58 protein-coding genes and 3 pseudogenes (2 of these 61 only partly in view) are annotated in these 55304 nt (G+C 56.9%); 32 read left to right on the plus strand and 29 right to left on the minus strand.

Annotation, left to right across the window (positions count from 1 at the left end; genetic code table 11):
• The 11 genes and pseudogenes from AC07XZ_RS22980 to AC07XZ_RS23030 form a co-directional block, all read right to left on the minus strand.
• Positions 1–44: the 5' end (the start) of a hypothetical protein gene (locus AC07XZ_RS22980; RefSeq protein ID WP_146024025.1), read on the minus strand. Its footprint begins 229 nt before the window's first position; the window shows 44 of its 273 coding nt (coding positions 1–44); the start codon lies at positions 42–44; its stop codon lies beyond the left edge, outside the window.
• A 173-nt stretch (positions 45–217) separates the two neighbouring features.
• A complete protein-coding gene (locus tag AC07XZ_RS22985; RefSeq protein WP_102687692.1) occupies positions 218–895 on the minus strand; it encodes a bacteriophage antitermination protein Q in 678 nt (225 codons plus the stop codon).
• On the minus strand, positions 892–1494 hold the full coding sequence (locus AC07XZ_RS22990; protein WP_102687693.1) for a recombination protein NinG: 603 nt from the start codon (positions 1492–1494) through the stop codon (positions 892–894). The genes AC07XZ_RS22985 and AC07XZ_RS22990 overlap by 4 nt, the downstream gene beginning before the upstream one ends.
• A complete protein-coding gene (locus AC07XZ_RS22995) occupies positions 1494–1895 on the minus strand; it encodes a recombination protein NinB (protein ID WP_039772263.1) in 402 nt (133 codons plus the stop codon). Before AC07XZ_RS22995 ends, AC07XZ_RS22990 begins: the two co-directional genes overlap by 1 nt.
• Positions 1892–2155: a hypothetical protein gene (locus tag AC07XZ_RS23000; protein WP_102687694.1), complete on the minus strand. Its 264-nt coding sequence runs from the start codon at positions 2153–2155 to the stop codon at positions 1892–1894. The genes AC07XZ_RS22995 and AC07XZ_RS23000 overlap by 4 nt, the downstream gene beginning before the upstream one ends.
• Positions 2152–2949 (minus strand): hypothetical protein, encoded by a 798-nt coding sequence (locus tag AC07XZ_RS23005; RefSeq protein ID WP_102687695.1) that lies wholly within the window; start codon positions 2947–2949, stop codon positions 2152–2154. Before AC07XZ_RS23005 ends, AC07XZ_RS23000 begins: the two co-directional genes overlap by 4 nt.
• On the minus strand, positions 2936–3862 hold the full coding sequence (locus AC07XZ_RS23010; RefSeq protein WP_102687696.1) for a helix-turn-helix domain-containing protein: 927 nt from the start codon (positions 3860–3862) through the stop codon (positions 2936–2938). Before AC07XZ_RS23010 ends, AC07XZ_RS23005 begins: the two co-directional genes overlap by 14 nt.
• On the minus strand, positions 3859–4146 hold the full coding sequence (locus tag AC07XZ_RS23015) for an HNH endonuclease (protein WP_102687754.1): 288 nt from the start codon (positions 4144–4146) through the stop codon (positions 3859–3861). The genes AC07XZ_RS23010 and AC07XZ_RS23015 overlap by 4 nt, the downstream gene beginning before the upstream one ends.
• An 8-nt stretch (positions 4147–4154) precedes the next feature.
• Positions 4155–4458 (minus strand): annotated as a pseudogene (locus tag AC07XZ_RS23020) (phage replication protein); the annotation flags it as partial.
• A gap of 179 nt (positions 4459–4637) precedes the next feature.
• A complete protein-coding gene (locus AC07XZ_RS23025) occupies positions 4638–5252 on the minus strand; it encodes a DUF8585 domain-containing protein (protein ID WP_102687697.1) in 615 nt (204 codons plus the stop codon).
• Positions 5253–5305: 53 nt separating this feature from the next.
• Positions 5306–5518, minus strand: coding sequence for a transcriptional regulator (locus tag AC07XZ_RS23030; protein WP_102687698.1), 213 nt, complete (start codon positions 5516–5518; stop codon positions 5306–5308).
• A 99-nt stretch (positions 5519–5617) separates the two neighbouring features.
• Here AC07XZ_RS23030 and AC07XZ_RS23035 point away from each other — a divergent pair, with 99 nt between their 5' ends.
• From AC07XZ_RS23035 to AC07XZ_RS23045, 3 genes are all read left to right on the plus strand, one after another.
• Positions 5618–6388 carry a S24 family peptidase gene (locus AC07XZ_RS23035; protein WP_102687699.1) on the plus strand — a complete coding sequence of 257 codons (771 nt, stop codon included), beginning with the start codon at positions 5618–5620 and terminating at the stop codon, positions 6386–6388.
• A 188-nt stretch (positions 6389–6576) separates the two neighbouring features.
• Positions 6577–7200 (plus strand): hypothetical protein, encoded by a 624-nt coding sequence (locus AC07XZ_RS23040; RefSeq protein WP_146024026.1) that lies wholly within the window; start codon positions 6577–6579, stop codon positions 7198–7200.
• A 2-nt stretch (positions 7201–7202) separates the two neighbouring features.
• Entirely contained in the window at positions 7203–8333 is a 1131-nt protein-coding gene (locus AC07XZ_RS23045; RefSeq protein WP_102687701.1) for an XRE family transcriptional regulator, read from the plus strand.
• A gap of 1169 nt (positions 8334–9502) precedes the next feature.
• Here AC07XZ_RS23045 and AC07XZ_RS23050 read toward each other — a convergent pair.
• A complete protein-coding gene (locus AC07XZ_RS23050; RefSeq protein ID WP_102687702.1) occupies positions 9503–9742 on the minus strand; it encodes a YceK/YidQ family lipoprotein in 240 nt (79 codons plus the stop codon).
• Positions 9743–9916: 174 nt separating this feature from the next.
• On the opposite strand from AC07XZ_RS23050, the gene AC07XZ_RS23055 reads away from it, so the two are divergent.
• The 6 genes and pseudogenes from AC07XZ_RS23055 (at position 9917) to AC07XZ_RS23080 (ending at position 12384) form a co-directional block, all read left to right on the plus strand.
• Complete coding sequence (locus tag AC07XZ_RS23055) at positions 9917–10321, plus strand: hypothetical protein (protein WP_102687703.1); 405 nt, start codon at positions 9917–9919, stop codon at positions 10319–10321.
• Positions 10318–10509 (plus strand): hypothetical protein, encoded by a 192-nt coding sequence (locus tag AC07XZ_RS23060; RefSeq protein ID WP_102687704.1) that lies wholly within the window; start codon positions 10318–10320, stop codon positions 10507–10509. The genes AC07XZ_RS23055 and AC07XZ_RS23060 overlap by 4 nt, the downstream gene beginning before the upstream one ends.
• Entirely contained in the window at positions 10506–10700 is a 195-nt protein-coding gene (locus tag AC07XZ_RS23065) for a hypothetical protein (protein WP_102687705.1), read from the plus strand. The genes AC07XZ_RS23060 and AC07XZ_RS23065 overlap by 4 nt, the downstream gene beginning before the upstream one ends.
• A gap of 157 nt (positions 10701–10857) precedes the next feature.
• Positions 10858–11604 (plus strand): hypothetical protein, encoded by a 747-nt coding sequence (locus AC07XZ_RS23070; protein WP_102687706.1) that lies wholly within the window; start codon positions 10858–10860, stop codon positions 11602–11604.
• Positions 11601–12164 (plus strand): siphovirus Gp157 family protein, encoded by a 564-nt coding sequence (locus AC07XZ_RS23075; protein WP_102687707.1) that lies wholly within the window; start codon positions 11601–11603, stop codon positions 12162–12164. Before AC07XZ_RS23070 ends, AC07XZ_RS23075 begins: the two co-directional genes overlap by 4 nt.
• A gap of 7 nt (positions 12165–12171) precedes the next feature.
• Positions 12172–12384 (plus strand): annotated as a pseudogene (locus AC07XZ_RS23080) (hypothetical protein).
• 109 nt (positions 12385–12493) lie between these two features.
• Here AC07XZ_RS23080 and AC07XZ_RS23085 read toward each other — a convergent pair.
• On the minus strand, positions 12494–14068 hold the full coding sequence (locus tag AC07XZ_RS23085; RefSeq protein ID WP_146024027.1) for a P-loop ATPase, Sll1717 family: 1575 nt from the start codon (positions 14066–14068) through the stop codon (positions 12494–12496).
• A gap of 161 nt (positions 14069–14229) precedes the next feature.
• Between AC07XZ_RS23085 and AC07XZ_RS23090 the strand changes: the two genes are divergently transcribed.
• The 3 genes from AC07XZ_RS23090 (at position 14230) to AC07XZ_RS23100 (ending at position 16771) form a co-directional block, all read left to right on the plus strand.
• A complete protein-coding gene (locus AC07XZ_RS23090; protein WP_102687708.1) occupies positions 14230–14613 on the plus strand; it encodes a hypothetical protein in 384 nt (127 codons plus the stop codon).
• 409 nt (positions 14614–15022) lie between these two features.
• Positions 15023–15802, plus strand: coding sequence for a DUF2786 domain-containing protein (locus AC07XZ_RS23095; RefSeq protein WP_102687710.1), 780 nt, complete (start codon positions 15023–15025; stop codon positions 15800–15802).
• Between the two features lie 45 nt (positions 15803–15847).
• Positions 15848–16771 (plus strand): DNA cytosine methyltransferase, encoded by a 924-nt coding sequence (locus tag AC07XZ_RS23100; RefSeq protein WP_102687711.1) that lies wholly within the window; start codon positions 15848–15850, stop codon positions 16769–16771.
• A 14-nt stretch (positions 16772–16785) separates the two neighbouring features.
• Here the strand turns inward: AC07XZ_RS23100 and AC07XZ_RS23105 are convergent, their stop codons facing one another.
• The 3 genes from AC07XZ_RS23105 to AC07XZ_RS23115 form a co-directional block, all read right to left on the minus strand.
• A complete protein-coding gene (locus AC07XZ_RS23105) occupies positions 16786–17448 on the minus strand; it encodes a DUF2971 domain-containing protein (RefSeq protein WP_102687712.1) in 663 nt (220 codons plus the stop codon).
• 376 nt (positions 17449–17824) lie between these two features.
• Positions 17825–18319, minus strand: a complete 495-nt coding sequence (locus tag AC07XZ_RS23110) for a hypothetical protein (RefSeq protein ID WP_102687714.1) — start codon at positions 18317–18319, stop codon at positions 17825–17827.
• 103 nt (positions 18320–18422) lie between these two features.
• Positions 18423–19013: a DUF6680 family protein gene (locus AC07XZ_RS23115; protein ID WP_146024028.1), complete on the minus strand. Its 591-nt coding sequence runs from the start codon at positions 19011–19013 to the stop codon at positions 18423–18425.
• Between the two features lie 36 nt (positions 19014–19049).
• On the opposite strand from AC07XZ_RS23115, the gene AC07XZ_RS23120 reads away from it, so the two are divergent.
• Genes AC07XZ_RS23120 through AC07XZ_RS23145 form a run of 6 tightly spaced genes read left to right on the plus strand, consistent with a single transcriptional unit; the run spans position 19050 to position 22720 of the window.
• Positions 19050–19817 carry a hypothetical protein gene (locus AC07XZ_RS23120; protein ID WP_102687715.1) on the plus strand — a complete coding sequence of 256 codons (768 nt, stop codon included), beginning with the start codon at positions 19050–19052 and terminating at the stop codon, positions 19815–19817.
• 49 nt (positions 19818–19866) lie between these two features.
• Positions 19867–20877: a DNA-methyltransferase gene (locus AC07XZ_RS23125; protein ID WP_102687716.1), complete on the plus strand. Its 1011-nt coding sequence runs from the start codon at positions 19867–19869 to the stop codon at positions 20875–20877.
• 53 nt (positions 20878–20930) lie between these two features.
• Entirely contained in the window at positions 20931–21179 is a 249-nt protein-coding gene (locus AC07XZ_RS23130; RefSeq protein ID WP_102687717.1) for a hypothetical protein, read from the plus strand.
• Between the two features lie 56 nt (positions 21180–21235).
• On the plus strand, positions 21236–21391 hold the full coding sequence (locus AC07XZ_RS23135) for a hypothetical protein (RefSeq protein WP_158247731.1): 156 nt from the start codon (positions 21236–21238) through the stop codon (positions 21389–21391).
• Positions 21392–21426: 35 nt separating this feature from the next.
• Positions 21427–21669: a DUF4224 domain-containing protein gene (locus AC07XZ_RS23140; protein ID WP_039772214.1), complete on the plus strand. Its 243-nt coding sequence runs from the start codon at positions 21427–21429 to the stop codon at positions 21667–21669.
• Position 21670: 1 nt separating this feature from the next.
• Positions 21671–22720, plus strand: a complete 1050-nt coding sequence (locus tag AC07XZ_RS23145; protein WP_102687718.1) for a tyrosine-type recombinase/integrase — start codon at positions 21671–21673, stop codon at positions 22718–22720.
• Positions 22721–23169: 449 nt separating this feature from the next.
• Here AC07XZ_RS23145 and AC07XZ_RS23150 read toward each other — a convergent pair whose 3' ends face one another.
• Entirely contained in the window at positions 23170–24600 is a 1431-nt protein-coding gene (locus AC07XZ_RS23150; RefSeq protein ID WP_102687719.1) for an aldehyde dehydrogenase family protein, read from the minus strand.
• 123 nt (positions 24601–24723) lie between these two features.
• Here AC07XZ_RS23150 and AC07XZ_RS23155 point away from each other — a divergent pair, with 123 nt between their 5' ends.
• Positions 24724–25626 (plus strand): LysR family transcriptional regulator, encoded by a 903-nt coding sequence (locus AC07XZ_RS23155; protein WP_256590574.1) that lies wholly within the window; start codon positions 24724–24726, stop codon positions 25624–25626.
• 402 nt (positions 25627–26028) lie between these two features.
• Positions 26029–26688, plus strand: coding sequence for a hypothetical protein (locus tag AC07XZ_RS23160; RefSeq protein ID WP_256584385.1), 660 nt, complete (start codon positions 26029–26031; stop codon positions 26686–26688).
• 349 nt (positions 26689–27037) lie between these two features.
• On the opposite strand, the gene AC07XZ_RS23165 is transcribed toward AC07XZ_RS23160, so the two are convergent.
• Positions 27038–28024, minus strand: a complete 987-nt coding sequence (locus AC07XZ_RS23165) for a GAF domain-containing sensor histidine kinase (RefSeq protein WP_305887954.1) — start codon at positions 28022–28024, stop codon at positions 27038–27040.
• Positions 28025–28030: 6 nt separating this feature from the next.
• Complete coding sequence (locus AC07XZ_RS23170) at positions 28031–28231, minus strand: hypothetical protein (protein ID WP_256590575.1); 201 nt, start codon at positions 28229–28231, stop codon at positions 28031–28033.
• Between the two features lie 639 nt (positions 28232–28870).
• Between AC07XZ_RS23170 and AC07XZ_RS23175 the strand changes: the two genes are divergently transcribed.
• Positions 28871–29854, plus strand: a complete 984-nt coding sequence (locus tag AC07XZ_RS23175; RefSeq protein WP_102687722.1) for an LLM class oxidoreductase — start codon at positions 28871–28873, stop codon at positions 29852–29854.
• A gap of 228 nt (positions 29855–30082) precedes the next feature.
• On the opposite strand, the gene AC07XZ_RS23180 is transcribed toward AC07XZ_RS23175, so the two are convergent.
• The 4 genes from AC07XZ_RS23180 to AC07XZ_RS23195 all read right to left on the minus strand — a co-directional run bounded on the left by AC07XZ_RS23180 (position 30083) and on the right by AC07XZ_RS23195 (position 32905).
• Positions 30083–30382 carry a putative quinol monooxygenase gene (locus AC07XZ_RS23180; RefSeq protein ID WP_102687723.1) on the minus strand — a complete coding sequence of 100 codons (300 nt, stop codon included), beginning with the start codon at positions 30380–30382 and terminating at the stop codon, positions 30083–30085.
• 230 nt (positions 30383–30612) lie between these two features.
• Positions 30613–31713 carry a low temperature requirement protein A gene (locus AC07XZ_RS23185; RefSeq protein WP_102687724.1) on the minus strand — a complete coding sequence of 367 codons (1101 nt, stop codon included), beginning with the start codon at positions 31711–31713 and terminating at the stop codon, positions 30613–30615.
• Positions 31714–31811: 98 nt separating this feature from the next.
• On the minus strand, positions 31812–32351 hold the full coding sequence (locus tag AC07XZ_RS23190) for a DsbA family protein (protein WP_078047886.1): 540 nt from the start codon (positions 32349–32351) through the stop codon (positions 31812–31814).
• 11 nt (positions 32352–32362) lie between these two features.
• A complete protein-coding gene (locus AC07XZ_RS23195) occupies positions 32363–32905 on the minus strand; it encodes a redoxin domain-containing protein (protein ID WP_102687725.1) in 543 nt (180 codons plus the stop codon).
• Between the two features lie 798 nt (positions 32906–33703).
• Here AC07XZ_RS23195 and AC07XZ_RS23200 point away from each other — a divergent pair.
• Positions 33704–35461, plus strand: coding sequence for a sensor domain-containing diguanylate cyclase (locus AC07XZ_RS23200; RefSeq protein ID WP_173892779.1), 1758 nt, complete (start codon positions 33704–33706; stop codon positions 35459–35461).
• A gap of 620 nt (positions 35462–36081) precedes the next feature.
• Positions 36082–36771: a lipopolysaccharide kinase InaA family protein gene (locus AC07XZ_RS23205; RefSeq protein WP_102687726.1), complete on the plus strand. Its 690-nt coding sequence runs from the start codon at positions 36082–36084 to the stop codon at positions 36769–36771.
• Between the two features lie 91 nt (positions 36772–36862).
• Here the strand turns inward: AC07XZ_RS23205 and AC07XZ_RS23210 are convergent, their stop codons facing one another.
• The gene (locus AC07XZ_RS23210) at positions 36863–39952 is read right to left on the minus strand and encodes an efflux RND transporter permease subunit (RefSeq protein ID WP_102687727.1); all 3090 of its coding nucleotides are present in this window, start codon (positions 39950–39952) and stop codon (positions 36863–36865) included.
• The gene (locus AC07XZ_RS23215) at positions 39949–41058 is read right to left on the minus strand and encodes an efflux RND transporter periplasmic adaptor subunit (protein ID WP_102687728.1); all 1110 of its coding nucleotides are present in this window, start codon (positions 41056–41058) and stop codon (positions 39949–39951) included. Before AC07XZ_RS23215 ends, AC07XZ_RS23210 begins: the two co-directional genes overlap by 4 nt.
• 190 nt (positions 41059–41248) lie before the next feature.
• Here AC07XZ_RS23215 and AC07XZ_RS23220 point away from each other — a divergent pair.
• Positions 41249–42699: pseudogene (locus AC07XZ_RS23220) on the plus strand (efflux transporter outer membrane subunit).
• 25 nt (positions 42700–42724) lie between these two features.
• On the opposite strand, the gene AC07XZ_RS23225 reads toward AC07XZ_RS23220, so the two are convergent.
• On the minus strand, positions 42725–43345 hold the full coding sequence (locus AC07XZ_RS23225; RefSeq protein ID WP_102687729.1) for a TetR/AcrR family transcriptional regulator: 621 nt from the start codon (positions 43343–43345) through the stop codon (positions 42725–42727).
• 123 nt (positions 43346–43468) lie between these two features.
• Positions 43469–44065 carry a TetR/AcrR family transcriptional regulator gene (locus AC07XZ_RS23230; protein ID WP_173892787.1) on the minus strand — a complete coding sequence of 199 codons (597 nt, stop codon included), beginning with the start codon at positions 44063–44065 and terminating at the stop codon, positions 43469–43471.
• Between the two features lie 149 nt (positions 44066–44214).
• On the opposite strand from AC07XZ_RS23230, the gene AC07XZ_RS23235 reads away from it, so the two are divergent.
• From AC07XZ_RS23235 to AC07XZ_RS23250, 4 genes are all read left to right on the plus strand, one after another.
• On the plus strand, positions 44215–45315 hold the full coding sequence (locus AC07XZ_RS23235; RefSeq protein WP_085747366.1) for an alkene reductase: 1101 nt from the start codon (positions 44215–44217) through the stop codon (positions 45313–45315).
• 39 nt (positions 45316–45354) lie between these two features.
• A complete protein-coding gene (locus AC07XZ_RS23240; RefSeq protein WP_085747367.1) occupies positions 45355–46143 on the plus strand; it encodes an SDR family NAD(P)-dependent oxidoreductase in 789 nt (262 codons plus the stop codon).
• 82 nt (positions 46144–46225) lie between these two features.
• On the plus strand, positions 46226–47095 hold the full coding sequence (locus AC07XZ_RS23245) for an alpha/beta fold hydrolase (RefSeq protein WP_085747368.1): 870 nt from the start codon (positions 46226–46228) through the stop codon (positions 47093–47095).
• A 67-nt stretch (positions 47096–47162) separates the two neighbouring features.
• A complete protein-coding gene (locus AC07XZ_RS23250) occupies positions 47163–48161 on the plus strand; it encodes an NADP-dependent oxidoreductase (RefSeq protein WP_085747369.1) in 999 nt (332 codons plus the stop codon).
• 188 nt (positions 48162–48349) lie between these two features.
• Here AC07XZ_RS23250 and AC07XZ_RS23255 read toward each other — a convergent pair whose 3' ends face one another.
• Complete coding sequence (locus AC07XZ_RS23255) at positions 48350–49558, minus strand: MFS transporter (protein ID WP_102687731.1); 1209 nt, start codon at positions 49556–49558, stop codon at positions 48350–48352.
• Between the two features lie 229 nt (positions 49559–49787).
• On the opposite strand from AC07XZ_RS23255, the gene AC07XZ_RS23260 reads away from it, so the two are divergent.
• The 4 genes from AC07XZ_RS23260 to AC07XZ_RS23275 all read left to right on the plus strand — a co-directional run bounded on the left by AC07XZ_RS23260 (position 49788) and on the right by AC07XZ_RS23275 (position 54873).
• On the plus strand, positions 49788–50720 hold the full coding sequence (locus tag AC07XZ_RS23260) for an AraC family transcriptional regulator (protein WP_102687732.1): 933 nt from the start codon (positions 49788–49790) through the stop codon (positions 50718–50720).
• A gap of 78 nt (positions 50721–50798) precedes the next feature.
• Positions 50799–51254 (plus strand): (2Fe-2S)-binding protein, encoded by a 456-nt coding sequence (locus AC07XZ_RS23265; protein WP_085611777.1) that lies wholly within the window; start codon positions 50799–50801, stop codon positions 51252–51254.
• A complete protein-coding gene (locus AC07XZ_RS23270) occupies positions 51254–53503 on the plus strand; it encodes a xanthine dehydrogenase family protein molybdopterin-binding subunit (protein ID WP_102687733.1) in 2250 nt (749 codons plus the stop codon). The genes AC07XZ_RS23265 and AC07XZ_RS23270 overlap by 1 nt, the downstream gene beginning before the upstream one ends.
• Before the next feature lie 17 nt (positions 53504–53520).
• Entirely contained in the window at positions 53521–54873 is a 1353-nt protein-coding gene (locus tag AC07XZ_RS23275) for a c-type cytochrome (RefSeq protein WP_102687734.1), read from the plus strand.
• Between the two features lie 70 nt (positions 54874–54943).
• On the opposite strand, the gene AC07XZ_RS23280 is transcribed toward AC07XZ_RS23275, so the two are convergent.
• Positions 54944–55304: the 3' end of a thiamine pyrophosphate-requiring protein gene (locus AC07XZ_RS23280; protein WP_085747374.1), read on the minus strand. It continues 1430 nt past the right edge of the window; the window shows 361 of its 1791 coding nt (coding positions 1431–1791); its start codon lies off the right edge, out of view; its stop codon occupies positions 54944–54946.

Below are 55304 nucleotides of genomic sequence, written 5' to 3' on the forward strand. Positions count from 1 at the left end.
ACCGCAGCACCAGCAGATGCTCTTTTGACCAGCCAACAACTCAAGCTAGTACGTGAGCAAATAGTGCCAAAATAATGGCAAAAAGTCAATTCATCAAAAATACCATGCGTGAAGAAGCAAAAACCCGGCTCTTGGCCGGGTCAGGTATTCGTGTGCGTTTCGCGTTACTTGTGCACTATGGGAAAAGTACGCTCGAAACGCCGTCATGTCAACATCTTTATGCCGCCTCATGATCTTTTTCCGAGTGGATCACCTGCCATAGTGGTTGCTGGGCCTGAATATCCACTTCTTTTATGACGTTCTTCAGGGATTCCCACAAGCCAAGCCAGTCGCGCGTCCAGTTCTTCGGGTCAATGGTAACGCCGAAGAAGGCTTCCATCTCCGCAGCCACCCGCGCGGGGCCCCACTCCGCCCCGCCCTGAACCTCCCCCTTGTACGATTGCAGGGCCAGAGTGACCAAGTACTGCGCCTTGATTCGCTTGGCCGAAGTCAGGTCGGGCAATGCCGCCTTGGCGGTGATCAACAGCACCGCATTCAGCAAATGCCGCATGTTCATCGCCGGGTGATACAGGTAGTGCCCAAATTGCTGAACCTGGAACGGCAGTGTGTCGATTGCGCGCAGTACTTTGCCAATCATCGCCAGGTGTGCGGCGCGGGCGGTGGATCGGCCGACCGGCGTTCGCCGTGTTTCGCTGATGCTGATCCTCTCGCGCACGACCTGGATACGCTCCTCCTTGTCATCGCCCAACGCAGCGAACACGGCTTCATGCCGGCGCATGCGAGTGCCCTTCTTCACCGGTGCCGACTCCGCCCGCTCAATGGCTGCAGCGCTGATCGACGCGTTCGATTCGTGCTGAGCCTCAGTCCATACCTGCCTTGCGTTGATCAGTTTCATGCTGCTTCCTTTTTCAGTTCTCTGGTCTTTGCCCGATATTCGGCCTTGATGGTTTTGATTTCTTCCACGGTGTATTTGCGGGCCGGATGAGGCCCCTCAAGCCAGGCCACCTTGTCGGCGCCGAGACGCTGCACCAACCGGATCCGGTACTCGACTGCGTTGCCGGATAGGTTACGGTTGCACTTCACGCACTGGCGGTGGATGTTCAGCGGCTCGAAACGCAGCTCCGGGCAGGCGCCCACGGATCGGTAATGACCAGCGTCCCAGCGGCTGCCCGTCATGAGGTCGCTGTCGTTCGGCATCGAGTCGCAGCTGATGCACGGCAGATGCGCGTCACGCAGGCGGACGTACTCGTTCACGGCGGCCTGAGCCTCGCGTAGGTGATCAGCCCTGCTCTTCAGCTTCTCCTTGCGGACCTTGATCTCGCGGCGGTCACGCTGATCGATCGCCTTTCGTGCCACCTGCTGGTTCGCCGGCTGTTTGGCCAGGTCCAACGCACACTTCACGCTGCAAGCCTTCTGTGTCGAGAGTGACGGCCGGAACTTGTCGCCGCAGGACTTGCAGCTCTTCTGCTTCACTTCCTTGATGGCAGTACGCATCAGTACCGCCCTCCCCACTTGTCCTGTTCAGTCCAGCGCACGTCATGCTCGGCGCCGAAGGCATGCATCAGCTCGAACAGATCGCTGAACCACTTCTGCGACTGCTTGCGGGTGGATACGGCCATCACGACGAAGCCACCGTCGAGGCCAGGCTCCGCGCGTTGTTTCTCCAGCGAGGCACTGAAAAGGCACTTCCAGTCCTCGCTGGTCAGCTTCTTGCCGTGCCAGATGACCTGGTCGGAAACGTCCTTGAGCATTGCCCACATCTTCCGATTGCAGACGTCCGGGCGTTTTTCATCGCGGATCACCACAATCTTCGGCTTGCTGAGGTCGATGGCGTGCAGGACGCCGGCGAGGCGGTTGATATCGCGTTGGTCACGGATCGTGTATTCGGGATTCATCGCATCACCTTCACGCCCAGAGCCTCGACCTGCTCCTGGAGCTGGCCGGCAGCGCGCTGCAAGGACTCAACCTGCCCACGCAGCGCAGCGTTCTCCGCATTGACGTGGTTGAACTGCGTGGCGATGTGTTCCTCCAGCGAAACCTGGTCACGCTGCCAGTCGATCTCGTCGTGGTAGTAACCGAAGCGTTCGCAAAGGCTGCGGTGGAAGTTTTTGAAGCCAGCCTCAGCCTGCTTTTTCTGGTCATTGATATCGGTCATTGAGCCGCACTCCTTGCTTTCAATTGTTCAGCCTGCTGAATGAGCAGCGCCCGGCGATCGGCCAGCTCGTAGGCTGCCAGAATTCGCAGTTCTGTTTGTTCCTCTGCTGATGCCTTGCGCATGGCGAGCATCGAGTCCTTCACCGCTGCGAGTTTTTCCCGAAGGTTCGAAGATGGACGCGCGACTTCGCCGGTCAGCAGAGCCGCAACCGCCCGCCCGTCTTCAGTGACCGGCACGACACTCAAGTCGGCCAGGTACTGCTGGGCGCGCTCCTGTGGGATCCGCTGCATCTGCACAGCCTTGGTTATCGCCTGCGTGCGGCGGTTGGCGTCGAAACCGACAGAGACATGCCAGTTCACCTGTTTGTTGTCCTCCCTGGCCTGCCCCACCAACCGCTCATAGGCGCTGTTGAACGCCATGCGCGCACCGACCTTATCGCCGGCGTCGAGGACAGGTTTTGCAGCGACCAGAGCAAGTTGGATTTCGTCGGTCAGCACCACGGTTTCGAACTCGTCGTTCGTGGTCATTGCGATCGCCCAAGCTTCGTCCTTGCCCGGACGCCCGTCGGCGGCCTGCACACGCTGGAGAATGTCGGCCATCGCCAGCTTGCCCTTCACCTCGAAGCGGCAGGCTTTCAGCGCTGCCTTCACGGTGGGCACCGAGTAGGCGCAGAGGTCTTCGGCCATCATCGCCGCAGTGCCTGGGTTCATTTCCTGCCCCATGGCCTCGGCGGTAGCGCAGATTGCAGCTGCCAGTCCGGCAACCTGCTGATCGTTCATTTCAAAGGTACTCATTGCGCTCCCCCCCTTGGCGCTTGGCCAAGACCATTTGCGCGGCTTGCTCGGCAGCGGAGATGTTTGCCTCGGTGCGCTCCATCTGGCGGGCGGTAGTCCCGTTGATGCGCTGACCAGTAACCCACTGGGTGTGGTAGCTCTCGGCATTGGCCAGCAGCTCGTTGAGGCTGTGGCACTTGCGCAGGACGCCGGCATCGCTGGTTTTCAAGTAGTGCGCGGCGACGTGATGCGCGACATCGGCGCCGAGTCGGTCGACCAGTTGGCCGAGCTGACCACCGACCTTGGCGTTCCACACCGGCCAGGTGCTGTAGCGCTTGCGGTAGGCCATGGCGTAGTTCGCCCAGACCTTGAAGGTTTTGCAGGACTGGTCTTTGGGACCGGGCATGTCAGCGGGAATCTCAACCCGTGGCGCGTCGGTGCGATCAACCACCAGTACCAGGTTGCGTGACTGAGCCGGCACAACCTCGGCGGAAGCCGGGGGTGCAATTGGTTCAATGACCGGTTCATTGACTGGTTCAGAAGAGTGACTGGTTCTGGGTGCAGCTCCTGCACTACCCCCTAGTGCAGGAGATTCACTAGGGGGTGAACCAGCTGCACTACCCTGGTGAATCTGTTGCACTACCCCTGGTGCAGGAGGTGCACCACCATCGAGAGTCAGGAAGTAAACATTCGACGAATTGCCCTTCGGCCCACCCTTCCTGATTTCCTTGCGCAGCAGCCCTGACTCGCACAACGCGGTGATGTGATTCATAACGGAACGCTTGCTGATCTCGCACTGATCGGCGATATGTTGGTAGGACGGCCAGCACTCCCCCATATCACTGGCATTGTCTGCCAGCTTGATGAGGACCAGCTTACGCAGCGGATTACCGACGCGGAGTTTCATGGCGGCGACCATAAGGCCCATGCTCATGCGGCACCTCCGGTGATACCGCGAAAATCGATGGTCTGAACACCCTTCCAGCTATTGCAGGACATGCACAGTGTTTGAAGATTTTCCATCGATGCTTCGCCACCCAGGCTCTCTGGAATGACATGGTCAGCTCTCAAGCGGAGTCGCACCGAACAGCCACAACGCAGGCAGACATGCCCATCTCGAGCAAAAACGAGAGTTCGCGATTCTGAAGGGATGGGCTTTTTTTTCGTTCGACGGCGAGGTGGCTGCACCGGCGGCTGGTATGCACTGAAGTGCCCCATGCGATCGGGATTCCACCCGATCGCCTTCTCGGTCAGTCGGAACAGCGTGATGTTCGAAGTGCTGGAAAGCTCAATCAGACCGGCCTCTTCCAAGGCCTTCAGCATGCGGTAAGCGGTGTCTGGCTTATCGGTGAGCAACGGCAGCTCCTCGATGATCTTGGCTTTGCTCAACGCGAAGAAGATCCCGTCGTCAGTCTTGACTGGCTTGCTCCAGCTCGGGCAGCCGTAGACGAAGGCGAACAGCAGGGCCTGCTGAGAGTTCAACCCCCACTCCAGCGCCTTCACCTGATTGATAGTGACGGTGAACTGCATGTCAGGTATTCCTGACGTGAACGGAAAATATAAAAGCTCGCGACACGTTTTGAGAGTTCTGAAAACGTGTCACGACATTGTTCGGGGTATTGCTCGAATTGGGTTGGCTCTGCATAATCGGGTCTCTCTAGTTTTGCGAATAAGCCGACCTTCTCCGTCGGCTTTTTTGTGCCCGATGTTCAGGCGATCTTCAAATTCAGCCGGTGTTTCGCGATCAGGGCTTCTGCCTTCCGGCCCAGCTCCCCTGCTCTCGCTTCTACCTGGCGGCACTGCTCGGCGAACGCTGGTAAATGCGGCAAGTCCGCTTCGCACATCACCTGGTCGTCAAAAACTTCACTGCCCGTATCGATTACGTCGCCGAGTGCGCGGATCAGCGCACCGAAGCTTTTGTTGGCGCATTGGTCGCTCTGCATCTGGCGAGCCCCAGTCAAGCCATGGCGAGCGGCCAACTCGTTAATGCAGTTATCGCGGTACTCTGGTTCGAGAGCGTTTACCCAAGACTCCTCAAGCCAAGACGGCATCTCCTGATCCCCGGAGAGCCAGCGCTGTACACGCTTCAGCCAGCGACCGGTCGCCCTCACAAACTCGCTCACGTCACTGGTCAGTTCTGGCGAATTGAAGTCTGGAACTTCCTTCTTCTTGGCGCGCTCAGGAATCGACAGGTGCAGCTCACGGCTCAGCGATTGCGCGAAATCGTCCTGGCTCAAGCTGGTTCGGACGATCTGGTTTGCCGCATGCGCCACCAGCACTTGGTCACGGGTTTGGGCGCTATGTCTTGGACTGGACGTTTCCATGGGGACTGCTCTCTTCTAATCTGGCTTCAACGGATTGGCGTGGCGGGTCGAGCTTAAGAAGCGTTCTTCCACTGGATATCTGGAAGGCACTCTTGCCGAGTCACCTCTCCGCCTGTTGCGTGTTCAATTTCAATGGCGCGCTCCGCAGTGATGGAGCGGTCGCCAGAGATCAAACGAGAGAGGTAGCTCGCCGGAATGCCGAGGCTGAGGGCGAGGCGTTTTCTTCCGCCGCGCGGAAGCTGCTTTGCGTACGTGGGGAAGTCCATTCTGGTTTACCTTCTGGTTCATTTATGCACGAATTTACCATAAATGTTTACCAAGTAAAGGTAATTTCCCCAAAGGGAAATAAAGGTTCTAATGGGGAGATGGACATCAAAGACATACGCAGAGCCAGAGTTCGCCAGATCATTGATCGCGACTTCGGCGGAAAAGACGCTGACTTCGCCGCCCGCGTGGATAAGCAGCCGTCCTATATCTCCCGGCTTTTCACCGAAAAGGCCGAGCATCTCCGGAACATCGGGGAGAAAATGGCGCGCGACTTCGAAATGAAGTGCGGGCTTGCACCTGGCTCCCTTGACCGTCCATTGAGTGAGGGGGAGCTATCTGCAGCTTCGAAGTCTGGTGTTGTCAAGCCGAGGACTCAAGTCGAGATCCCGCTGTCCTCGATCGAGACCTGGGACGACGAGACCCCGCTCGATGATGATGAGGTCTACGTCCCCTTCCTTCATGAAGTCGAGCTGGCTGCCGGATCAGGCAGGTTCGCGATCGAAGAAAACGCCAACTCCCGTCTGCGCTTCAACAAAAAGGATTTGCGCCAAAATGGCGTTCAATTCAGCAACGCGAGGTGTGTGAAGGTCGGCGGAAACAGCATGATGCCGGTGCTGCGCGACGGCGCCACGGTCGGCGTGAACGTGGGGAAAAACTCACTGAGCGATATCGTCGACGGCGAGATGTACGCCATCAACCACAACGGTCAGCTTCGCGTGAAGCAGGTTTATCGGATCCCTACCGGGCTACGCTTGCGGAGTTTCAACCGTGATGAGCATCCGGACGAGGACTACACGTTCCAGCAGATCCAGGAACAACAGATCTCGATTTTGGGGCATGTTTTCTGGTGGGCGATGTACTCCAGGTAACCCGAATCCAGACTCGACTCAAAATTGACTGCGCGGTTTCAGAAGCCTTTGTCTGTCACGAGACGATTTGGCGGGTGATGGAATCTGGATCCTAACGGGCAAAAGACAAGTCACCAACAGTTCGGTTGACAATTTAGTGATTTTAGGCAAAATGGTTGACACGAACAATGTCAACCAGGTGCCTTGCGATGCCCAGTCTCCCCCAGCTCATTGATACCGATCTTTCCTTTGAAAAAATGGCGGTAATCTCCAAGGCAGTAGCTCTGGGATATAGGGCTTCGCTGGAGATCATTCGCGGTAACGCTGTTCTTGGGACGAATCTCATGGCTGCATCTGGCCACATCAAGCGTGCCTGCGTTGATCACTTTCTCGCAGCAGCACCTGGGTCAGCGCCAGATTCCGGAATCTCGGCGCGGATGGAAAGTAATAGAAACGGCTCTTCCAAACATATAGTTGTGCGTTCAGGTCGACTGGTATTGACGGCTCACAATGTAAATAGCCCTAGAACAAAGATGCTAAAAAACTCTTTGTATAATCGGGTCCTCTCAAGCCCGAATATGGATCTATTTTCCGAGTCATATGAAGATCATGAAAGTGAAATCGTTTGCGGCCAGTTGCTGCACGGCTCAAAAGCAACACTTGAATTCATGAGCCTTGTCATCCCTGACGCAAACTGCAGAAGATCTCTTTACACTCGCCAAATTCCTCTACCAACCTTTGAAGAGGTGCGAGAGGAAAAAATTGAAGACAACCTCGACAATCTCTTCGAAAAGATCACAAAAGAATTTGAACAAAGCAAGAAAGCTCGTTAATCATGAAATTCAACCCAGCACGACTAACTGAAGCCCGGCAGGCCGCTGGACTTACAATGGCAGCACTATCTGAGCGAATAGGTGTTACAAGGCAAGCTGTCTCTATCTTTGAGAAAGGTTCTAAGAGTCCAACCTACGAAAATGTCTCAAAAATTTCAAAAATCTTAGAGGTAGGCACAGACTTTTTTTATTCCGAATCCAAATCGATTCAAGAAATCACAACGCCCTCTCACTTTAGAAGTTTCAAAACGACGGCTAAAAAATCGCGAACGAAAGCACAAGTTCAAGAGTCGTGGTTCGCGGAGTTCTCTCAAGCGCTCCTAGCAGACATTAACTATCCGGGCGCCAATATCTACCGATCCCCGGTTGATGATTTTACTGAGCTCACACTGGAAGATATTGAGTCCATAGCACTCGAAGCTAGGAAATTCTGGAAGCTTGGGGCGGGCCCGATCAGCAACATGACTAGACTGCTAGAAAGCAACGGCGTCTTTGTTGCTCAGCTATCAATGGACCGTCAAACTCAGGCATTTTCAAATTGGCGCGGAAACCTCGCCTATATTATTACTGAAAGACAAAATAGCAACGCGCGACACAGGTTCAATCTGGCCCATGAATTAGGCCATCTTATTATGCACACCGCCGTATCTGACGAAGACCATGAAGACGACGAACTGGTACAAATGAAGGAAGATCAGGCGAATTTTTTTGCCGGCGCCTTTCTTTGCCCTCGCCAGTCAATATTACAAGAATTTACTTCGTGCTCTCTTGACGCGCTGATCCATCTAAAAAGACGTTGGGGTATTTCTATCGCGGCGCTGACGGTTAGAGCGAGATCTTTAGGACTAATTACAGAGAATCAAAGTATTTATGTATTTAAACAGTTAGCAACTCTTCCCGGAGGAAGGAAGAGCGAGCCGCTTGATAAAGAAACCCCTAAAGAATCAAGTAAATTGATTAGTGACATGATTGACTTTTTGGAGAGAAAAGGAAAATTCTCAAAAGACGACATAGCTAGGATCCTCCCCCTCCCCGCGAAGCGCCTTGCTGAAATGGCAGCAAAGCCAGAGGCGTATTTTTTACCCTCTGAGGAGCTTCCCAGCAATGTAATTTCATTCCAGCTACGCAAATAAGACAAGCCCGGCGTAGCGCCGGGCTTTTTAATGTCCGCCCTTCCCTCCTAAGTACCGCCTTCCAGACCTTCGACCGAGTGCGCGTAGAAGTCTGCCGCTTCCTCCGTCAATTCGCGCCCATCATCACCGTCAATGCCTGACTACTGGAGACGTAAGGATCGCTTGGCAGCCCATGAACGGCATGCAAAAAACTTCACATCGACTATGCTCTTAGCTCATCATGACTTAACAGCCCGCCTCCCCCTTGGCGGGCTTTTTTTGCTCGCGATAATTGTCTTGCAGCCCGCTCCCAGCGCGGGCTTTTTTTCGTCTGGAGAAAAATGAATAGCATCAGCCATTTACCAAAAACCGAAATTTGTTTACCAATTAATTTACCATTATGCATTGACAGGTAATTTCCAAATGGTAAATTTACCTCAGGCCAACGAGACACCGGCCCAGCAGCGAAAGCCGCGCCGCTCTTTAACAACCCGCGCCATAAACGATTACCCGGCTCACGCTGGGAGGTCAGCCCCGGCCACACCTGTGGGGCGAGATGAAGTCAGGTGAACAAAATCGCGCTGCCACTACTGGCGACCGGCGATCCGATAGCCCCGAAAGGCTACCAACGCGCAGAACTGCGACGGCGGACGAGGTATTGACCGAACTGGCGAATGACCCGGTAGGAGGCGCGAGCAATTCCCATAGATTTACTGATGCCGCTTTCTTTAAGCGGCATCAATCCATAGCGCAGAGCTCTCCTTGCCCTAAATCTCAGATGAAGGGGACAGTCAGGGAGCGCTCTGCGGTATGGATTGAACAATCGCCGAAGTAGAAAAAATGAATTAGCAACTTGCCCGCTCGGTCAAGAATTATGAACGTAGTAAATCTGACGAGGTGACAGCAATGACTATCCAAGCAGAGACACTCGTACAACTGACCGAGGCGCTCCAGCAGCGCGGAATGAATTTGGTCTCAGATGTCCACTTTACCCGCGCGCCATACCGGCATAACCACCGCTGGATTTGCACCGTAGAGTGACCATGCTCGTTGCCGGCGGCTCGGACTACGACTCCATCGCCGGCCCCACTGAAGCTTCCCTATGAGCCTACCGGTCGCCTGTAGCGCTATCCCTCCGCTGAATGGTGATTGCGCCCTGTGAGATCACATTAATGCAGACGCATGACAGCTCAAAGGTTGCAGCTGTATTGGTATTCGAAAGGAAAAAAGACGGTATCGACTACCAAAGAAAACGGCGCGTCGATCAGTAAAAAAGGAATCAGCTTTCCTTTGGACGTACCGACCAACCACCAGTCAAATCGCACACCGATATAGGGGCATCGGTGCTTGTCATAATCCATGCGCATGGCCGTTGCCATACACCCATTCAGACTGGCAATCAGCACCAGTAAAATTGCTCTTCGAACCACGTAACGTCCTTATTACTTCTTTGCGCAGAGCTGCATAGACGCTATCGCGTAAAGATAGTCACCCTTCGCAACACCACCCGAATGCACTCCCCTCCGCGCCCAACGGCAACCAGCGGAGCGGATGAGTGCATCCGAGTTTTGTTGGATCAACACCCCGCCCCCCTGGAGACGACCATGTCAGCTCTACGCAAGCTCATCCCGGAAGACGATTTTCTCGACACCGATGCAGGTCAGGAATGGCTGGCAGAGTCGGTCGACGATCTGCTGTGCCGGCGCCATATTGAAGCGCCGAATCCGGTGGGCCGAAGCAAGGTCCTGGTCAACGCTAATCACCTGCCGGAAGCGCTTGCGGATCACATGGCCGCGACCCCAGACCCAGACCGCTGCATCGAGAAAATCCTGATCGAGTTGGTCCGGCGCGGCGACGGCGGCATCTTGCACACCTGGGCCGTCGAAGCCGTCGGCGGTGATGCGCAGATCATTCGGTCGCTCGCTGGCGACTTGGTCGCGGTGCACGCCAACGAATACCGCGATGCAAAGCGCGAAAGCGATCGCGTCGAGCAGGAGTGTGGGTTTTGAGCCCTCACATACTGATCGACAAGGCACTTGATGGTGTGACCGCTCCCTTCGCCCATGAAGAGACAGGCTTGCTCGTACAGGAGCTGATCACCCGCCTCTTCACCGACGGCGCTATCACCATCGACGAGTTCAATCACTACTGCAAGCGGCTGCGCGACGTCTGTCAGCAACGCAAGGAGACGGCATGAGTACGGCACCGGTTAAATCGCTGATTGATGAGCAACTGGAGGACATCGAACACAAGATCGCCCTGCTCGGCTTCGGTCTTCCTTTCAATGAGGTGATTGGTCGCGAGCGCGAGGAGTTGGTTTCGAATCTCCCGCAACGCTTGGCGCCGTCCATGAAGGGCAAACGGATCGCTGTGAAGGTTCGGTCGTGACCGGTCGCCAGTTGGCCCGCCGCATTCTGATCCGGCGCGGATCGTTCTCCGCCATTGGCGTCTTCACCTTCCTGATGCTGCTCAGCGCCCTCGCCGATCGCATCACTCAATAAACCACATCTTTCAGAGCTGCGTACTTGCGCGGCGGGAGATAGTCATGTCCGTACCCAACCTCGCCCTTTGGGAAGAGGTCGAAAAAACCGACCCCAAGTTCACCAAGGAATACACCGGTTCCGGCGGTTTCACCGGTACCGCGGTAAATGCACAGTACTTGGCTAAACGTGCCACCGAGCAATTCGGCCCATGTGGTACCGGCTGGGGTTATGACGTGATCGAAGAGCGCTTCGATATTGGAGGCCCGCTGCTGAATAAAGAAGGAACGGTGCTGACCCACGCTCAGGTCCATACCCTCAAAGTCGCACTGTGGTACCTGGGCGGCGATGGTGAACGCAAGACGATCACGCACTACGGGCACACGCCCTTTATCACGCAAAACCGGTTTGGCATCAGCACTGATTTCGATGCCCCGAAAAAGTCCCTTACGGACGCGATAGGTAAGTGCCTGAGCCAACTCGGCTTCTCCGCCGACGTTCGTCTGGGGCTTTATGACGACATTCACTACGTCAACGAACGTCTGGGTGAAGCTGAAATCGAGCGCGCCGAGGACAAGATCGAAGCGAAGGAGCGTCTGGCAGCCGAGTACCGCGAATGGCTCTCGGAAACACTTCACCTGATTGGCACCGCGCAGTCGCTCAATGAGCTGGAACAGCTCTACAAGTCGGCGATGCGCAAGCTGGACTTGCGCAAAACCGATCCAGATTGCGCAGTCCACAAACTCAAATTCACCCGCGCCAAGGATGCCCGCAAAGCAGACCTTGAAGACGCTATGGAAGGTGCTGCATGACTGACCTCTACAAACTGAATCGGCAGATGGCCGAACTCGCTGCACTGGCCGACACCGACGACGAGGGGCTCCGCCAGGCTATCCAAGACACCATGGATGGCATCAAGGGTGAGTTCGAAGTTAAGGCCGACAACGTCGTCATGCTGCGCCGGAACATCGAAGGTGATATCGACGCCATCGATAAGGAGGTCGACCGTCTGAACGAGCTCAAGCGCATCAAGAAAAACACTGTGGGCCAGCTCAGCGATTACCTGCGCCGGAACATGGAGGCCGCAGACATCAAATCGATCAAGCGACCACTGTTCACCATCACTCTCGCGCTCTCGCCCGAGAAGGTCATTGTCGACAACGAACAAGCCGTGCCTGATGAGTTTGTCTCAGTGAAGAGCGTGATCACACCCGACAAGAAAATCATCGCCGTTCGGCTCAAGGAAATCCGCGAACACAACGATGCTGTGCGCAAGCGCATTGAATCCGGCGAAGACGCGGAGCATGAACTGCTGCTAGAACCGGTATGGGCTCACCTTGAGCGCGGCGAAAGTTCGATCCGGATCAAGTGAGGCCAGCATGATCAGCAACCACCTGAACCTAGTGGAGCAGCACCGGCCAGACGCTGAGTCGATCTCTGAAAGAGTCGCCCAGTACCTGGCCGCCGGTGGATAGATCGACCAGCTGAAAAGTCCGCCGCGCAATCCGCTGCCACCGCCCCGCTCGAAGAAAATAGACCCTGAAACGGTCCTCAAGCGGCGCTCGAAAAAACCTTTCAGCGTATCTGCATGATTGGAGGCTTTTGACCCACCAATACGCGCGCACGGAAAATATTGTTACGACATAAGTGTACGGGAGACAGCCAGCGACAACGGCCGGGGCGTCCCCCACAACAAGTGCATCACCTTTTGCTTTTAAAGCGAGTGGCTTTGGATGCTAAGCCAAAACGAGCACTTTGTTCCTTCTGTTCTGAAATAAGAAAATCTCGAAATACTGGATGTATTTCCCATAAGCTTTGCTGGAGGTCATTCCACCTTGCCTTCGTTACCAATCCAGGCTCTTCATGGGGAAATACAAATCGGTATCCCTCTTTTTGTCGTGAGTCAGATACGCGGGGATAGAAAACCCCTGCCTGAAACAACAGCGACCAAAGAGAAAGTATATCCTCTTCACGAGTAGGCTTGAGTGCAACTCCATTCATCGTAATAGTAAATGCACTCTGTATATGGATGAGATGCGCCCGCACTGTTTCAGTATCTGCTAAAAAAGAGCCATGCTTAAATTCCAACTTATGAAACGATCTAATAACATGGATCATCTGGGGGCATTCGGCTTCATACTCTCCAGCAACCAGCTCAGCGCGCTCTTTTGAATAGATAGGCATTACGGTAGAAAAAATGTCTTCATTAATTTTTTTTGCATCATTTCTAAGCGCAATTTGCACAAGCATGTTGACCAATTGAACGGCATCTCTTGGCCTTTCCCGAGAGCGATATTTAATCAGATCTGGCCAACTGCTTCGTTTTTCACTGAACGGCATCCTCGGCATATCTCCGTCAAAGAAAAGCGAATAATTTGCATCAACGGTTTCATAGCCTGCACGCTTTGCAGCCAATATCAGGCGTTTTTCGATAATACTTTGAACATGGTCTAAGGATGGATTGACTCGATAAACCAACGGTCGAAAATGGTCAATTTGATCTCGTTGTCCAGAACCCTCTTTCTCGAGGGCACGCCAAATCTCATCCCGCAGTGTAATGACACAGCGAATCTTATCGTTGTTTAATGACAACTCGCGCGCAGCAAGAATAAACGCCCATATGCGATTAAGGTGATTTCTTGTCCCAGGGTTAGCAACTTGATCTGTATCATCAATCAATATATAAAAAGCGGTTTTTGATGTTTCTATATTAGATTTTACCAGGCGCTCTAATCTTTTGCAGCTAACAGTGGTAGCTGAAGGAAGTAACGTTGAAAAATCATAACCTGTGAAAGGTTTAGAGAACCCATTCAATATGCGTGCAAATTTTGATACAAAATCTGCCCTTACTACACCTTCAGCAGTAGCCAAATGCAACAACTCAGCATTATCCCCTGTCACCATTGACGGCAACTGCTTCGCAATTTCATCGGAAACTGCTTTCATGATTGCATTATAAGCTATACGTGTGAGCTCTCCAGAGGGAGCATTCTCGCCCATAGCCGACAGTTCTAGATTCAGAGGTTTTATTAAAAGTCCTGGTAGCCCTGCATCCTTAAGGAATCGAAGTGTAAAATCCAAAATGGCACTTTTTCCGGAACCCTTTTTTCCAACTAAAAGACGAGGACTTCCTATAGGAGGAGCAATAATATCCGCGTATTCGTGCGTTTGGACGAAGGCTTCTTGCAAAATGTATTTTTCGCCTTCTGCTGTACCAGTTGGCACATAATATTGCAGCGACATCATCAGCTCTTCGATGGTAGGGATATCATCCATCACAATCTTGCTCCTTGATTTTTTTGTTTACGCGGATGACATAGATAACCCAACCACTACCAAATTGCCACCACCGGCCTCGGAGTTTTCCGGCTGGGAGCAAGAAAGCAAGCGACAGACCTGGCTGGACTTGCCGGCCAGCGGAATTGAAGAGGTAGGCCATGGCCGAAGAACAGGAACTGACGGTGGAAGAGCCGCAGCTGACAGCGGAAGCCATCAAGCAGCGCAAGAAGCGCGAGAAGGCAGCAGCCAAGGACGCTGCATTGGGCGTCGAGAAGTTTACGGTTGAGGTCGCCGGCGTATTCAAGCCAGACCTCAAACGAGTCATGGTCGCCCACGGCTTCAGTAACCAGCAGGAGGTTTACCAGCTGCTGCTGATGAACCTGATCGCCGCCGACTTTGATACCCAGGCCAAGATGCTGCACTGTGTCACGACACCTTTCGTTGTCACTGAAAAGGTGTCGCGCATTATTAAGGCGGCAGGAATGAAGTCGCTGACTGACGATCCGCCAGAGCCTGATGACGAAATCTTCACGCCGGCCTGACCATCTCACCAAAGCCACAGCTCCGGACCACAAAGGGCGCCAGCTCGATTTCGCCTCAGGCTTGAAGGATCATCGGCTCTTGGGTTCCCAAAAATGAGACTGGAGGACAACGTTGCATTTTTCCCAGTAGGCAATAAGTGCTGATTTAGCGTCGTCGACAGACTCGAACGCTCCATTCGGCTTAGTCGCACCCCTAACCCCGTCATCAACTTCACAGGAAAGTACACCGTCGGGGATCGATCTCAAGATGCGACCTCGCGTGACTTTGTCGCTGTTGATAAAACCAGAAGCTTCAAGCTCAAGCACAACTTCGACAACTTTAACCACAACCACTCTCCTTCCGGCTCCATGCCGGGCCGAACACAAATACCCCACTTCTACGAATCACGCCAGCCGGCGAGGATCCTCTATGTCCGCACAACAGATCGACGAAAAGAAACTCGAGCGAGCGATCCGCAAAATCAAGCACTGCCTGGCACTGGCCCAGAGCGCCAACGAGTACGAAGCCGCCACCGCGTTGCGCCAAGCCCAGGCGCTGATGCGCGAGTACCGGCTTACCGATATGGACGTGAAGTTGAGCGACGTAGGCGAGGTCGAGTCGGACTTGTACCGCGCCAAGCGGCGGCCAGCATGGGATCAGCAGCTGAGCATCGCCGTAGCGGATGCATTCAACTGCACGACCCTGCGCCGCAGGAAGTGGAGCCCTGCAAAGGGCCAAGTGATCGAGTGCGCGACATTTGTCGGCGTCTCTCCTGCTCAAAACATCGCCTTGTATGCGTATGAGTCACTGCACACCAAACTCACCCAGGCGCGCAAAGAATACTGCTCGGCAGTAAGGTCTGGAGTTCGCCGCAGTGACTACTCGCCCGAAACCGCCGGCGACCATTTCGCGCTGGCATGGGTATGGGAGGTTCAGTCGAAGCTGAAAGCGCTTGTGCCTCAGGCCGATGATGATCCGATCGGCCAGTCCGCCACCGACCAAGACCTCGTCGCGATTCAGGCGAAGGACAAGGCATTGATCAGCGAATACCTCGCCACTCAGGACATCAAAGAGTCACGCAAAAGCAAGGGCGTCGAGCTGGATATGAACGCCCAGATCGCAGGGATGCTTGCCGGCCAAAAGGTTGAACTGCACGCCGGCATCGCACGCGGTGGCGACGACATTCTGGCCCTATCCGCAACCGCTTGACCTCACTTCACTTCACTACCCGGCACTTGCCGGCAAGGGCTCAGCATGCTCACAGCAATTGACTTGTTCGCCGGATGCGGCGGATGGACAACTGGCGGAAAGGAGGCAGGCCTGAAAGTGCTTTGGGCTGCCAACCACTGGCCAGAAGCCGTTAAATGGCACAGCGCAAACCATCCGGAAACAATCCATGTCTGTCAGGATCTGCACCAGGCGAACTGGGGTGACGTGCCGAAGCACGATGTCATGCTCGCCTCTCCTTGCTGCCAAGGGCACACCAAGGCTCGCGGCAAGTCAGCCGGCAATACTCAGCACGACAACTCGCGATCGACAGCCTGGGCACCGGTACAGAACGCCGAGGTCAACCGACCGGACTTCGCGGTGATCGAGAACGTACCGGAGTTCATGGACTGGATCCTGTACCCGGCATGGGCTGATGCCATGCAGCGTCTGGGTTACTCACTGGCACCGCACATCGTGGACTGCGCCGACCTTGGCGTCCCACAGCACCGCGTGCGCCTGTTCATGGTCTGCTCGCGCAGCAAGGCGCCGCTGCACCTGCAACTGCCCCGCTATCAGCACGTACCCGCCCGCGAGATTATCGACTTCGACGCCGGCAAGTGGTCGCCGATCAACAAGCCAGGCCGCGCCGCGTCAACACTGACCCGCGTGAAGAATGGCCGCGAGCGCTTCGGCGACCGGTTCGTGATGCCCTACTACGGCTCAGGTTCTGGCCTCACCGGGCGCAGCCTTGACCGCCCGATCGGCACCATCACCACGCTGGACCGCTGGGCAGTCGTCGACGGCGACATGATGCGCATGATCACCGCCGACGAAGCGATGGCCGCTCAGTCCTTCCCGAAGGACACGCTGCGCCCGGACAACCACCGGCTGACCATGCACATGACCGGAAACGCGGTACCGCCACTCGCAGGTAAGCGAATCATCGAAGCACTGAAAGCTGCTGCATGATGCGCATACTTAAATCACTTCCACAAAGACTCATTCTCGTTTCGAACCATTTGGAAAGATCCAAATGCAGGCCGAACCTTGAAGCAGGAGACAGTGCCGGACAGTGCGCCTAGTTTCTCTGAAAGCTCCGCACGAGTTATTTCACTATGAAAACCCACTTGAACTTCTTTCAAAACAATATCGCTATCAAATTCTTTGAAGTAGTAGTCGCCAGTTTTAGTTTCAAGATTGAAGAAGCACCTCGACTCATCCTCATATGCCCATTGCGAGTATTTTGTAGAAAGAATTTGGCGCATCCACTCCTCGGCATGGTCTGGGTGCGTGGGAAAACTGGCCTCGTTAACTCTCTCATCGATGTACTTTATATCTATGAGCGAATCAGAACGCACATCGAAACCAAGGCATACACCTCTATTCCTATCAGCGTAGTGCGCCCACTGTACGGGGCTTTGACTCGAATTGCTGAAACAGATGATACCAAATCTTTTGTCAAAAATGCTTTTTGCGATATTGAATAGAGAGCGGACTTGCTTGTTTCGGATGTTGTTACTAAGAAGTTCAAAGGGGTCGTTAAGACCGAGAATAGTTGAAATTTTCAATCGCCGCATCTGTACATTCTGCAATCCGTATTCACTATTAACGAAGTGGTAGACGCGTCGCACTTTTGTTTCAGACATCTCAGCCTCCGAGCCAATTGAAGTTCAGCTTGGAAGATAGCATCCAAGCTGGCAATTGATCACCACCCACCACCGCCCGGGCATGCCCCGGCATACGACGCCCATGCTCACAGAAAAGTTGGACATCTCTCGATTTGGCTCGATGGAGCTTACAACTGCTCAAACCTCAGACCCGGATATCTATCATCTGGTAACACCGTGATGTTAAACATGCATACTCCAGGAGTAAAATCCGCATCAAGATACGTCACAGTAAGCTTATCCCCAACTCCGTCCCCGCGCCCTTCAACGTTCAACTTAAAGCGTGCAATATCTTTAGTTTCCATCAAATGCTTGGTCTGACCAATAAATACAAACTGATCAGAGAAATCGAAATTCACACTTGTAACTGGCGAACCCAAATTTTGAACAGAAAATTCCAACTCATGAGTAGACCCATGTGAGACCCTCCATTTCCAGAAATAACAAAAAGCGGCCGAATTGACTTTGCCCTTTGTTCGCGAGCACTTTGAATACTTTCAAGCTCGGTATTTACTTGCTCACGTGAGATAGCGACGAGTTCTTTCTGTTGTTCAACAGAATTTTTGAGCTCTTGAGCCTGTAACTGTAAAGCAGCTGAGCTTAGTTTTAATTCGCGCCCTTGCTGGATGTAGCCTAAGACTAACCACAAGAACGCTACCGGTCCAAACACGCCAGCAGCGAGATCTCCTATTTCATTCAGTTTCAACGCTATCAGCTCATCAAATTTTGCCCCCATAATGGTGATCGCTCCACCGATATACAACGCAGTCAGGTGCGCAGCCCACCACTCTAAGCTTCGGCTGCACCACCATTTCGCCTGTTCTATCCAATACTTTCGCAAACATCCCACGAATTCTTCCTTAAAATTTGGTAACGCCATTTTAGCAAGGAAAGGCCACGTAATGCCTAAACACGATAGCTCCCTCCCCCTTCAAAGTCAGCCGCTAAAGCGGTCAAAGAGGGGGTTCCGTATCGCTTTGCGCGGTGGGCCGCTCAAAAACTCCTGGAACAACTTGAATCGGACTTTTACCTTCGAGAACTCCAGTCGCAGCTGTAACCAGATTATCCATACGCGCTTCGTATTGAACATGCGCATTTGGTGAATACCAGCTTTTCTTCAGTTGAACCCGATCAAACTGATATCCCAGCGACCGTCCCATCGCAAAAAGCAGGTTTACGAATAATTCATCACGTTGAGCGAAGAGCGCTTCATTGCTCAGGGAGTTCATATTGGCCACGTCACTTAGATGGTCGTGATATTCCTTCCAGGCATCCAGAACATTTTGATCACGTTTTGATGTCCACTTTTTCCCAAAACCTACATACCCATAGAACGACAAATCAATCATGTTCAGTCCGCGAACATGATCAGCAGATAGACGTGCTCCGCGCGTTGCCATCAGCGTATGAAAAACCTGAAGTCTCCTTGCTCGGTTCTCCCTGGATCTTTCGATCCACTTCTGTGCCTGTACAGCAAGTATTGGACCCAGCAGCGTGGCGGTAACAATCATCCAATCCGAAACGGTCAGTTCCTGGCCTGCCATATCACACCCACTTGTTTGTATTTCATGGAGCGTAGCATGGTGAAAGAACGCCCAATATTGTTCTCGGCGCCGATGGTGCGCGCCATTCTGGATGGCCGGAAGACGGTTACGCGCCGGCCGGTGAGGGGATTTCAGATTCCCACCGAGGACACCTCAATTCCTGAGGGCGAACGTCATCGATGGAGTGCAACCGCCCAGCGCGACCCCCGTTACGGTTTCTGCGTGTTCGGAGCGACTGAAGCGGAATGCGCCAAGGAACTGGAAGAGTTTGCGCCGTCTCCGTACGGCCGGCGCGGCGAGCGCCTGTGGGTACGCGAGGCCTGGGCAGCTGAGGCTCAGGTCGATGCGGTCGCCCCGCGAGATCCAAGCCAAGGCGAACCGATCTTTTACCCAGCAGATGGCGCAGTTCGGCAAACCGGCTGTTCCATGATCGCCCAGGGTCGTGGCCGCCCTTCAATCCACATGCCTCGCTGGGCCTGCCGCATCCTGCTGGAGATCACCGACGTCCGCGTCGAGCGGCTACAGGACATCAGCGATGACCAGGCCAAGGCCGAAGGCTGCTTCTTCACCGACTACGGACAGCAGTGTTTCCACGGTGGCACCGGCTGGAAAGACGTCGGTGATTGTCCGGCGAAGGTCGGCCACCAGCAACGGAACGGCTGGGCATGGGACAAGACGACCAGTCATGACCAATGCCTTTTCACCCCGCGCTTTGCGTTCGCCAACCTGTGGAACGCCACCGGCGGCGACTGGGACGCCAACCCGTGGGTCTGGGTCGTCGAGTTCAAGAGGGTTCAGCCATGATCTTCGTCCCACTCTACATGGCCTACCTCATCTACAAGGGGCCGTGGCGATGACAGAACAACACCGCATTCTTGTCGGTGACTGCATCGACATGATGCGGATGCTGCCGGATAAGTCAGTTCACACCTGCGTTACCAGCCCGCCCTACTTCGGACTGCGCGATTACGGCGTAGACAGGCAGATCGGCTTAGAGGAAACCCCGGGCGAGTTCATTGCACGACTGGTCGAAGTATTCCGCGAAGTGCGTCGAGTACTTCGCGACGACGGCACGATCTGGGTGAACATGGGCGACAGCTATGCGGGAAGCTGGGGCGCGCAAGGCAGACCTCAAGGCGACGGTCAGATGTCAGGGCGCAGCGTCACATCGGCCCGCCAAATCAACGAACACCCACGTTTCAAGTCCGGTACCGGAGTGCGCGGCCGCGAGATGGGCATGAAGTCGAAGGACCTGATGGGCATGCCATGGCGCCTCGCCTTCGCGCTGCAGGACGATGGATGGTATCTGCGACAGGACATCATATGGAACAAGCCAAATCCGATGCCTGAGAGCGTGCGCGACCGCTGCACCAAGTCGCATGAATACGTTTTCTTGCTGAGTAAATCGAAGAAGTACTACTTCGACCAGGCCGCCATCGCAGAAGACGCGATTGAGCCGCGAGGCCCTGGGAATGTAGCGCCGATAGAAGCGTTGCCGGGCGAGCGCTCCACGGAAAACTCAAACATCCGAGGTTCCCTCCACAAGATCGGCCCTCGCGTTACTCGCAACAAGCGCAGCGTGTGGACTGTGGCCACACACAGTTTCAAGGGCGCCCACTTCGCTACATTCCCGCCCGATTTAATCCGCCCCTGTGTTCTTGCCGGCGCCCCGCGCGGCGGTGTGGTGTTGGACCCGTTCGGCGGCGCCGGTACCACTTCGCTGGTGTCGATGCAGGAAGGTCGCCGTTCGATCATCTGCGAACTGAACCCCGAATACGCCGCAATGGCCCGCCGCCGGATTGACAAGGCGTGGCTCGACGGCGCCGCGCAGATGGACGTTTTCCACGACGCTGCAAACGCTTAACCCCTCCCCCTACTCAACAGCCTGCCGGTGTACGGCGGGCGAGGAATCTCCGCATGCCTGAATTGACGTACGACCAAAAGCTGGTGGATTACGCGACCGCGCCGAAAGCCTCAGCCGGCACCATCTGCCATATCGAAAACGGCGACTTCGTGAAGCACTGGTGCGGCAAGCTGCGCGGCAAGTTCATTCAAGTTGGCCCCACCTGGAAAGCGGCCACCAAGCAACAAGCGATCGAGAAGGCTCGAGAGTTTCGCGAGAAATGCCGGGAAGAAGCAAAAGCGAAAGGCTTGTTGCCGGCATAACTCATCACCTTCTGCCGCCCCGCGCGGCACCGCCCACCCGGGCAAGGAAGTGCGCCATGACCATCACGAAGATCATCAAGGGCCCGCACCGCTTCGGCGGCTTCTGGTGGGTCATCGCCGACTGCAAAGGCACCAAACAGCACATGTCCTTCCGAACCGAACAACAGGCTCGCGCCATCGCCCCAGGGCAGGACAGCGTGACCCTTCATTAAAACCCTCTGCCGCCGCCGGCGGCGTGGAGAATCCCATGGAAACCGAAATCCTCTCTGACGAGGAGCTGGCCGAACTCACCGGCTACAAGGCCAGGGCCTACCAACGCCGCTGGCTGATTGACCGCCAGTGGGTGTTTGTCGAAAGCCGGGGCAAGCGCCCGCTGGTGGGCCGCATGTACGCCCGCATGAAGCTGGGCATGATCAGCCCTACAATTGCCGACCCGAACCCACCGCCGGCCGCGCCGGCATGGACGCCAGACTTCTCGCGAGTGAACTGATATGCGCCCCCGCAAGACCGAGCACCACCACCTGCCACCACGGATGTACAAACGATCCCGCAAACGCAAGAACGGAACCACCTGGACGGCCTACTACTACCGCGACCTGCTCGGAAAGGACATACCGCTGGGCAAGGATCTCGACAAAGCCAGGTTAAAATGGGCCGAGCTGGAAGCCAAGGAAAAGCCGCTCGATCTGCGCACCATGAAAGGCATATTCGACCGGTACATCCGCGACGTGGTGCCCAAAAAAGCGCCGCGCACGCAGAAGGACAACTTGGCAGAGATCAAACAGTTGCGGCCGATGTTCGACAGCGCGCCGATTGACTCGATCACACCAGCAACGATTGCCGGCTATCGTGACGCCCGATCGGCAAAGGTCAGGGCCAACCGCGAGATCGCTACCCTCTCCCACATTTTCAACATTGCCCGGGAGTGGGGCCTGACGACAAAGGAAAACCCCTGTCAGGGCGTGCGCAAGAACAAGGAAACGCCGAGGGACTATTACGCGAATGATGTGGTTTGGGAGGCGGTGTACAAGAAGGCAGCTCAGGAGCTGAAAGAAGCGATGGACTTAGCATATCTGACCGGCCAGCGGCCGGCAGACGTGCTGGTCATGCGGAAGGATGATGTTGAGGGCGGATATCTGACAGTCCAGCAAAACAAGACGCAGAAGAAGCTTCGAATCCAGATCACGACCGGCGGGGAATCAAACAGCCTGGGCAAGTTGATCGCAGCAATCACAGAGCGAAATGCCCAGCACGTTTCGAGTTACCTGATCATCAACCGGAGCGGTAAACGAATGACCGCCACGATGCTCAGGAAGCGTTGGGACGCGGCGCGGGAAAAGGCAAAACAGGAGGCCCTTGAACAGGGCGACGACCTGCTTGCCGGTCGGATCGGTGAGTTCCAGTTCCGTGATATCCGGCCGAAGGCTGCGTCGGAAATCAGCGATATAGGTGATGCAAGTCTGCTTCTGGGTCACACGAAAGGCGACATCACCGAGCGGGTTTACCGGCGCGTCGGGGCCATCGCGAAGCCATCGAAATAGGCGAAAAATGCGTTCCATAACTGAAGAGCAGCCCCTTATAGAATGCGGTCTGTAGGGGTGCTGAAAACTGAAAGTAATGGAACAAAAAACAGCTGCAACACGCAGCCCGTTTGAATTTACTTAGCGGTCTTGAAAACCGTCGACTGTAACAGGTCCATGAGTTCGAATCCCATCGCCTCCGCCATATTTGATACGACAAAGCCCTGATTATTCAGGGCTTTGTCGTTTCTGGCTTTCAGGAATTTTGCTCCTCTCTTTATAGATCGTTTCCGCATCTTTTCGGCCATTTCCGCAACCCTACTTTTCAGACCGCCCTCCTCCCGTCAATTTCAATTGCCAAATTTAATGCGACAGACGAATTTTGAGTGGAGCAGTAGGCTGCTTTCGGCCAAAAGCGGACGCTAACTGCCATTCCTCATCCAGTGCTCCCAGACAGGAACCTGACCCAGTCATTTCAATGGGTCATAGCTGATCAACGTCTTTGGCTCCAAATACGCGCTCATCCCCCACCTGCCCATTTCGCGCCCAAGGCCTGAATGCTTGAATCCACCGAAGGGGGCACGCGGTTCGTGGGCCAGGGTGTTGATGAGCACGCGTCCCGAATCGATCTGACGGGCGACGTTCATACAACGTTCGGAGCTTTTTCCCAGCACCAAGGCGCTCAGACCATAGTCCGTATCGTTGGCAATGCTGATCGCATCGGCATCATCCTCGTAGGGGATGATCGTCAGCACGGGGCCGAAAATTTCCTCACGCGCGATGCGCATCCGGTTGGTGGCATCAGTGAAGATCGTGGGCTTCACGAACCATCCGGCATGCAAGCCTTCCGGGCGACCTTCGCCACCCGCCAGCAACCTCGCGCCTTCTTCGTGGCCGGTACGGATGTAGCGCTGCACCCGCTCCCATTGTTTCTGGCTCACCATCGGACCGATGTCGGTGTCGGCGCTGCGTGGATCGCCCGATTGAATCTGTGAGACACCCTCCTTCGCAATCCGCTCGAACTCTGCCAGCCGGCTGTGCGGCACGAGGATGCGAGTGCCCGCGATGCAAGCCTGGCCGCTGTTGAGAAATCCGGCTTGCAGCACCAACGGCATGACCGCTTGGAAATCAGCATCGTCAAGCACCACGGTGGGGGACTTGCCGCCCAATTCCAGCGTCACGCGCTTCATGGTGTCGGCACCGGTTCTTACCAGATGCTGACCGACAGCGGACGAACCCGTGAACGAGATCTTGGCAACGTCGGGATGACGGGCGATCTCCTCGCCAACCACATCGCCCCGTCCGTTGACGACATTGAATACACCCGGTGGCAGCCCCGCATCGTGCAACGCTCTGACCACGACCTGCGTCTGCAACGCGCTCATCTCGCTGGGCTTGATGACAGCGGTGCAGCCTGTCGCCAGCGCAGTGGCCAGCTTGTTGCAGATGAAGCCCGCATTGCTGTTCCAGGGCGTGATCAGACCGGTCACGCCCACGGGCGTCAGAATGACCCTGGCCACGCCGACCTGTTCCTCGAAATCGAACGCCTCCAGTGCATCGATTGCTTGCGCAATCACATCGGCCGGATAAGTCGCCATCCAGCGCCCGCGAACCGCAGGCGCGCCGTATTCCACGAGGATGGCTTCCAACAGTTCCTCCTCCCTTGCCGCCATGGCCCGGTGCATGCGTTGCAGTGCCGCAATGCGCTCCCCCCGGCTAGTACGAGCCCACGCCGGGAACGCAACCTTGGCGGCTGCGATCGCACGCTGTGCGTCTAATGCATCGCCCAGCCGAACCTGACCGATGACTTCCTCGGTGCTCGGGTTATGAAGGTCGAACCATTCCTGACCGTGCGGAATGACGAACTCGCCGTCGATGTAGATATGTTCAATGAGTTGCATGGCGACTCCTCGCTCAAAAACGACTCGCCTGAATCGAGCCTCTGTGATGAAGTCTAAGAAGGGTTCATTATTCCGATAAGCCACCCTTTGGCTTATGAAGCATCCGCATATTCAGGACAATCCATGCACAGAACAGGAATGACCGAGCTGGAAGTGGTTCTGGCCGTGGCGCGCCGCAGCAGTTTTCGCGGCGCAGCACAGGAATTGGGCATGTCCACCACCGCCGTGAGCAGCGCGGTGGCCGGCCTGGAAGCACGCCTGAAAGTGCGCCTGTTCAATCGCTCCACGCGCAGCGTGGCCCTCACCGACATTGGGCAACGCTATGTGGCACGTATCGCCCCTGCGTTGGCGCAGATCAAAAGTGCCGGCGAAGAAGCCAGCCTCGGCCCCGATGAACCCAGCGGCACATTGCGCATCAATGCACCGCATGGCGCGGCCTACCTGCTGTTGGATCCGCTATTGAAGCAGTACGCTCAGCGCTATCCCGAAGTGCGCATCGACATCGTCAGCGAATCAAGCATGGTCGACATCATCGCCGGTGGCTTCGACGCCGGGATCCGCCTGGCGGAGTCTGTGCCGCAAGACATGATTGCCGTGCCACTGTCAGGTGACATCCGGATGCTCGTGGTAGCAACGCCCGAGTACCTCGAACGCCACGGCGTGCCCGAGCATCCGCGAGATCTGCTTACCCACCAGAGCATCTGCATGCGCATGGCCCACGGTGGCCTCTACCAGTGGGAATTGGAGCGCGATGGCCAAAAGCTGCAGATGGATCTGCCGGTGCGCTTCGCCTCCAACGAGTTGCTGGCCATCAAACAGGCCGTGGTGTTGGGCCTTGGCATTGGTTTCATTTCCGAGTGGTTCATCCAAGAAGAACTGGCGAGCGGCGTCCTGGTGCCGGTGTTGATGCCATGGTGCCCGTCGTTTGGCGGGTTGAGGCTCTACTACTCGGGCCATCGCTTCGTGCCGGCGCGATTGCGCGCACTGATTGAACTGGCGCAAGAGTTGCAGCCCACGGTGGTTTGATAATATTCCGCCGCCTTTTTATCGTCCCCCCTTCGGCCAAAAAAACACCCATCAGAAAGGACCGCTTTCGGCCAAAAGCGGACTCTCACGATAGCTGCTTTTTGGACGCCAGCGCACGACGCGGCGTCTGACCCAAAATGGATCTCAGTCGCGCGCTAGCTGTCGAGAAATTCAAACGACGAGTTTTAGCAGATTTTCCAACAGCTCTTTAAACTCAGCGCGATCTGTATAATTTTCCCGGTGCGTAGACCGGTGGAGGATCTGCTCAGCCGTCATCAGCGGCCAGAGTTTGTCGATCACATCGTCCGCTTTGATGTTCTTATCTCAGAACCCAATCTCAACGACGGCTATTTTCTCCTGCTCTCGCGATTGCTTGACTCGTAGAGTGTTGAAGGAAGAGATTTGCAAAAAAATATTCGTCATTTACATGTACCTTCCAGCAGCAAAGGACGCTTGATGAGAACCCCGCTACTCGCCCTTACCCTCGCAGCTCTATTGAGCGCATGCGCAATCCCTTACGAAACCCCGGAAGCCCGCGCCAATATTGAACGCGATCTGAAGCTCAGCGCAGACGAAATCGTCACTATCACCGAAACCAACTGGTGCTTATCTCCCTATGGTGATTTGCAAGTGTGCAGACCCAAGCAAGGCCTGGGTGTGCTGACCAAGAGCAAGCTAGTGCTGGCCTTCTATAAGGGCGGCATCTACCAGCAAGCTGAAGTCATCAACGCCAGCGATGTGCAGTGTGCCCACCTGCAAAGTGGCAGAGCCGCAGCCGATACCTTCTACCTATTCAGTGAACGTTGGGCCGCCATGCTGGCGCCAATTACCGTGGGAGGTGCTTTGGCCCTCGACAAGAAAGCCCAGTTCCTGAGCGTGCTAGTGCCGCCAAACACTGAGAGCTTCACGGCTGCGCAAGGAAATTTTATTCAGGTCACCGATCGCAAGAATTACTCGGCTGTGGCGGTACCAGGTACCAAAACCTATATAGGAACCAGCGAGAGTATTCGCCAGATTTTTAATCCGTGTACGCAGGGAAAGAATCGCTCAGCCGCATCCTAAGTCCTGACCTGTCCTGACCTTTCGAGTGAAACAGTCCCAGCAGCAATTGAAGCGCAAGTAGTTCAATGCAAGCCCGATGCGCCGGGCCTGTCGAGAGCCGACAGTCGGCTGCCGACAGTTACAGACACAATGAAAAAGAAGGGCTGCATTGGGTCGTTTTCTGCCTCTCGCGACGGGCAGAAAACGGCCAGAAGCGGACATCGTCTAAAGGAAGCCTTCGGACTAAAAGAAGGACTTTGTCTTAAAAAGCCGATAGGCTCATGTACTTATTATCAGTAAAAATCCAGGCGAAGGGACATGGCACTGTCTAAAGGCGATCAACAATGATCTGAAGGATGAAGATCGTTGTTTAGGCACATTTGAGACGAGCGGGAAATCTTGCTACGAAACAAGTTCCCGATTCGAGTGTGGACACCACGCTCAGGTTGCCTCCGTGCGCAGTGGTAATTTGGGAGGCGATATAGAGTCCCAAGCCCAAGCCTTCACCACGTTGTCCAGCCTCTGATCGGGTGAAAGGTTCAAACAGCAAGGGCGACAAGTGCGGCGGTATCGGGGGGCCTTGGTTGGTCACAGATATAACAATTTCGTCCACTTCAGTGTCGGCCTTAACAGTGATAGGCGACGCTAATGAGCCGTGGGTGACTGCGTTTCCCAACAAGTTGGAAAGCAACTGGCTGATACGCAGAGGGTCACAATAGACACCGGCCGGTATGTCTACCAACTCAATAAATGTAGCTCGAGGGTGCGAGATTTGAACCTCATTCAGAGTCAAATGTAGTGTGTTGCCCAGATCATCGACAAGTTGGCGTTTGATTGGAATTCCGCTCCCCATTCGACCCCGGGCAAAATCCAGCACGTTTTCGATCAGGTTTCCCATGCGTGTGGAGCTAGTACGAATGGCTGAAATTAAGCTAAGCGATCTTTTGTCCGTTGTTTTGGTTTCCAGCAGATCGGCGCTCATACGAATGGCGCTCAATGGCGTGCGCAGATCATGCCCGAGTACGGCGACGAATTGCTCGCGCAACCTTCCGTGCTCCTGGGCATTAACTAACTCCGCTTGGGCAAGCTCGAGATTATTCTGGGCATCGAGGCTCAACGCTATCAATTGGGCGAAAAGCGTAAGTGTGTTGGCAATGGCCGGGTCATCGAGATGAGCAGGCACAGAGTCGATGGCACACAGTGTCCCAAAAAACTCGCCGTTTGCCTTTATGATCGGAATAGAAATATAGCTTTCCAATCCATAGGTTCTGGGCGTGTGATGCAGGGAAAAAACGGGATGTTCACTGGCGTGGCCAAAAATGACCGGTTTTCTGTGCTGCCGAATTTCATGGCAGATCGTTGACTAAAGCACCAGCTCGTCGCCAGGTTTCAAGCCGAACTCAATGGAGTCATCTACTGCGCACGCCACCCAGTTTTTTTCAGTGACCCTGGCGACAGCGGCGAACCGCATTCCAGTGACGTGCTTGACCATGCTCAATATCACCGGCACAGCTTTGATGCGGTGGATAGCATTAATGTCTTGAGAGAACTCTTGGCTGGTCATAGATCTGCGGTTCAAATGAGTGCGTTCAGAGAATATTCCTAATTATCTAACGTTTCCAATAAGCTATTTCATCAAGCTTCACGTCACTAGGGCCAAAACCAGCGAGTGTCATAACGGCCGCCTCCGGCGGTCGATGAAATGGACATCGACTTCGTGTTGACATTCCTCCAATGACTATTTTTTGCCGCTTTCTACCCGTTACCGTGGCAGCTTTTGGCCGAATGCTGCCCTCCGCGACAGGCAGCAATCGGCGAATAGCGGCCGTTCTGGAATGGCAGGAAACGACCGATAACTGCCTTCGATATGCGACTTTCGCCCGTCAGTGGCTCGATTGCAAGAATATGGCGGAGAGCTGCAAAACCGCCTACGCTTATAGAATGATTCCTCGAACGCCTTGCCCATCTGGTGGTATAGAGCCGAGAGATCTGACTTCCTTTGACCGTCCGCTTAATACCCACCCGGACCAACCCGCGCCTATCGCCAGCAACTGCCCCCTGAGTCCGGTCCACACGACCAGCAGTACGGCGCAACGGGTAAAAGCCAGACCCAGTCCCCCCACCTGCCGTTCAAAAGCGACCGATGCCGCAGCACCTCTGGAAACGGGGGCGCTGTTCACGTTCTGCCATGAGGTCAATCCGTATGTATCGGCCGAGCACGATTCCTTACCAGCAGCATCGAGGGTTCAGCCGAACCTTCACTCAGGGGCATTTGAGCCTTGGATTATTCTTTCCCATGGAGGCGTTCGACGGGGACACTCCGAGCATGCTCAACCAGGTCACACTGGCTAAAAAAGCCGAGGCGCTGGGCTTCTGCGCGCTCTGGTTTCGCGACGTGCCGCTTCGCGACCCTGGCTTCGGCGATGTCGGCCAAGTCTTCGACCCCTGGGTTTACCTGGGTTATATGGCCGCCCATACCTCGGAGATTGCACTTGGCACCGCCTCCATCGCCATCCCGCTGCACCATCCCCTGCACACGGCCAAGGCGTCAGCCAGCGTCGATCAGTTGAGCACTGGTCGCTTGATTCTGGGGGTTGCTTCGGGAGATCGGCCAGTGGAGTTTTCGGCGTTTGGCGTCGATCCCGAAAGGCGTGGAGAGATCTTTCGAGAACACTACGAAGTGATTCGCCGCGCCCACAGCACCAGTTTTGAGCCCATCCACTGGAGCACTGGTGAAATGCAAGGCGCAGACCTGATTCCGAAACCTACCACCCAATTCATTCCAATGCTCGTGACCGGCAACAGTCGCCAGTCACTGGATTGGATCGCGCGTGAGAGCAACGGATGGATCAACTATCCACGCATTCCGAACATGCAGCGGCTGGTCGTGGAAGATTGGCGACTGGAGGTCACGAAACAATGTGGCTCTGTGTACAAGCCCTTTACTCAGTCGCTGTACATCGATCTCGATGAAAATCCGTCCACGCCCCCCACACGTATCCATTTGGGTTTCAGACTGGGACGTTACCATCTACGGTTTTTGCTGGAGTCGCTTGAGGAAATCGGCGTGGACCACGTCATTCTCAATCTCAAATACGGCAAGCGCCCTGCGGCGGAGGTTATCGAGGAATTGGGTACGCACATCGTTGCGCAGTTCGGAGTGCAGCCGCGTCCGGCAGCGCATTGAACATCGGTCACTGCTACGCCGACGAATGCTCACTTGACGAAACCATAAAGTGTCACGGCGCGGATGACCTCCGGATCTACATCAATGATGGAGATCTTCGCGCCATGAGCGACCGGTGCCCGGCAAGCAATCTACCCTACCCAGCCTAAACCCGTGATGAGCACATTGCCTTGCAGATTCTGTGCGGCTTCCACGCCGTCCATGGACACGATTTGCGCGCGTATCCTTTCAGGGTAGCTTGGCCGCAAGGACGTCAACCTTCTCGATTGATGGCGGTTCGGCAAACAGCTCGGCAGCGTTTGCCATAAGCGCCGCCGCGACCTTGCCCGAAAGATGAGCCTGCCGGCCCGCTTCATCCGGGAATGCGTCAAAGATGCCAAAGGTAGACGGCCCCAAGCGGATTCCAAACCAGGCTGTAGTGGCTGGCTCCTCCTCCACTAAAGGAAGGCCGCTCAAGAGAAAGCGCTCCACCTCTTTCTCTTTCCCAGGTTTTGCTTCCAGACGAACGAACAACGCTACTTTGACCATGACGTGGCTCCTGTTGTTACGATGCGGCTGGTGCTATCTGGTCGCAATAGCTAAAAGGGGCATCCGGCAATTAACTATGGTCGACGACACCAGGATTACAAACCCAAAGAGACCAAGGGTAGCGTCGCATGTCGCTTGGACACTGAGAATGACGTAGTAGGTAGGCAGCGCGCAAACCGCAGACCAGCCGCTTGATCACTTTTCCCGAGCTGTGGCCTGATAATCAAGACTCAACGATATCTGAAATTCAGGAGAACATAACAGATCATGGTGACTGTCAAGCCGACCAATATGTACTCGACACGCGGTAGAAATATAACTAACCCACCTAAAGAAAACACGATCAAGGTGTTTTGCAGTATGTATTTCCTTATTCGACTCACAGCTATGAAATAGCCATATTGCTTCCCCAGGAAAAACAAGACCATGCCGGTGATCGACATAATCTGGAAATCGCGCATCGCAATGTCGTTCAGGATCGCATGCCTGATCAAATTTGCCAGAAGTGCCAGCCCCATAAAAAGAAAAAGGTGCGAGTAGATCAAGGCGTGCCCACTCATACTGCTTTGATGTTTGTTCAATAAATAAAAACTATCAAAATAGATCCACCAGATACTGCAAATCATGATAAATCCGGTGATGGCCGCCATCACATTATAATAACCCCATTGAATGTTAGATAAGCCTCCAGAAAGGCTAATAATTGACTCCCCCAATAAGATTAGGGTGAGTAGACCTATGCGCTCAACCAAGTGTTCCGTGTGTGCTGGCAACGGTTTTAGTTTAGTCCAGAAAAATACAGGAAACAGAATATCAAGAATAATCCCAATATAAGCAACAAGGTAACGCAAGGGCGGGTCAAAAATAACGGATGAAAGGCTAATAACTGCGCTAACTAATAGGGCAAAACCAAGCCTTGAGGAAAGTTCGCCGCGAGAATCGAGTTTACTAATGGATGAAATGTACATAACACTGATGATCGCTCGTATTCCAAAATAGCAGGCAATAATAAGCGGGTAGTTCACTTTCAGGTCTTCTCCGATCCGTGCCGATAGCACAATGAGCAGGAGCATTATGAATAATGTTGCCAAACGGTGAAGATTGCTGTCTGTATCGAACCTGTTGGAGTAAATCGTGTGACTGGACCAGATCCACCACAACGGTACAAAAAGCAGTAAGAATGTCCATAATTGCTTATGTTCAAAGTGGCCGTCATGAACATGTCCGAGAGTGTGCGTAACCTGGCCTATCGTAACAACGAAAGTCAGGTCAAAAAACAACTCCAACCATGTGGCGTGTCGATTTTCTTCATAATACTTCAAAGATTTCATTAGTTGCCGGCTCCGTGTCCACCTCTTTAATGTAAAAGGAAGCTAACGTTGGTTTTTCCTCGGCTCCGATGTGGGTGATGCCAAGCCGATTTGGCTCTCTAGCGATTTCGTCCACGCACTAACAAAAGCTCAATCATCTGACTCATCCCGATGAACTCTGGAACTCCGTCATAGCGAAGCCCGTCAATGTAAAACGCTGGGGTGCCATTCACGCCGCTGCGTACACCGCCGTTGAAATCGGCTTGTATTTTGGGAATGTAAGTATCCTCTTGCATTGCAAGATCGAATTCCTCCTTGGGAAGGCCGTGTTTGAGAACGATGGCGCGATACAGCGGCAGGCCCAATCGATCCTGATTTTCGTACAATTCGTCGTGGGCCTCCCAGAAGAACCCTCGACTCCCGGCATACTCCGCGGTGACCGCTGCACCCAATGCATGCGGGTGAGCGGTGGTCAGAGGAAAGTTACGGAATACGAACAGCAAATCATCGCGAAAATGCTGCTGCAGATTCTTGACCATCCAATAAGCTTCACCGCAATAGGGACATTCATAGTCGCCAAATTCCACCAAGGTGACCTTGGCATGCGCACTTCCCTGGCGATGGTCGTTGGCACTTACCGGGACTTTGAGAGTGGCCATGTAATCACCTGTTAATTTTTGGTTGGCGTGCTTTGTGGCGAATTCACCAGAGCATCCAGCGCATCCAGAATGCCGTCCGCCCCAGGGTTGATTGCCATTGGTGAGACGTAGCTCCAGGCAACCACCCCCTCCTTGTCAATCACGAACAGTGCCCTCTTACAAACTCCGAGCTGGGACTCGTACGCTCCATACTGTCGTGCCACCGCCCCTTTGGGCTCGAAATCGGCCAGCAGGCTGAAGTGGAAATTTCGATCTTTGGCAAAGGCCTGATGACACCAGGCGCTGTCAACCGAGATACCCAATAGCACCGCACCGTATTCTCTGAAGGTGGGTAACAACTGGTTGTACAAGGTCAGTTGGTCACCACACACCGAAGTCCAGTCAGCGGGATAAAACGCCAGTATCACGGGATTTCCCTTTAGCTCACGCAGCGACAACTGTTGATCAGGGGTTGCGTGAAGAGTGAAGTCGGGCGCGACAGTGCCGGCCGGCAGCGGACCCTGAACCAGGTCGCCATTGGTTTTTTGTGCATCATCGAACTCTAAAGTATTCATTGCTTGAACCTTGATAGATGGGTGGTTGGGACGTGCTCAGTGGGATGCGACGTGCCCGACGGGATAACTCCATCCACCATCAAGGGGTTCAAAAAAAGACAACGCTGCCTCGATCTCAGCCTGAGCCTGAGTGATTTCGGCAGCGAAACATTCACGTTCCGCATCAAGGAACACAAGAAGATCCGCCGTGTAATCGCGGAATTGGATTAGGCCAGGTTGGCAGGGGAATGGTCAGATTCGCTCTGGCTCACCAATGACTATAGTCGTTGATGACGCTTGCCGTAGTCGCTGAACGAATTTTCGGTACCCTCAAGTGCCAACAACACTTACGCGCTTATCTTGCTGCCATTTCAGGCGGCGCTTTAACACGATGATTTTGGCAGCTATTTCGCCACTTCAGACAAATCTACATCTGCTTTCTGGACGACAACGGCTGCCCGTTACGACAAGCAGAAACCGACCAGAGGCAGACGACTCGGCCCCTTACCTCCAGCAGCCAGTCAAATCGTAAACATAAGTCTGTAACCAGCAGCTGGCTCGTCATGACCCGAGTCGGGCTGACGGAGTAGGTAAACCAGAGCTATTTATTCACCGGATGAGGGTTGGCCATCGCCAGCGAATATAGGGACTCGAGTCCGTCCCTTTTCGGTTCCACTGAGACAACGGCAGGGGCTGCCAGCCAATTCGTCACGGTTTAACGAAATGATGACGGCAGAAAGCTATTATTGTTAAGTTTTCCAACCCCAAGCCGATAATCGCCGGGAGGCACAACTCGTACCCCGGAGTGGAGAAGTCCGAATGTTGTCCAGCAGATCCAAGTCGTCAGAAGATTCCCGAGACGAGCGCTTCGACGGCCTGCTCCATATGGTCAGGCGGCAGTTCGGTGTCGTGGCCGTCCTGCTGACAACCGGCGCACAGGATCTACAGCGCTTTTGTGCTGGCGCCGGCCCGATTGTACGCGACACACTGCCAGACCTCCGCATGCCGCTTCCCTCCGATGCCAATGCCCATACACTTCTGCTTGTACCCGATATCAGCCGCGACGAGCATCTGCGCAATCACCAACTAACAAAAACGTTTCCCTCGCTGCGCTTTCTCGCCGCCTGCCCACTGCAAGCGCCAGGTGGAGGGCAGCTCGGCCTTCTCTGTCTGCTTCACGACCAACCGCGCGAGCTCGATGCCGAGCAACAAAAAGGGTTGCAGGAGTTCGCTCAATTGGCAGTTGGGGCGCTGCTGCTGAAGGATTCGGATCGAGCGGAGTTTGAGCTTCCGAGCGAAAACGATCGACGTAAGGCGCTGGCCATCGCCACTAGCGGCACCGGTGTTTGGGACCGAAACATGCTCACCGGCAAAGTCAACTATTCCGATAGTTGGAAGGCCTTGCTGGGCTACACCAACAACGAGATCGGCAGCGACCCTGCCGAGGCCTACACCCGCATCCATCCTGCCGACTTCGCATACGTGCTGGCCGTCTACCAGGAGGCCATCGACGGGCGCACCGAGGTTTTCGAAGTCGAGCACCGATTACGTTGCCGGGACGGCAGTTACAAGTGGGTCTGCAGTCGCGGCAAGGTGGTCGAATTTGACGGTGCCGGCAAACCCTCGCGCATGGTCGGAACCACCACTGACGTCACTGCAATGTACGCCCTGTCGGAACAGATACAGCTGAACGCCGCTCTGCTGACCGACCTGACCAACGAAATCCCCGGCATGGTTTTCCAGAGTCTGCGGCAGTTGCATGGACAGTACAGCTTTTCCTTCGTCAGCATCGGGGCCCGCGACATTTATGGAGTGACGCCGGAGCAACTGATGCAGGATGCCGACATGCTGCACATGATCATCCATCCGGACGATCTGACTGCCTACCTCGGCTCCCTGGAAGCGTCTGCGACGGATCTCAATCCCTGGAACCTAGAATACCGGGTACTGCTGCCCGGTGGGGGCGCCGCTTGGCGTCATGGTGCTGCGCGTCCCAGGGCACTGGCGGACGGGAGTGTGCTCTGGCACGGCATCATCACCGATGTCACCGAGCGCAAGCTAATCGAAGCAGAACTGCAGGTGCTCGCCAGCACGGATTCCTTGACGCAACTGTCCAATCGTCGCCACTTCATGCAGCACCTCGAAAGCGAGTTGGCGCGTATGCAGCGCTCTGCCGGCTATCCCGCGGTAATCCTGATGTTCGACCTTGACCACTTCAAAGCCATTAATGATCGCTGGGGACATTCGGTAGGTGATCTCGCGCTTCAGCACTTCTCGGCCATTCTCTGCACACAGCTGCGCAGAACCGATGCTGCCGGTCGCATGGGCGGCGAAGAGTTCGCAGTGGTGTTGAGCAATGCTTCCGTCGACGAGGCCAAAATCTTCGCCCAACGAGTCCAGGATGAGCTGGCCAGTGCGCCACTAGACCACGGAGACGAACGTCTGACACTGGCGGTCAGCGTAGGTATCGCCGCCCTCCATTCAGCCGATGTCAGCGCTGAGGCCAGCCTGTCGCGCAGCGACAAGGCGCTCTATTGCGCAAAGCGTGCCGGGCGCAACCGCATCGAATGTTATTGAAAGGTCGGGAGGGATTCAGACCTCAAAGCAGCGACATGCCAAGACGCAATGAGCCTCCAACGCCGCCTGAACAGCGACGATGATCATAATTTCAGCATGATTGGAAAAGCATCTAGTCTGTAGCGTTCCAGCGATCGTCTGCTTTTGGCCGTGTCCTGCCTGTCACGACTGACCAGGTTGGCTGCGAAAATCCCAATTCAGATGAAAGTCGCTTTTCCATCAAGCGCAACCTCTCGATTGCAGCTATGAAATTCAGGGCGATCATGAGCCTACCCAGAACGCCAGATAACCGGACAACTTCGTTTCCGCAAATAAGTATCCACCCCTTGATTTCAGAGGCCTCCAGAGCATTAATGAATACTGCCTAGCGGAAACGAGTACAAGTTAAGGCATTGAAATATATGGATTAATCTTCGGACTTGAAAGCCGTCGACTGTCCTGGCCGAAACCATTTCATCTCTCACGACTGCCTTTGGACCGTAGCTCCCGCTCAATAATGGATAAGCGCGTCATCAAAGGAACTAGCCCAATATTGAAACGTCTGTTTGAATAACGGCATGATGCCAGCCAGCAAAAAGGCCGATGGCGCAGCTGATAACAACACAAGAATGGAGTGCGCGATGAGCCAAACCGACCAAATTTTTCCCTATTGGTGGAATACATCAGGCCCTTGGGTAGAAGAACCCAACGTACGCAGGAGTGGCACGAGCGGAGTGCAGCGAGTTTTGCATAACGGTGCGACTGTGTACGTTAAGCGTCAGACGGGTCATTTGTTTCGCAGCCTGAGATATCCTCTGGGGCGCCCCACTACCTTGCGCGAAGGCCGCGCGCTCACAAAGTTACTCCACCTTGGGGTCAACGCCCCTCAACCGGTTTACTACGGTGCGCAAAAAATCAAAGGGGTCTGGCACGGTATCTTGGTCACCAAGGACTTGAACGGTTTCCAGGATTTGGAATCGTGGTACAACGAAGGTGCAAAAAACCAATACACGCCCAAGCAACTGGACAATGTGCTCGAAATACTCGCGTCATTGATGGCACGAATGCATCTCGGCCGCTGGCAACATGGCTGCATGCGCTCAAAGCACATTTTTATCAAAGTTCGCAATTCGTCGAGCGATCCCGAGTTCGAGCTTGCGCTGCTCGATCTCGAGAAGTCCCATGGGCGAATCAGCTCATTGCGGGCAGCTCGGCACGACATTTTGCAACTCAGACGCCATTCCTATTGGAGCGAACCGGAGTGGCAACACTTTCTTCGTCATTATGAAAAGCACCTGGGTCGACCAGTAATCACTCAGGGCCGTTCTTGAAAGCCCAACGAAGGCGGTAGGCGCTCACATCACATGAATGTCTGCATCGATCTGCCAGGTGAACCCAGGCCTCGATTTTCAGCACTGATGGCTACTCCGGTTTGACTGTTGCAGCCGGCGGCCTGGCGTCAGGACCGATTTTGAACCAGATCGAGTACATCGCGGGCAGGAACACCAGCGTCATTATGGTGCCGACGAGCGTGCCGCCAATCAGGGTATAGGCCAGCGTCCCCCAGAACACCGAGTGTGTCAGGGGAATAAACGCCAGGATCGCCGCCAGGGCCGTCAACAGGACCGGTCGCGCACGTTGCACCGTGGCTTCGACGACCGCGTGAAACGGATCCAGCCCTTCTTGCGCGTTGTGATGAATCTGGCCGATCAAAATCAGCGTATTGCGCATCAGGATCCCCGACAGTGCAATCAACCCGACCAGCGCATTGATGCCAAACGGCTGATTGAAGATGAGCAGTGTCGGCACCACGCCAATCAAGCCTAACGGCGAGGTCAGGAACACCATGATCATCGCCGAGATCGAACGGACCTGCACAATGAGGATGACCAGGGTCATGGCGATCATGATCGGCAACAACGGCAGGATCGCCTTGCCGGCCTTGCCGGACTCTTCAATCGCGCCCGCCTGCTCGATCCGGTAACCGGAAGGCAGCTTCTCGATGATCGGCTGCAGTTGCTTCAGCAGCGCACTGGAAACGTCCGGTGGCTGCAAGTCTTCGGCAATGTCGCCGCGCACGGTGATGGTCGGGGTGCGATCACGCCGGCGCAGGATCGGATCCTCCATGCGCACATCAACCTCGCCGATCTGCGACAACGGGACCCGCTGCCCCGACGCACCGACCAAGGTGAAACCTTCGATTTGCTGTGGATCGAGCCGGACATCGCCCGCTGCCCGCCCCATGACCTGTACTGAACGAATATCCTCGCGCACCGCCGTGATCGGTACTCCGCTGAGCAGGAACTGCAATTGCTGTGCAACCGCAGTCGATGTCAGCCCCACTGCCTGCAGACGATCCTGATCCAGGTTGAAATGCAACGACGGAGTCAGCGGCCCCCAATCGGTATTCACGGTTCTCATCATCGGGCTGTCCTGCATCACACCCCGCACCTGCTCGGCGATCACGCGCAACTTTGCCGGATCAGGCCCCATCACCCGGTAGGCCACCGGAAACGGTGAATAAGGACCAAATACGATTTGCGATGCCCTGAGGCGCGCTTCCGGGGCGAGCCCTTGAGCCACCGCGTCACGAAAACGCAATTTGAGGGTTTCCCGTGCTTCCTGACTGTCGGTCAGTACAACGATCTTGGCGAACGACGGATCGGGCAGTTCCGGTGCCATCGCCAGGAAGAAACGCGGTGCACCCTGGCCGATATAGGCCGTGACGATTTTTGCCTCATCCTGCTGGCGCAGCCAGGCTTCGACCTTGGCGGCCGTGGCGCTGGTCTGCTCGATGGAAGTGCCGTAGGGCATTTGCACTTCGATCATGACTTCAGGACGGTCAGAGGTCGGGAAGAACTGTTTCTTCACCAGGCCCATACCCGCAGCGGCCACAAAGAACAGCACAATGACCATGCCCGCGACCAGCCATTTGCGGGCAATGACCCGGGTCAGAACCCGGCGGAAGCGGTTGTATCGCGGCGTGTTGTAGATCGCCGCATGTCCACCCTCCACCGCCTTGATATCTGGCAACAGTTTCACGCCCAGATAAGGGGTGAACGCCACTGCCACGACCCACGAAGCGATGAGAGCGATGCCCACGACCCAGAACATGTTGCTGGTGTATTCGCCGGCCGTGGACTGAGCAAAACCGTTCGGCAAAAAACCGATCGCCGTCACCAGGGTTCCGGACAGCATCGGCGCCGCCGTATGGCTCCAGGCATAGGCAGAGGCCTTGATGCGATCGTAGCCCTCCTCCATTTTCACCAACATCATTTCAATGGCAATGATCGCGTCATCGACCAGCAGCCCGAGCGCCAGAATCAACGACCCCAGGGTAATACGGTCAAAGTTTTTGCCGGTGGCCGCCATCACCACAAACACGATCGCCAGGGTCAACGGCACCGCAGCGGCGACCACCACGCCAACGCGCCAGCCCATGCTCAGAAAGCAGACGAGCATGACCACCAGCAGCGCGACAAAGAACTTGACCATGAACTCGCCAACGGCGGAGTCGATATTCACCGCCTGGTCGGTGACTTTCGAGAGGGTCATACCCAAGGGCATTTCCTCGTTGATCCTGACGGTCTCGGCATCCAGCGCCTTGCCCAGATCAAGACCGTTCCAGCCCTCACGCATCACCACACCGAGCAACAGCGCCTCTTCGCCGTTATTGCGCACCAGGAAGGTAGCCGGGTCTTCATAACCGCGTGCGACAGTCGCCACATCAGACAGCTTGAGTGTCCGCCCTTGCACGACTACAGGGGTGTCACGGATTTTCTGCAGCTTGTCGAACGCACCATCGAGGCGCAGAAAAACCTGTGGCCCGCTGGTGTCGATTGATCCGGCCGGGGTCAGTGCGTTCTGACTGTTCAGCGCGGCGAAAATGTCCTGCGGTGACAAGCCCAAGGTCGCCAACCGGTCATGCGAGAAAGAAACAAATATCCGTTCGGCTTGTTCGCCGATGATGTTGACCTTCTTCACCCCCGGCACATGCAACAGGCGCTGGCGCATGGACTCCGCATCGCGGACCAGCAGACGCTGCGGCTCGCCCTTGGCTTTCAGGGCGAACAGCGCAAAGGTCACGTCCGAATACTCGTCGTTGACCATCGGCCCGATGACGCCCGCTGGCAACTTGATCGCTTCATCGTCGAGTTTTTTACGCGCCTGATAGAACTCTTCCTGCATTTGCGAGGGCGGCGTGCTATCGAGCAACGAGACCATCGTGAAAGCGAGCCCTGGCCGCGTATAGGTTTCGGAGCGGTCGTACCATTTGAGTTCTTGCAGGCGTTTTTCCAGTGGCTCCGCGACCTGATCCTGCATCTCCTGTGCGGTCGCCCCCGGCCACGCCGTGATGACGGTCAACTGCTTGACCGTAAACGGAGGATCTTCAGCACGCCCCAGCTGGAAGAATGCCAGGGTGCCGGTAACGGCGATCAGGAAAATCAGAAAGACCGTGATCGAACGCTCGCGAACGGCGATGGCAGAAAGGTTGAATCGTCCTTCGCTCATGGACGACTCCCGGCAACGGTCGCCGCATCAGGCACGGGCATTCTTACTGCTTCACCTTCGCGCAACAGGTGAGCGCCCAGCGCCACAATCTGTTCGCCAACCCGGAGATCGCCAGCGACTCGGGCCGAATCGTCGCTCAACCCCAGCACCTGAACCGGTCGCCAGGTCACGGTTGGCGGTGTCCCGGCGATGACCCACACGCCAGGACCTTGACCCGCGTCGTAAAGCGCAACGATGGGCACTTGCAACGATGCGGCGGGTGTCGAACCCTCGGCGATTCTGAGGGTGACTGTCGAACCTATCGGCGCATTGGCCAACGCGCCTTCCAGTACATAGCGCGCCTCGAACGTACGCGTCGTGCGGTCCGCCGAATCCGAAAGCAACCTCAGTTTCGCGGTAACAGCACCCGAGGCGTCGCCATAGAGCGTGGCTTGCGCGGTGGATCCTGCTGCGGGGCGCAACGTCTCGGGCAAGTGCACGATGGCCTCGCGCTGCCCTGCCCGCGCCAGCCGAACCACCGGTTGTCCGGGACTGACGACTTGTCCGGGTTCGGCGAGTGTTTCCACCACAACGCCGTCGGCATCGGCAACCAGCACCGCATAACCGGAAGCGTTGCGGGCAACGTCCGCCTGCGCTTCAGCGGCGCTGAGTTGCGCCTTGGCGGTATCTGCGGCGGCTTTGATCTGATCGTAGGCCGATGCGGAAATGGCGCCGGCGCTGACCAGAGTGCGATAGCGGGCTTCGTCATCGGCTGTCTGCCTGGCCCGGGCCCGTGCGGCGATGACCGACTCCTGCTGCGCGCGAGCCTGCAACCCCAGGTCGATGGGGTCGAGCCGCATCAGCGGCTGACCGCGTTTGACGCTCTGCCCCGTGTCAACCAGACGCTCGAGCACCTTGCCCGAAACGCGAAACCCCAGATCGCCCTGAATGCGCGCCGTCACCACTCCCGTGAAGGTGCGAGAACCGTCAGCCGCAGCCTGAACGGCGGTGAACCTGACCAGAGGCGCCTGTGTGCGCGGGTCTGCAACGGATGAGGAATCACCGCACGCCGCCAGGGCGAGTGGCAACAGGCATGCGGCAATGGGGGAAATTCGAAGCCGGCGCATAGGTTCACTTACTGAAATAGGATGATCATCATATTCTCATCTTTGTGACCAATATCGTCAACAGTCACATTAAATGAGGTATTCGACGCTCCAGTTTTATCGTTTATGCCGTGATTGCCTTTTCAAGCCTTAATTGACACGTTGTGACCATTGCGTAATATGGTCACGAAAATCTCGTTAAGGAACACCGATGCCTCCCCTGCGCCCGATTGCTCTTTTGGTTACCGCCAGCCTCATGGCAGGTTGTGCGGTGGGTCCGGTCCAGGCGCCCCGCTTTCAGATCATTACCTGGGGCAGTCTGCTGTCGAACCGCGATCCGGATCGACACCGGACAGCCATGCCGCCTGGTGGGAAAGCTTCAATGATCCGCTGCTGACCGACCTCATCGACCAGGCCTTGCAGCAGAATCTGGACCTGGCACAGGCATCAGCGCGCGTCACCCAGGCCAAGGCAGGACTGGGCGCCGCAAATGCAGCATTGCTGCCCTCGGCGAACATCAACGCACAGGCGGCACGCGCTTATCAGTCCGTCGAGACACCTCTGGGCCAGGTGTTGAATTCAACACCCGGCTATGACCGCTATGGCAATGCCTACGAGGCCAATCTCGAGGCGGGCTGGGAAGTCGATGTCTTTGGCGGACTGCGCCGCGGGCGTGAGGCGGCACTGGCTGAGTATCAGGCCTCAGCAGCCGGTTTCACGGCGACGAGGCTGGCAATCGCTGCGCAAACAGCCGATATCTACATCACCCTGCGCGGATTACAGGCGCGGCTGGACATCGCCACCCGGCAAGTCGACACCCGGCGCGCATTGCTGGAGAAGGTTCAGTTGCTTTACGGCAAAGGGCTGGCCGCGGAGTATCAGGTGCGCCAGGCCGAGGGTGAGTTGTCGCAAGTCCAGGCGACCGTTCCGGTACTGCAAAGCGGTCTGGAGGCAGCCATGAATGCGATGGACGTGCTGCTCGGCACGCCTCCCGGCACTCACCGCACGCAACTGGCACGTGAGGGCGAGATTCCCGATGTACCGTCGCTGACTACGCTGGCCACACCGGCAGATCTGCTGCGGCGCAGACCGGACCTGATCGTCGCCGAACGCCGTCTCGCGGCCTCCAACGCGCGTATCGGTGAAGCGATTGCCGAGTACTACCCGAAATTTTCCCTCAGCGCCTTGCTCGGCAGCGCGACTGCCGTCTCCGGCGGCAATCTTTTCACCAGCGGCGCGAGCCAATCGAGCGCTGTCCTGGATCTGCGCTGGAGGCTATTCGACTTCGGACGCATCAACGCCCGGATCGATCAGGCCAAAGGCCAGGAATCTGAAGCATTGGCCGCCTATCGCCAGTCGGTACTGCGCGCCACCGAAGATGTAGAGAACGCGCTGTCTTCACTGGTGAATCGGCAAACTCAGACCACCACCCTTACCGGCGGCGAAGCCGCGCTGACTCAAGCTCGCCAGTCCTCGTTCACCGCCTATGAAAAAGGCACCGCCAGCCTGATCGATGTCCTGCACGCCGACGAAACACTGTTGCAGGCCTCCGACGCCAGAGCGCAAGCGCGGACCGAATCGGCCCGTGCGGCGGTAGCGGTGTTCAAGTCGCTGGGCGGGGGCTGGCAACCCACTGAATCACAACCTGTAGCGGCACGCTGAGCAGCACCACCAGATCGCTTTCAGGTCAGGGCATCAGGCTGCGCAGAATGAGGTTGGAGGTCAGCGTGGGCGCTACCTCGATAAAATCCAGATTGTGCTGCAGCAGCAACGGGTTTACGAAGGGGCGCAAGGCCAGATGAATCGCTTCGACGGTCTCGTCCAGCGGGGTCTTGCGCTCGAACTCTCCGAGCTCTCGCCCTTCACGCACGATGTCGAAGATAAAGCGCTTGATCTGCTCCTCATACACCTGAGCACTTGGCCAACGCTCCGCTGCGGAGAATGCCGCGATGTCGTAAAGCTTGCGATCATTGAAGAACAGGTCCACACCCGTGGCAATCACGGTCTTCACCAGCCGGCGGAAACGCTCGGTCGGCGAAATCCCCTCTGCGTTAACAGCCTGTTCGACCGCTGCAACCATTTGCCCCAGACAATTCGAGCAGATCGCTTCGCCGATCGCCTGCTTGGAATCAAAGAACTTATAGATGTACGCCTTGGAAAAACCGATGGCCCTGGCCAGATCGGACACCGTGGTTTTGCCATAGCCGTATTGGCTGAAGTGTTCATTGGCTGCCGCGACAATCTGATCACGAATCTCGTGATCGACTGGGCCACGTGGGCCGGGCGAAGATAGGGATGGCTGATTCATGGGCGTAGCTTACTCACCCTGTCGAGGTCTTACAAATCGTGACCAATAGAGTACATATTCACGAAAAACGGCTGTCTGAAATGGGCTGACGTTCAAGTCATCGAACAGGGTGGATCGGCCCTTCTACGGCGTTTCCACTTCATCGACCGGCAACACCGGCAATGAAGCAAACATTTCGGCACGGCATACCTCAAGGATTTCATCCGCCAAGGCGGAATCATCCGGACAGGCGCGTGACAAGACAATTGCGCCGACCGCACGCGACAGCAAGTCGATCATTTTCCTTCTCCCCTCACCCTCCGCGGCATCCGGCCCTGTCGGATATTTTCCCCCCAGAGTTTGCAGGGTGCGTTCAATGCCTTCGGCAAACGTGGCTTTCACATCGTCCGACTGACGCGCCGCGTCGCCACACAGTGCGGCCATCGTGCAACCGCTGCCGCGTCCGTCGCGATGTTCTCGATTCACGTAGACGTTGATGAAACCGGGCACGTCGAGCGCCTGGGCGCCGGTCAACGATTTGCCAAGACTGCAGGCCGAGGCTTCGGCCATCAGGTCAGCCTTCGAGCCGAAGTGCTTGTAGAAGCCTCCATGGGTGAAACCGGCAGCCGCCATGAGATCCGCCACACCGACGCCGTCAAAGCCACGCTCACGGAACAGCTCTGAGGCCGTCTCAACGATGTGTTCTCGATTGGCCTGCGCCTGGGCCTTGGTCACTCTCACGTGCAATACCTCGCGTTTAGCGGTAATTCCTGCGTCCGATGATACATAGATGTCGGCCATAATCAAAACCGTTGACAGTTTAGATTTCGATCATCATCCTAATTTCACACCCCACCGATCTCCATCAACGGGCACGGAAGATTCATCAGATGACCAAACAGACTCTGTTCACCCCTTACACGCTAGGCAGTCTCACGTTGTCGAACCGCGTTGTTCTCGCACCGCTGACACGCAACCGCGCAGGCCAGGGCTTTGTCCCCAGCGAATTCGCGGCCGTCTATTACAGCCAGCGCGCCAGCGCCGGTTTGCTGATCAGCGAAGCGACGCAGATTTCCCGACAGGGCCAGGGTTATCAGGACACCCCCGGGATCTACACCCAGGCACAGATTGACGGTTGGCGCACAGTCACTGATGCCGTCCACGCCAAGGGCGGAAAAATCTTCCTGCAGCTGTGGCATGTCGGCCGCGTCTCACACGTTGACCTGCAAGAAAACGGCGCCGCACCGGTGGCCCCTTCTGCGCTGCGTGCCGCGACCAAAGTGTTCGTCAACAACCGCTTTGAAGACGTCTCGGAACCCCGCGCGCTGGAACTCGACGAACTGCCGGGGATCGTCTCCGATTTCCGCCAGGCCGCGGCCAACGCGGTCGCTGCCGGGTTCGACGGCGTGGAGATTCACGGTGCAAACGGCTATTTGCTGGATCAATTCCTCAAGGACAACGCCAATCTGCGCACCGACGCTTACGGCGGTTCGATTGAAAACCGTGCGCGTCTGTTGCTCGAAGTGACGGCGGCGGTCGTCAATGAGATCGGCGCAGATCGCACCGGTGTGCGTCTGTCTCCCGTGTCGCCGGCCAACGGCGTGGCCAGCAGCGATCCGCAGGCGCAATTCAATTACGTCGTCGAGCAACTCGATGCCCTCGGCGTGGTTTACCTGCACGTGGTCGAGGGCGCGACCGGCGGCCCGCGCGACGTGGCGCCCTTCAATTTCGACGCCCTGCGCCAGCGCTTCAAAAACACCTATATCGCCAACAACGGCTATGACCTGGACCTGGCGACTGCGCGGCTGGCCGAAGACCAGGCCGATCTGATTGCCTTCGGTCGCCCGTTCATTGCCAACCCGGATCTGGTGGAGCGCCTCAAGCAGGGTGCGCCGCTGTCCGCGTTCAATCCCGCCACCCTCTACGGCGGCGACGCGGCGGGCTACATCGACTACCCGACGCTGGCTGAATCGAGCGTCAGCGCAAGCTGAGCGCGTTCCGTTTCTCACCTCCTGAAAGAGAGATACCCCATGAGCACTCGCCCTACTGTTCTCATCACTGGCGCCTCCACCGGCATTGGCGCCGTCTATGCCGAACGCTTCGCCAAACGTGGTCACGATCTGGTACTGGTCGCCCGCGATCAGGCTCGCCTGGACGCACTGGCAGCGCGCTTGCGCAGCGAGCACGACGTCGCCGTCGATGTTATCCCGGCGGACCTGACCCAACTCGCCGATCTGACCACCGTTGAAAGCCGCCTGCGCGACGACGCCCGCATCGGCATTCTCGTCAATAACGCCGGCGCCGCGCTGTCCGGCCACTTCGTCGACCAAAGCACCGACAGCGTCGCGCAACTGGTTGCCCTCAACACCACGGCGCTGGTGCGGCTCGCCAGCGCCATCGCCCCACGCCTGGCCAAGGCCGGCGACGGCGCAATCATCAACATCGGTTCGGTGGTGGGCCTGGCGCCGGAGTTCGGCATGAGCGTCTACGGTGCGACCAAGGCCTTCGTGCTGTTCCTGTCCCAGGGCCTGAGCCTGGAACTGTCGCCGCAGGGCGTCTATGTGCAAGCCGTGCTACCCGCCGCCACTCGCACGGAAATCTGGGATCGCTCCGGCGTCGACATCAACACCCTGAGCGAAATCATGGAAGTGGGTGATCTGGTGGATGCTGCACTGGTCGGTTTTGATCGTCGCGAACCTGTGACCATCCCGCCGCTGCACGAAGCCGAGCGCTGGGATGAACTGCAGGGCGCACGTCAGGGCCTGCTGGGGCAAATCCGTCAGTCTGCGGTTGCCCAGCGCTATCAGACGCCACAGTGATTTTTTGCTAGCGAGCATTCGCGCCGGATTCGATGCAGGCACAGGGCATTGCATCGAATCCTGCTGGCTTGCCGGAGTGACAATGAGTTCAATACAGACAAATTCCCGCTCGGGTTCGCCGACGTCATTCATCGACGCGGCGAACCAGTCAATCACGGTCAACGGCATTCCCTTCGCCTACCGCGACACCGGGCCCGCAACCGGCGTGCCCCTCGTGCTGTTCAATCATTGGGGCGCGGTGCTGGACAACTTCGACCCCGCGATCATCGATGGCCTGGCGCAAACCAGACGCGTCATCACCACCGACTATCGCGGCATCGGCAACTCGGGCGGCACCGCGCCACTGACGGTGGGTGAAATGGCCGACGATGCCATCCAGCTGATCAGGGCGCTGGGGCTGAAAACCGTGGATGTGCTCGGTTTCTCCCTCGGAGGTTTCGTCGCTCAGGACATTGCCCTCAAGGCGCCTGACTTGTTACGCCGGTTGATTCTGACCGGTACTGGACCGGCGGGCGGCACCGGCATCGACAAGGTCGGCACAGTGTCATGGCCATTGATCCTCAAAGGCTTGCTGACCCTGCGCGATCCCAAGTTCTACCTTTTCTTCACCTCGTCGGCCAATGGACGACGGTCTGCCTCGCAGTATTTGAGACGTCTCAAGGCACGCAAGAACAATCGCGACAAGGGCCCGACTCCACGCGCCTTCCTGCGGCAATTGAAAGCCATCACGGCGTGGGGCAGACAACCGCGGCAAGCGCTCGGACGCTTGCGCACACCGACACTGGTCGTCAACGGCGACAACGACATCATGGTGCCCAGCGTTAACTCGTTTGAACTGGCCAGGCTTATCCCCGACGCACAGTTGGTAATTTATGAGGATGCTGGGCATGGCGGGATTTTCCAGCATCACGCCGACTTTGTGGCCAAGGCGCAGGCGTTTCTCGATGCTTGATCACGTCACGCAGCAACACCGCAACCCACCGACTCCCCTCCGTACAACCAGCAAGAGCCGCACCACGATGAAAGCATTTCTGATTGATGGCTATGGCAAGAACCCCGGACGCATTGGCGAAGCACCCGCCCCTGCAGTCGGTGCCCACGACATCTTGATCGAGGTCCATGCGAGCAGTGTCAACGTGCTGGATTCGAAGATCAGCAAAGGCGAGTTCAAGCTGATCCTGCCCTACGCCTTTCCGTTGATATTGGGCAATGACCTGGCGGGTGTCGTGGTTGAAGTCGGCCCGCAGGTGACACGCTTCAAACCGGGAGACGAGGTATACGCTCGCCCGCCCGAAGCGCGGATCGGGACGTTCGCCCAATTGATCGCCGTGAACGAAAACGCGGTTGCCCTGAAACCCGCCAATACCGACATGGCGCAAGCCGCATCCCTGCCCTTGGTTGCACTGACCGCCTGGCAAGTACTGGTTGAAACCGCCCGGCTGCAAAAGGGCCAGAAAGTGCTGATTCACGCGGGTTCCGGCGGCGTCGGCAGCATTGCCATTCAGCTTGCCAAACACCTCGGTGCGTTTGTCGCCACAACCACCAGTACCGCCAATGTCGAATGGGTCAAGGCGCTGGGGGCCGATCTGGTGATCGACTACACACAGCAGAACTTCGAAAATGTGCTGCAAGACTACGACGTGGTGCTTAACAGCCTCGGCGCCGACGTGCTGGAGAAGTCACTCAAGGTCCTCAAGCCCGGCGGCCAACTCATTTCCATCTCGGGCCCACCCACTGTGCAGTTCGCGAGGGAGCAAGGATTGTCCTGGCCATTGCAGCAAGTCATGCGCCTGCTGAGCCTTGGCATTCGTCGCAAAGCGCGCAAGCAGGACGTCAGCTATGCGTTCGTGTTCATGCGGGCCAATGGCGCTCAACTGCAACGCATCACCGCGCTCGTTGAGGACGGAATCATCAAACCTGTGGTTGATCGCTCCTTCCCCTTTGAATCAACGGCCGAGGCATTGAAGTACGTTGAGCGGGGACGCGCCAAGGGCAAGGTCGTTGTTGCGCTCAAATGACCACGCCGCCTGTTCCTGAATCGAACGTAGACACTGCACACCCTTTACTGCTGGAGCGGCCCTCAGCCGAAGTGATTTCGCCAGAGGAGCAGCAAGCGCTTCAACCGGATGATGTGCAGGTTCAACCGCCCGTTATCGTTTGGCGCAGTTTGATGCTTGAGCCATAAGGAAGGTTGCAGGTGATCTCGTCAGGCTGTCGCGCTCGACTCGACAAGATGAATTTGCGTGGCATTGCGTCCGGCCAGCCAGGCCAGCACGGAAGCGGCGACCAGGACAGCGGCGCTAAGCTCGAAGGTGGCTTTGTAACCGCTCAAATCAAAGGCCAGACCGCCAATGATTGCGCCGCCGGCGATCGCCAGTTGGACGATGGCTACCAGCAAGCCGCCTCCGGCTTCCGCATCATCCGGGAGCGTCTGCGCCAGCCACGTCCACCAGCCAACCGGCGCGGCCGTGGCGACCAGCCCCCAGATTCCGAGCAACACGGCGGTCAGCACCGGCGATTTGCCGAAGCTGACCAACGCCAGCGCGATCACCGCCATGATCAGTGGAATGGCGGTCAACGTGCGGTAGAGGCCAAGGCCCATAAACCGCTCGATCAGAAAGGTGCCGATAAAACCTGCCAGTCCCAGCCCCAGCAGCATGAAGGAAAAGGTTGAGACACTGACGCCAGTCACGCCTTCAAGAAAGGGCCGTAGATAGGTGAACAGCATGAACTGCCCCATGAAAAAGACACTCACGGCGACCATGCCCAAAGCCACTGGCAATTGCTTCATCAGACGCAGAACGTTGCCGCTACCGGCCTGGCGTTCGGCCTTGAAGGACGGCAGGCTGATCAGCAGCCACACTGCGGCAAGCACCGCGACCGGAACCACACAGAAGAATGCACCGCGCCAGCCGATCAACGAGCCGAGGAAGCTGCCGGCCGGAGCGGCGATAACCGTGGCCAAGGCGTTGCCGCCATTGACGATGGCCAGCGCACGGGAAACCTGTTCAGGCTTCACCAGGCGCATGGCGGTCGCCGCCGACAGCGACCAGAAACCACCAATCGCAATCCCGATCAACGCACGTCCGAACATGAAGGACGGGTAGCCCGGGGCGAGTGCGACGACCGTTCCGGAGACGATCATCAGCAAGGTCAGGCCCAGCAGAAGCTGCTTGCGTTCGATGCGAGCGGCGACCGAGGCAATCAACAGACTGGTGATCAATGCAAAGGCACCGGACACGGAAATCCCCTGCCCGGCCTGACCTTCGGTGATGTGCAGGTCTGCCGCAATCGGCGTCAGCAGGCTGACGGGCATGAACTCTGAAGCGACCAGGGCGAATGCGGCCAACGACATGGCCAGCACGGCGCTCCAGCCGCCCGTTCTTTCAGAAGGTTTTGTAGAAGGTAACGTCATGAAAACTACCTGTGGTGCGAAAAAACGTAGGGGGGTGATGCGCAGGGGCAAGCGGTTTGTCGCCCATCCGGGCACCACCCCTGTAACAGATAGACACATTCTCCCGGTCAATCCGGTGCTTCCCTAGCGCATTCCTCTTGAATGCTTGCCTGATCCTCTGGCGATGCAGGGTGATGGATAGGAAACGTCTCGCGCGCGCATTAGAGTCCGGTCAAAGGAGTGAGCCCACATGATCCCGACCCCTCTGCCCCAGGAATCACCTTTGGCACGGCACATCGACCCGCGTGTGAAAGCACCGGGTGACTTCGCCACGTCGATACCCGGGCTGTCGCTGTTTCGTCGCGACCAGCCGGCGCCCCCCGTTGTTTGCATGATCGAACCCAGCCTGATTCTCGTGGGTCGCGGCGAAAAGCGCTTGTGGGTCGGTGGTGAGGGCTACAGCTATGACCCGTCGCGGTTTCTGGTCACTTCACTGGATCTGCCCGCCAACTCCGAAGTGATGCTCGCCAGTCCTGAACAGCCCTGTGTCGGCCTCGTACTGAAACTGGATGTCAGCATGCTTGCCGAGGTCATCACCAAGAGCGGCTTGCCCGCGAAACGCCAGCCTTCAACGGGTACGGGCGCTTCGATTGGCAGCCTGTCGTCAGCTTTGGAGGACGCGCTCGATCGCTTGCTGGCGTTGCTCGATGAACCCGAGGCGATCCCGGTCCTGGCGCCGCTGATCCTGCGAGAAATCCACTATCGGCTGCTCCATACCGACCAAGGCCCACGGCTGCGGCAGATCACTGCCGTCGACGGTCAGGGTTATCGCATCGCCAAGGCGATTGATTGGCTGAAGGTCAACTACACCGATGCCCTGCGCATCGACGATCTGGCCGCGCGAGTGCAGATGAGTGCGCCGACCTTTCACCATCATTTCCGCCAGCTCACCGGCATGAGTCCGCTGCAGTACCAGAAATGGCTGCGGCTCAACGAAGCCCGGCGGCTGATGCTGGTCGAGCGCCTGGACGTGTCGCGGGCGGCGTTTGCGGTCGGCTATGAAAGCCCTTCGCAATTCAGCCGCGAATACGGCCGCCTGTTCGGTACCGCACCGAGCCGCGACATGGCCCTTTTGCGCGGGCAGCCCTTCGAGGCAGAAGCGCTCGGCACAGTCGCGAATTGAACGAAAACCGGTGATGCGCCTCGCCGCGTGTCACCGCTCATAACAATGCACGTCAACCGATGATCAAGCGGGTGAACCATGGAACTACGAATCAACCAGAAGACCTATCAGGTCGATGCCGACGCCGATACGCCCCTGCTGTGGGTGATCCGCGATGATCTGGGCATGACCGGCACCAAGTACGGCTGCGGACTGGCGCAATGCGGCGCCTGCTCGGTGCTGGTGGACGGCAACGTCGTGCGCTCGTGCGTCACGCCGGTGGCGGGTGTGGTTGGTCGCGAGGTCACCACCATTGAAGCCATCGAAACCGACGACGTGGGCAAACGAGTCGTCTCGACCTGGGTCGATCTGCAGGTCGCCCAGTGCGGCTACTGCCAGTCCGGGCAGGTGATGGCTGCCACCGCGCTGCTCAAGCAGAACCCCAAACCGAGTGATGCGCAGATCGAGGCGGCGATGGTCAATCTGTGCCGCTGCGGTACTTACAACGCCATTCATGCCGCCGTGCATGAACTTGCCGGCAAGGGGGACGCGTGATGAACGTTCGTATCGACCCTTCACAACACGCTTCACTACTGGATCTGCACGAACCGATCAATGTGTCGCGCAGACGCTTCCTGACCGGTACCGCCGTCGGCGCGCTGGTGCTCGGCTTCGGTCTCCCACTCGGTTCGACACGCGTGCAAGCTGCAGCGGCGACGACGGCCGAGCGTGGCACGCAGGTCCCGGCGTTTCTCGAGATCCGTCCGGACAACCGCGTGCGTCTGCTCTGCCCGTTCATGGAAGGCGGACAAGGGACGTTCACCGCCATGGCGCAGATCGTCGGTGAAGAACTGGATGCCGATCCGGCGACCTTCCTGGTCGAAGCCGCCCCGCCCGGCGAGGCCTACGTAGTCATGGAGAACGGCATGCGCATCACCGGCGGCAGTATGTCGGTGCGCATGAGTTACCCGGTCATGCGTCGCCTCGGCGCCCTTGCCCGCGCCATGCTGTTGCAGGCCGGCGCGCAGCAACTGGGCGTGCCGGTGAGCGAGTTGAGCACCGAGCCTGGCAAGGTGGTCCATGCGAAGTCGGGCCGCTCGCTGGCCTACGGTGAACTGGCCGAGCGCGCGATGGATCTGCCGGTACCCGATCCGGCCTCGGTGAAGCTGCGTGATCCGAGCCAGTTCCGCTGGATCGGCAAACCGGTGAAGCGTCTCGACGCTTACGACAAATCCACGGGCAAGGCGCTGTACAGCATCGATCTGAAAGTCGACGACATGCTGCATGCCGCCGTTCAACATGCCCCGCGCCTGGGGATGACCGTGGGCAACCTGCGCAACGAAGATCAGGTCAAGGCGATGAAAGGCGTGCATTCCGTGCATCGTCTGCCGGGTGCCGTGGCGGTGGTTGCCGAGCGCTGGTGGCACGCCAAACGTGCCGTCGAGGCGATCCAGGTGGACTGGCAAGAGCCGACGGCCGACAGCAAAGTGCGGCCGATGCCCGCCGACTTTTCCAGCGATGCCTGGTTCAAGCGCCTCGCCGAAGACAAGGGCCCGGCCAAAGATGATGAAAACGAAGGCGACGTGGCTGCGATGCTCAAGGGAAGCAAAACCCTGATCGATGCCACTTACCACAACCAGTATTTGAACCACGGCCAACTGGAGCCTCCGTCGGCATTGGCCCGATTCAATCCGGACGGTTCGCTGGAAGTCTGGCTGCCGAATCAGGCGCCGGACATGTTCCGTGCCGACATCGCCAAGCGTACGGGCCTCGATCTTTCGCGCATCACCTTGCATTCGCCACTGCTGGGTGGGTTCTTCGGCCGGCATTTCCTCTATGACTCGGCCAGTCCGTATCCGCAGGCGATTGCGCTGTCCAAGGCAGTTGGCCGTCCGGTCAAGCTGATCTGGAGCCGCGAAGAAGAGTTCCTGCGTGACGTGCTCCGCCCGGTTGCCGCGGTGAATTTCCGGGCGGCACTGGACAACGACGGCTGGCCGCTGGCAATCGAAGCGATCAGTGCCACCGAAGGCCCGACCGAAGCCCTCGCCGGCAAGCAAGGTGAAAAGCTCGATCCGACCGCGCTTGAAGGCTTGTCGGGCAAGTCCTATGCGATCCCCAACAAGCGCATCGCGCAGATTTACGTCAAAGGCCCGGCGATGCTTGGCTACTGGCGCTCGGTGGGCAATTCCCTCAACGACTTCTTCTATGAATCGTTCCTCGATGAACTGGCCGACAAGGGCGGCAAAGACCCGTTCGACCTGCGCCTGCATTTGCTGCGTGACAACCAACGGCTGACCACACTGCTGCAAGCCGTGGGTGAACTGTCGGGCGGCTGGAAACGTGGGCCGTTTACCGCCGAGGATGGCAGCAAACGTGCACGCGGCGTGGCCATGGCTTCGCCGTTTGGTACGGAGACGGCGGTGATCGCCGAGGTGTCCATCGAGAACGGCCAGGTCAAGGTGCATGACATCTGGCAAGCGATTGATCCGGGCAGCATCGTCAACCCGGCGATTGTCGAGGCTCAGGTGAACGGCGCCGTGGCGTTGGGACTATCGCAGACGCTGGTGGAAGAAGCCGTGTGGATTGATGGCAAACCCCGGGCGCGCAACTACGACTTGTATCCGATCCTGCCGCCTGCGCGGATGGCACGGGTCCATGTGCGCGTGGTCGAGAGCGGGGAAAAAATGGGTGGCATCGGTGAGCCGCCGTTGCCTGCCGTCGCGCCTGCTGTCGCCAATGCGGTGGCAGCGCTGACCGGTCAGCGGGTGCGCAGCCTGCCCATGAGCCGACACACTTTCACTTGATCAGCGCCGGAGCGTTCATGAATAACAGCCGATTCGCAAGAACCGCTGGCTGGCTGGCGGTGCCGTGCCTGCTCGCGGCAGGCCTTCTGGCCTGGTACGTCACCCGCGAGCCAGTCTCGCGCCTGGAGAACCATCAGATCGCCGTGGCCGACATCGACCCGGCGCTGGTCGCCCGTGGCGAATACGTCGCCAGGCTCAGCGATTGCGTAGCCTGTCACAGCGTGCCGGGCGGTGCGCCATTCGCCGGTGGGCTGGAAATGGCCACGCCGCTGGGCGCGATCCATGCGACCAATATCACCCCGGACACGGAAACCGGCATCGGCCACTACAGCCTGGCGGACTTCGACCGTGCCGTTCGCCACGGCGTGGCGCCCGACAGTCGCCGTCTGTACCCGGCGATGCCCTACCCGTCCTACGCCAAGCTCAGTGATGAAGACGTACGAGCGCTGTATGCGTTTTTCATGAAAGGCGTAGCGCCGGTCAAACAGGCGAACATCCCCAGTGCGATTCCGTTTCCGCTGAACCTGCGTTGGCCGATTGCGCTGTGGAACGGTGTATTTGTTGACGCCGAACCTTATGTGTCCAAACCGACGCAGGATGAACGATGGAACCGCGGCGCTTATCTCGTGCAGGGCGCCGGGCACTGCGGCAGTTGCCACACGCCGCGCAGCCTGGCGTTCAACGAGAAGGCACTGGATGAGTCCGGCGAGCCATACCTCGCCGGCGCCCTGCTCGATGGCTGGTACGCCCCGAGCCTGCGTGATGATCACAACACCGGGCTGGGCCGCTGGAGCGAGCAAGAGATCGTGCAGTTCCTCAAGACCGGTCGCAACCAGCACGCGGTGGTCTACGGCTCGATGACCGAGGCGTTCAACAACTCCACGCAGTTCATGAGCGATGACGATTTGACGGCCATTGCCCACTACCTGAAGTCGCTCCCCGGTGATCGCGAACGCGATGGTGCACCTTGGCAGTATCAAGCGGTTTCGGCAGCGCCACGTCTGGACTCGCCCGGTGCGCAGACCTACGTGACGCGCTGTGCGTCGTGCCACGGTCTGGACGGCAAGGGTCAATCGCAATGGATGCCGCCGCTGGCGGGTGCCACCTCGGCATTGGCCAAGGAAAGTGCCTCGGCAATCAACATCACTCTGAATGGTTCGCAACGAGTGGTGGCGGCCGGCGTACCGGATGCCTATCGCATGCCGGCCTTCCGTGAGCAGCTGTCGGATCAGCAGATCGCCGAGGTGCTGACTTTTATGCGCAGCACCTGGGGCAATCACGGCAACGCTGTGGATGCGAACACGGTTGGCAAACTGCGTGAGCACACCGATCCGGCCAGCAGCAGTCCGATCATCCTGCAGATGCGTTAAGACGAAATGGACGCGGTCGGGTTCGAAGCCAAGGGCAGTACGACAGAGACGATCCTCGCCACGCTGAAGCTTATTTGGGCTTACCGGGCAATACCGCCCCCAATACCTGTTTAGCCGTTTGCACGATGACACCCGCTTCGTCCGGGTCGCCCTTGAGCAGGGTAGTGGCGAATTTCTTCGCCTGTTCCAGCTTGATATGCGGAGGCAGCGGCGGCACGTTCGGGTCGGTCTTGAATTCGATGACGACCGGCACCTCCGAGGCGAACGCCTTTTCCCAGGCAGCGGCGACGTCTTCTTCCCGATCGACAAAAATGCCTTTGAGACCGATGGAGATGGCGAACAAGTGGTAAGGCACATCCGGAATACTTTGCGACGCTGTGAATTTTGGGTCGCCCTCCATCACGCGCTGCTCCCAGGTGACCTGATTCAAA

It is taken from the genome of Pseudomonas sp. GW458-11-26-14-LB4 (genome assembly GCF_059423925.1).

What these genes read in the sequence shown, in the direction of transcription:
- AC07XZ_RS23070 (WP_102687706.1), top strand. Translation starts at nt 10,858, where the DNA reads ATGTCCGTACCCAACCTCGCCCTTTGGGAAGAGGTCGAAAAAACCGAC.
- AC07XZ_RS23205 (WP_102687726.1), top strand. Translation starts at nt 36,082, where the DNA reads ATGAGCCAAACCGACCAAATTTTTCCCTATTGGTGGAATACATCAGGC.
- AC07XZ_RS23045 (WP_102687701.1), top strand. Translation starts at nt 7,203, where the DNA reads ATGAAATTCAACCCAGCACGACTAACTGAAGCCCGGCAGGCCGCTGGA.
- AC07XZ_RS23175 (WP_102687722.1), top strand. Translation starts at nt 28,871, where the DNA reads ATGTATCGGCCGAGCACGATTCCTTACCAGCAGCATCGAGGGTTCAGC.
- AC07XZ_RS23075 (WP_102687707.1), top strand. Translation starts at nt 11,601, where the DNA reads ATGACTGACCTCTACAAACTGAATCGGCAGATGGCCGAACTCGCTGCA.
- AC07XZ_RS23135 (WP_158247731.1), top strand. Translation starts at nt 21,236, where the DNA reads ATGACCATCACGAAGATCATCAAGGGCCCGCACCGCTTCGGCGGCTTC.
- AC07XZ_RS23250 (WP_085747369.1), top strand. Translation starts at nt 47,163, where the DNA reads ATGAAAGCATTTCTGATTGATGGCTATGGCAAGAACCCCGGACGCATT.
- AC07XZ_RS23125 (WP_102687716.1), top strand. Translation starts at nt 19,867, where the DNA reads ATGACAGAACAACACCGCATTCTTGTCGGTGACTGCATCGACATGATG.
- AC07XZ_RS23265 (WP_085611777.1), top strand. Translation starts at nt 50,799, where the DNA reads ATGGAACTACGAATCAACCAGAAGACCTATCAGGTCGATGCCGACGCC.
- AC07XZ_RS23185 (WP_102687724.1), bottom strand. Translation starts at nt 31,713, where the DNA reads ATGAAATCTTTGAAGTATTATGAAGAAAATCGACACGCCACATGGTTG.
- AC07XZ_RS23100 (WP_102687711.1), top strand. Translation starts at nt 15,848, where the DNA reads ATGCTCACAGCAATTGACTTGTTCGCCGGATGCGGCGGATGGACAACT.
- AC07XZ_RS23040 (WP_146024026.1), top strand. Translation starts at nt 6,577, where the DNA reads ATGCCCAGTCTCCCCCAGCTCATTGATACCGATCTTTCCTTTGAAAAA.
- AC07XZ_RS23215 (WP_102687728.1), bottom strand. Translation starts at nt 41,058, where the DNA reads ATGCGCCGGCTTCGAATTTCCCCCATTGCCGCATGCCTGTTGCCACTC.
- AC07XZ_RS23200 (WP_173892779.1), top strand. Translation starts at nt 33,704, where the DNA reads ATGTTGTCCAGCAGATCCAAGTCGTCAGAAGATTCCCGAGACGAGCGC.
- AC07XZ_RS23240 (WP_085747367.1), top strand. Translation starts at nt 45,355, where the DNA reads ATGAGCACTCGCCCTACTGTTCTCATCACTGGCGCCTCCACCGGCATT.
- AC07XZ_RS23065 (WP_102687705.1), top strand. Translation starts at nt 10,506, where the DNA reads ATGAGTACGGCACCGGTTAAATCGCTGATTGATGAGCAACTGGAGGAC.
- AC07XZ_RS23170 (WP_256590575.1), bottom strand. Translation starts at nt 28,231, where the DNA reads ATGACCAGCCAAGAGTTCTCTCAAGACATTAATGCTATCCACCGCATC.
- AC07XZ_RS23190 (WP_078047886.1), bottom strand. Translation starts at nt 32,351, where the DNA reads ATGGCCACTCTCAAAGTCCCGGTAAGTGCCAACGACCATCGCCAGGGA.
- AC07XZ_RS23210 (WP_102687727.1), bottom strand. Translation starts at nt 39,952, where the DNA reads ATGAGCGAAGGACGATTCAACCTTTCTGCCATCGCCGTTCGCGAGCGT.
- AC07XZ_RS23055 (WP_102687703.1), top strand. Translation starts at nt 9,917, where the DNA reads ATGTCAGCTCTACGCAAGCTCATCCCGGAAGACGATTTTCTCGACACC.
- AC07XZ_RS23015 (WP_102687754.1), bottom strand. Translation starts at nt 4,146, where the DNA reads ATGGGGCACTTCAGTGCATACCAGCCGCCGGTGCAGCCACCTCGCCGT.
- AC07XZ_RS23085 (WP_146024027.1), bottom strand. Translation starts at nt 14,068, where the DNA reads ATGGATGATATCCCTACCATCGAAGAGCTGATGATGTCGCTGCAATAT.
- AC07XZ_RS23270 (WP_102687733.1), top strand. Translation starts at nt 51,254, where the DNA reads ATGAACGTTCGTATCGACCCTTCACAACACGCTTCACTACTGGATCTG.
- AC07XZ_RS23245 (WP_085747368.1), top strand. Translation starts at nt 46,226, where the DNA reads ATGAGTTCAATACAGACAAATTCCCGCTCGGGTTCGCCGACGTCATTC.
- AC07XZ_RS23105 (WP_102687712.1), bottom strand. Translation starts at nt 17,448, where the DNA reads ATGTCTGAAACAAAAGTGCGACGCGTCTACCACTTCGTTAATAGTGAA.
- AC07XZ_RS23150 (WP_102687719.1), bottom strand. Translation starts at nt 24,600, where the DNA reads ATGCAACTCATTGAACATATCTACATCGACGGCGAGTTCGTCATTCCG.
- AC07XZ_RS23035 (WP_102687699.1), top strand. Translation starts at nt 5,618, where the DNA reads ATGGACATCAAAGACATACGCAGAGCCAGAGTTCGCCAGATCATTGAT.
- AC07XZ_RS23195 (WP_102687725.1), bottom strand. Translation starts at nt 32,905, where the DNA reads ATGAATACTTTAGAGTTCGATGATGCACAAAAAACCAATGGCGACCTG.
- AC07XZ_RS23025 (WP_102687697.1), bottom strand. Translation starts at nt 5,252, where the DNA reads ATGGAAACGTCCAGTCCAAGACATAGCGCCCAAACCCGTGACCAAGTG.
- AC07XZ_RS23000 (WP_102687694.1), bottom strand. Translation starts at nt 2,155, where the DNA reads ATGACCGATATCAATGACCAGAAAAAGCAGGCTGAGGCTGGCTTCAAA.
- AC07XZ_RS23145 (WP_102687718.1), top strand. Translation starts at nt 21,671, where the DNA reads ATGCGCCCCCGCAAGACCGAGCACCACCACCTGCCACCACGGATGTAC.
- AC07XZ_RS23260 (WP_102687732.1), top strand. Translation starts at nt 49,788, where the DNA reads ATGATCCCGACCCCTCTGCCCCAGGAATCACCTTTGGCACGGCACATC.
- AC07XZ_RS23120 (WP_102687715.1), top strand. Translation starts at nt 19,050, where the DNA reads ATGGTGAAAGAACGCCCAATATTGTTCTCGGCGCCGATGGTGCGCGCC.
- AC07XZ_RS23155 (WP_256590574.1), top strand. Translation starts at nt 24,724, where the DNA reads ATGCACAGAACAGGAATGACCGAGCTGGAAGTGGTTCTGGCCGTGGCG.
- AC07XZ_RS22995 (WP_039772263.1), bottom strand. Translation starts at nt 1,895, where the DNA reads ATGAATCCCGAATACACGATCCGTGACCAACGCGATATCAACCGCCTC.
- AC07XZ_RS23115 (WP_146024028.1), bottom strand. Translation starts at nt 19,013, where the DNA reads ATGGCAGGCCAGGAACTGACCGTTTCGGATTGGATGATTGTTACCGCC.
- AC07XZ_RS23030 (WP_102687698.1), bottom strand. Translation starts at nt 5,518, where the DNA reads ATGGACTTCCCCACGTACGCAAAGCAGCTTCCGCGCGGCGGAAGAAAA.
- AC07XZ_RS23255 (WP_102687731.1), bottom strand. Translation starts at nt 49,558, where the DNA reads ATGACGTTACCTTCTACAAAACCTTCTGAAAGAACGGGCGGCTGGAGC.
- AC07XZ_RS23005 (WP_102687695.1), bottom strand. Translation starts at nt 2,949, where the DNA reads ATGAGTACCTTTGAAATGAACGATCAGCAGGTTGCCGGACTGGCAGCT.
- AC07XZ_RS23130 (WP_102687717.1), top strand. Translation starts at nt 20,931, where the DNA reads ATGCCTGAATTGACGTACGACCAAAAGCTGGTGGATTACGCGACCGCG.
- AC07XZ_RS23275 (WP_102687734.1), top strand. Translation starts at nt 53,521, where the DNA reads ATGAATAACAGCCGATTCGCAAGAACCGCTGGCTGGCTGGCGGTGCCG.
- AC07XZ_RS23095 (WP_102687710.1), top strand. Translation starts at nt 15,023, where the DNA reads ATGTCCGCACAACAGATCGACGAAAAGAAACTCGAGCGAGCGATCCGC.
- AC07XZ_RS22985 (WP_102687692.1), bottom strand. Translation starts at nt 895, where the DNA reads ATGAAACTGATCAACGCAAGGCAGGTATGGACTGAGGCTCAGCACGAA.
- AC07XZ_RS23235 (WP_085747366.1), top strand. Translation starts at nt 44,215, where the DNA reads ATGACCAAACAGACTCTGTTCACCCCTTACACGCTAGGCAGTCTCACG.
- AC07XZ_RS23180 (WP_102687723.1), bottom strand. Translation starts at nt 30,382, where the DNA reads ATGGTCAAAGTAGCGTTGTTCGTTCGTCTGGAAGCAAAACCTGGGAAA.
- AC07XZ_RS23010 (WP_102687696.1), bottom strand. Translation starts at nt 3,862, where the DNA reads ATGAGCATGGGCCTTATGGTCGCCGCCATGAAACTCCGCGTCGGTAAT.
- AC07XZ_RS22990 (WP_102687693.1), bottom strand. Translation starts at nt 1,494, where the DNA reads ATGCGTACTGCCATCAAGGAAGTGAAGCAGAAGAGCTGCAAGTCCTGC.
- AC07XZ_RS23090 (WP_102687708.1), top strand. Translation starts at nt 14,230, where the DNA reads ATGGCCGAAGAACAGGAACTGACGGTGGAAGAGCCGCAGCTGACAGCG.
- AC07XZ_RS23225 (WP_102687729.1), bottom strand. Translation starts at nt 43,345, where the DNA reads ATGAATCAGCCATCCCTATCTTCGCCCGGCCCACGTGGCCCAGTCGAT.
- AC07XZ_RS23140 (WP_039772214.1), top strand. Translation starts at nt 21,427, where the DNA reads ATGGAAACCGAAATCCTCTCTGACGAGGAGCTGGCCGAACTCACCGGC.